General features: G+C 56.2%; 52 protein-coding genes, 1 tRNA gene and 1 pseudogene. 32 read left to right on the forward strand and 22 right to left on the reverse strand.

The features are described 5' to 3' along the window. Positions 1-879: 879 nt before the first annotated feature. Together MWU60_RS18800 and MWU60_RS18805 are read right to left on the reverse strand one after the other, a co-directional pair. A pseudogene (locus MWU60_RS18800) lies at positions 880-2286 on the reverse strand (IS1182 family transposase). 95 nt (positions 2287-2381) lie between these two features. Beyond that, a complete protein-coding gene (locus MWU60_RS18805; protein ID WP_247228976.1) occupies positions 2382-3413 on the reverse strand; it encodes a M20/M25/M40 family metallo-hydrolase in 1032 nt (343 codons plus the stop codon). A gap of 231 nt (positions 3414-3644) precedes the next feature. Between MWU60_RS18805 and MWU60_RS18810 the strand changes: the two genes are divergently transcribed. After that, a complete protein-coding gene (locus MWU60_RS18810; protein ID WP_247228977.1) occupies positions 3645-4148 on the forward strand; it encodes a YbjN domain-containing protein in 504 nt (167 codons plus the stop codon). A gap of 85 nt (positions 4149-4233) precedes the next feature. Here MWU60_RS18810 and MWU60_RS18815 read toward each other — a convergent pair whose 3' ends face one another. Next, a complete protein-coding gene (locus tag MWU60_RS18815) occupies positions 4234-4566 on the reverse strand; it encodes a hypothetical protein (protein ID WP_247228978.1) in 333 nt (110 codons plus the stop codon). 92 nt (positions 4567-4658) lie between these two features. Beyond that, complete coding sequence (locus tag MWU60_RS18820) at positions 4659-4991, reverse strand: hypothetical protein (protein WP_247228979.1); 333 nt, start codon at positions 4989-4991, stop codon at positions 4659-4661. A 504-nt stretch (positions 4992-5495) separates the two neighbouring features. On the opposite strand from MWU60_RS18820, the gene proC reads away from it, so the two are divergent. The 6 genes from proC to MWU60_RS18850 all read left to right on the forward strand — a co-directional run bounded on the left by proC (position 5496) and on the right by MWU60_RS18850 (position 9417). Next, positions 5496-6311, forward strand: coding sequence for a pyrroline-5-carboxylate reductase (gene proC, locus MWU60_RS18825; protein WP_247228980.1), 816 nt, complete (start codon positions 5496-5498; stop codon positions 6309-6311). Further along, entirely contained in the window at positions 6304-6642 is a 339-nt protein-coding gene (locus MWU60_RS18830) for a tRNA-binding protein (protein ID WP_247228981.1), read from the forward strand. The genes proC and MWU60_RS18830 overlap by 8 nt, the downstream gene beginning before the upstream one ends. After that, entirely contained in the window at positions 6639-7586 is a 948-nt protein-coding gene (locus MWU60_RS18835; protein WP_247228982.1) for a D-glycerate dehydrogenase, read from the forward strand. The genes MWU60_RS18830 and MWU60_RS18835 overlap by 4 nt, the downstream gene beginning before the upstream one ends. A 97-nt stretch (positions 7587-7683) precedes the next feature. Next, positions 7684-8424, forward strand: a complete 741-nt coding sequence (locus MWU60_RS18840) for a leishmanolysin (protein ID WP_247228983.1) — start codon at positions 7684-7686, stop codon at positions 8422-8424. A gap of 17 nt (positions 8425-8441) precedes the next feature. Continuing rightward, positions 8442-8861: a hypothetical protein gene (locus MWU60_RS18845; RefSeq protein WP_247228984.1), complete on the forward strand. Its 420-nt coding sequence runs from the start codon at positions 8442-8444 to the stop codon at positions 8859-8861. Positions 8862-8925: 64 nt separating this feature from the next. After that, the gene (locus MWU60_RS18850; protein ID WP_247228985.1) at positions 8926-9417 is read left to right on the forward strand and encodes a copper chaperone PCu(A)C; all 492 of its coding nucleotides are present in this window, start codon (positions 8926-8928) and stop codon (positions 9415-9417) included. A 45-nt stretch (positions 9418-9462) separates the two neighbouring features. On the opposite strand, the gene MWU60_RS18855 is transcribed toward MWU60_RS18850, so the two are convergent. Beyond that, positions 9463-9864 (reverse strand): hypothetical protein, encoded by a 402-nt coding sequence (locus tag MWU60_RS18855; protein ID WP_247228986.1) that lies wholly within the window; start codon positions 9862-9864, stop codon positions 9463-9465. After that, on the reverse strand, positions 9861-11063 hold the full coding sequence (locus MWU60_RS18860) for a pyridoxal phosphate-dependent aminotransferase (protein ID WP_247228987.1): 1203 nt from the start codon (positions 11061-11063) through the stop codon (positions 9861-9863). The genes MWU60_RS18855 and MWU60_RS18860 overlap by 4 nt, the downstream gene beginning before the upstream one ends. A gap of 81 nt (positions 11064-11144) precedes the next feature. Between MWU60_RS18860 and MWU60_RS18865 the strand changes: the two genes are divergently transcribed. The 3 genes from MWU60_RS18865 (at position 11145) to MWU60_RS18875 (ending at position 12412) form a co-directional block, all read left to right on the forward strand. Beyond that, positions 11145-11531 carry a helix-turn-helix domain-containing protein gene (locus tag MWU60_RS18865; RefSeq protein WP_247228988.1) on the forward strand — a complete coding sequence of 129 codons (387 nt, stop codon included), beginning with the start codon at positions 11145-11147 and terminating at the stop codon, positions 11529-11531. A gap of 1 nt (position 11532) precedes the next feature. Then, the gene (locus tag MWU60_RS18870; protein WP_247228989.1) at positions 11533-11805 is read left to right on the forward strand and encodes a succinate dehydrogenase assembly factor 2; all 273 of its coding nucleotides are present in this window, start codon (positions 11533-11535) and stop codon (positions 11803-11805) included. 85 nt (positions 11806-11890) lie between these two features. Continuing rightward, positions 11891-12412 (forward strand): MarR family transcriptional regulator, encoded by a 522-nt coding sequence (locus tag MWU60_RS18875; protein WP_348644711.1) that lies wholly within the window; start codon positions 11891-11893, stop codon positions 12410-12412. Positions 12413-12564: 152 nt separating this feature from the next. Here MWU60_RS18875 and MWU60_RS18880 read toward each other — a convergent pair whose 3' ends face one another. The 8 genes from MWU60_RS18880 to MWU60_RS18915 form a co-directional block, all read right to left on the reverse strand. After that, the gene (locus tag MWU60_RS18880; protein WP_247228990.1) at positions 12565-13284 is read right to left on the reverse strand and encodes a DUF1194 domain-containing protein; all 720 of its coding nucleotides are present in this window, start codon (positions 13282-13284) and stop codon (positions 12565-12567) included. Next, positions 13281-14075, reverse strand: a complete 795-nt coding sequence (locus tag MWU60_RS18885) for a DUF1194 domain-containing protein (RefSeq protein ID WP_247228991.1) — start codon at positions 14073-14075, stop codon at positions 13281-13283. Before MWU60_RS18885 ends, MWU60_RS18880 begins: the two co-directional genes overlap by 4 nt. Positions 14076-14157: 82 nt before the next feature. Beyond that, positions 14158-14586: a VOC family protein gene (locus tag MWU60_RS18890; RefSeq protein ID WP_247228992.1), complete on the reverse strand. Its 429-nt coding sequence runs from the start codon at positions 14584-14586 to the stop codon at positions 14158-14160. Positions 14587-14684: 98 nt separating this feature from the next. Continuing rightward, positions 14685-14759, reverse strand: a tRNA-Glu gene (locus MWU60_RS18895). 74 nt (positions 14760-14833) lie between these two features. Next, on the reverse strand, positions 14834-16597 hold the full coding sequence (recJ, locus tag MWU60_RS18900) for a single-stranded-DNA-specific exonuclease RecJ (RefSeq protein ID WP_247228993.1): 1764 nt from the start codon (positions 16595-16597) through the stop codon (positions 14834-14836). Between the two features lie 86 nt (positions 16598-16683). Further along, on the reverse strand, positions 16684-17649 hold the full coding sequence (glpX, locus tag MWU60_RS18905; protein WP_247228994.1) for a class II fructose-bisphosphatase: 966 nt from the start codon (positions 17647-17649) through the stop codon (positions 16684-16686). Positions 17650-17716: 67 nt separating this feature from the next. Beyond that, positions 17717-19003, reverse strand: a complete 1287-nt coding sequence (locus MWU60_RS18910; RefSeq protein ID WP_247228995.1) for a homoserine dehydrogenase — start codon at positions 19001-19003, stop codon at positions 17717-17719. Positions 19004-19057: 54 nt separating this feature from the next. After that, positions 19058-19288, reverse strand: coding sequence for a hypothetical protein (locus MWU60_RS18915; RefSeq protein ID WP_247228996.1), 231 nt, complete (start codon positions 19286-19288; stop codon positions 19058-19060). An 87-nt stretch (positions 19289-19375) separates the two neighbouring features. Here MWU60_RS18915 and MWU60_RS18920 point away from each other — a divergent pair, with 87 nt between their 5' ends. Then, a complete protein-coding gene (locus tag MWU60_RS18920) occupies positions 19376-19963 on the forward strand; it encodes a TetR/AcrR family transcriptional regulator (protein ID WP_247228997.1) in 588 nt (195 codons plus the stop codon). Positions 19964-19999: 36 nt separating this feature from the next. Next, positions 20000-20488: a hypothetical protein gene (locus tag MWU60_RS18925; protein ID WP_247228998.1), complete on the forward strand. Its 489-nt coding sequence runs from the start codon at positions 20000-20002 to the stop codon at positions 20486-20488. Positions 20489-20491: 3 nt separating this feature from the next. Here the strand turns inward: MWU60_RS18925 and MWU60_RS18930 are convergent, their stop codons facing one another. Genes MWU60_RS18930 through MWU60_RS18940 form a run of 3 tightly spaced genes read right to left on the reverse strand, consistent with a single transcriptional unit; the run spans position 20492 to position 23354 of the window. After that, positions 20492-21118 carry a hypothetical protein gene (locus MWU60_RS18930; protein ID WP_247228999.1) on the reverse strand — a complete coding sequence of 209 codons (627 nt, stop codon included), beginning with the start codon at positions 21116-21118 and terminating at the stop codon, positions 20492-20494. Beyond that, a complete protein-coding gene (locus MWU60_RS18935) occupies positions 21115-21717 on the reverse strand; it encodes a TadE/TadG family type IV pilus assembly protein (RefSeq protein WP_247229000.1) in 603 nt (200 codons plus the stop codon). The genes MWU60_RS18930 and MWU60_RS18935 overlap by 4 nt, the downstream gene beginning before the upstream one ends. Then, complete coding sequence (locus MWU60_RS18940; RefSeq protein ID WP_247229001.1) at positions 21714-23354, reverse strand: TadE/TadG family type IV pilus assembly protein; 1641 nt, start codon at positions 23352-23354, stop codon at positions 21714-21716. Before MWU60_RS18940 ends, MWU60_RS18935 begins: the two co-directional genes overlap by 4 nt. Positions 23355-23782: 428 nt before the next feature. Here MWU60_RS18940 and MWU60_RS18945 point away from each other — a divergent pair, with 428 nt between their 5' ends. From MWU60_RS18945 to ribD, 11 genes are all read left to right on the forward strand, one after another. Then, on the forward strand, positions 23783-25036 hold the full coding sequence (locus MWU60_RS18945) for a sarcosine oxidase subunit beta family protein (protein ID WP_247229002.1): 1254 nt from the start codon (positions 23783-23785) through the stop codon (positions 25034-25036). Positions 25037-25045: 9 nt separating this feature from the next. After that, positions 25046-25309 (forward strand): sarcosine oxidase subunit delta, encoded by a 264-nt coding sequence (locus tag MWU60_RS18950; RefSeq protein WP_247229003.1) that lies wholly within the window; start codon positions 25046-25048, stop codon positions 25307-25309. Continuing rightward, positions 25306-28212: a sarcosine oxidase subunit alpha family protein gene (locus MWU60_RS18955; RefSeq protein ID WP_247229004.1), complete on the forward strand. Its 2907-nt coding sequence runs from the start codon at positions 25306-25308 to the stop codon at positions 28210-28212. The genes MWU60_RS18950 and MWU60_RS18955 overlap by 4 nt, the downstream gene beginning before the upstream one ends. Continuing rightward, positions 28205-28714 carry a sarcosine oxidase subunit gamma gene (locus MWU60_RS18960; RefSeq protein WP_247229005.1) on the forward strand — a complete coding sequence of 170 codons (510 nt, stop codon included), beginning with the start codon at positions 28205-28207 and terminating at the stop codon, positions 28712-28714. The genes MWU60_RS18955 and MWU60_RS18960 overlap by 8 nt, the downstream gene beginning before the upstream one ends. Before the next feature lie 90 nt (positions 28715-28804). After that, positions 28805-30766, forward strand: a complete 1962-nt coding sequence (gene dnaG, locus MWU60_RS18965) for a DNA primase (protein WP_247229006.1) — start codon at positions 28805-28807, stop codon at positions 30764-30766. Between the two features lie 131 nt (positions 30767-30897). Further along, complete coding sequence (rpoD, locus tag MWU60_RS18970; RefSeq protein WP_247229007.1) at positions 30898-32883, forward strand: RNA polymerase sigma factor RpoD; 1986 nt, start codon at positions 30898-30900, stop codon at positions 32881-32883. A 15-nt stretch (positions 32884-32898) separates the two neighbouring features. Then, positions 32899-33156: an HlyU family transcriptional regulator gene (locus MWU60_RS18975; RefSeq protein ID WP_247229008.1), complete on the forward strand. Its 258-nt coding sequence runs from the start codon at positions 32899-32901 to the stop codon at positions 33154-33156. 126 nt (positions 33157-33282) lie between these two features. Beyond that, positions 33283-33549, forward strand: a complete 267-nt coding sequence (locus tag MWU60_RS18980) for a hypothetical protein (protein WP_247229009.1) — start codon at positions 33283-33285, stop codon at positions 33547-33549. A 36-nt stretch (positions 33550-33585) separates the two neighbouring features. Then, positions 33586-33990 carry a secondary thiamine-phosphate synthase enzyme YjbQ gene (locus MWU60_RS18985; RefSeq protein ID WP_247229027.1) on the forward strand — a complete coding sequence of 135 codons (405 nt, stop codon included), beginning with the start codon at positions 33586-33588 and terminating at the stop codon, positions 33988-33990. Between the two features lie 148 nt (positions 33991-34138). Further along, the gene (gene nrdR / locus MWU60_RS18990; protein ID WP_247229010.1) at positions 34139-34612 is read left to right on the forward strand and encodes a transcriptional regulator NrdR; all 474 of its coding nucleotides are present in this window, start codon (positions 34139-34141) and stop codon (positions 34610-34612) included. Further along, positions 34609-35697, forward strand: coding sequence for a bifunctional diaminohydroxyphosphoribosylaminopyrimidine deaminase/5-amino-6-(5-phosphoribosylamino)uracil reductase RibD (gene ribD, locus MWU60_RS18995; RefSeq protein WP_348644715.1), 1089 nt, complete (start codon positions 34609-34611; stop codon positions 35695-35697). The genes nrdR and ribD overlap by 4 nt, the downstream gene beginning before the upstream one ends. Positions 35698-35707: 10 nt before the next feature. Here ribD and MWU60_RS19000 read toward each other — a convergent pair whose 3' ends face one another. Both MWU60_RS19000 and MWU60_RS19005 read right to left on the reverse strand, forming a co-directional pair. Continuing rightward, complete coding sequence (locus MWU60_RS19000) at positions 35708-37702, reverse strand: capsular polysaccharide biosynthesis protein (RefSeq protein ID WP_247229012.1); 1995 nt, start codon at positions 37700-37702, stop codon at positions 35708-35710. 10 nt (positions 37703-37712) lie between these two features. Further along, on the reverse strand, positions 37713-39008 hold the full coding sequence (locus tag MWU60_RS19005; protein ID WP_247229013.1) for a capsular biosynthesis protein: 1296 nt from the start codon (positions 39006-39008) through the stop codon (positions 37713-37715). Between the two features lie 144 nt (positions 39009-39152). Between MWU60_RS19005 and MWU60_RS19010 the strand changes: the two genes are divergently transcribed. The 7 genes from MWU60_RS19010 (at position 39153) to MWU60_RS19040 (ending at position 44103) form a co-directional block, all read left to right on the forward strand. Continuing rightward, positions 39153-39749 (forward strand): riboflavin synthase, encoded by a 597-nt coding sequence (locus MWU60_RS19010; protein ID WP_247229014.1) that lies wholly within the window; start codon positions 39153-39155, stop codon positions 39747-39749. Next, complete coding sequence (locus MWU60_RS19015) at positions 39749-39970, forward strand: hypothetical protein (protein WP_247229015.1); 222 nt, start codon at positions 39749-39751, stop codon at positions 39968-39970. Before MWU60_RS19010 ends, MWU60_RS19015 begins: the two co-directional genes overlap by 1 nt. Next, on the forward strand, positions 39967-40515 hold the full coding sequence (locus tag MWU60_RS19020; protein WP_247229016.1) for a hypothetical protein: 549 nt from the start codon (positions 39967-39969) through the stop codon (positions 40513-40515). The genes MWU60_RS19015 and MWU60_RS19020 overlap by 4 nt, the downstream gene beginning before the upstream one ends. Before the next feature lie 101 nt (positions 40516-40616). Further along, positions 40617-41747 (forward strand): 3,4-dihydroxy-2-butanone-4-phosphate synthase, encoded by a 1131-nt coding sequence (gene ribB / locus MWU60_RS19025; protein ID WP_247229017.1) that lies wholly within the window; start codon positions 40617-40619, stop codon positions 41745-41747. Next, positions 41747-42286 carry a 6,7-dimethyl-8-ribityllumazine synthase gene (locus tag MWU60_RS19030; RefSeq protein ID WP_247229018.1) on the forward strand — a complete coding sequence of 180 codons (540 nt, stop codon included), beginning with the start codon at positions 41747-41749 and terminating at the stop codon, positions 42284-42286. The genes ribB and MWU60_RS19030 overlap by 1 nt, the downstream gene beginning before the upstream one ends. 254 nt (positions 42287-42540) lie before the next feature. After that, on the forward strand, positions 42541-43311 hold the full coding sequence (locus MWU60_RS19035) for a hypothetical protein (protein WP_247229019.1): 771 nt from the start codon (positions 42541-42543) through the stop codon (positions 43309-43311). A 438-nt stretch (positions 43312-43749) separates the two neighbouring features. Beyond that, entirely contained in the window at positions 43750-44103 is a 354-nt protein-coding gene (locus tag MWU60_RS19040) for a hypothetical protein (RefSeq protein ID WP_247229020.1), read from the forward strand. A gap of 371 nt (positions 44104-44474) precedes the next feature. On the opposite strand, the gene MWU60_RS19045 is transcribed toward MWU60_RS19040, so the two are convergent. The 3 genes from MWU60_RS19045 to MWU60_RS19055 all read right to left on the reverse strand — a co-directional run bounded on the left by MWU60_RS19045 (position 44475) and on the right by MWU60_RS19055 (position 47066). Continuing rightward, positions 44475-46028 carry a phospholipase D family protein gene (locus MWU60_RS19045; protein WP_247229021.1) on the reverse strand — a complete coding sequence of 518 codons (1554 nt, stop codon included), beginning with the start codon at positions 46026-46028 and terminating at the stop codon, positions 44475-44477. A gap of 86 nt (positions 46029-46114) precedes the next feature. Further along, positions 46115-46609, reverse strand: coding sequence for an anthrone oxygenase family protein (locus MWU60_RS19050; protein ID WP_247229022.1), 495 nt, complete (start codon positions 46607-46609; stop codon positions 46115-46117). A 10-nt stretch (positions 46610-46619) separates the two neighbouring features. Next, positions 46620-47066 (reverse strand): MarR family winged helix-turn-helix transcriptional regulator, encoded by a 447-nt coding sequence (locus MWU60_RS19055; RefSeq protein ID WP_247229023.1) that lies wholly within the window; start codon positions 47064-47066, stop codon positions 46620-46622. Between the two features lie 153 nt (positions 47067-47219). Between MWU60_RS19055 and MWU60_RS19060 the strand changes: the two genes are divergently transcribed. Next, complete coding sequence (locus tag MWU60_RS19060) at positions 47220-47720, forward strand: hypothetical protein (RefSeq protein ID WP_247229024.1); 501 nt, start codon at positions 47220-47222, stop codon at positions 47718-47720. Between the two features lie 27 nt (positions 47721-47747). Beyond that, on the forward strand, positions 47748-48431 hold the full coding sequence (locus tag MWU60_RS19065) for a ferric reductase-like transmembrane domain-containing protein (protein WP_247229025.1): 684 nt from the start codon (positions 47748-47750) through the stop codon (positions 48429-48431). The last annotated feature ends 120 nt before the right edge of the window (positions 48432-48551 follow it).

Below are 48551 nucleotides of genomic sequence, written 5' to 3' on the forward strand. Positions count from 1 at the left end.
AGAACTCGTAGAACAGCGCAGCTTGCGCTTCCTGCTTCGGTCCCATCATCGCCAATCCCTCCATCTAGGAAGAATTGAATCAGCAACTTAGGCTGCGATCAACAAAGAGTTTTTCAACGAAATAGGCTCAATTTGACTAATGCTGCTCGAAAGACCAATAGAGGCTATTGCGGCTGCGCACATAGAAATTGTTCATAGTCTTCAATCCAGCGCTTCTCACACCACGCACTTTCACCGAACCTTTCAATCTGCGAAAGCTCTCCTTTTTCCGTTAGGGAATTGGCCCATGGGACAATGCGTTTAGTTACGATCATTGCAAGCTTCCCGAGGTTTGAACTGACGCTGCGTGCGTCATCATCAGCGTATCCAAGAGTATGAATTGTCCACCGACCGGAGTTTTCGGGACGATAATTCAACTTTGCTGGACGCCAGCAAAGGAAATCATCAAAGGTCAACTTTCTCGGGCAATCCTCAACATATACTGGCTCCTTTGCCGGGTCATCACTGTCAATGGGACGCAAGAAAGTGTGTCGGAAGCAAATGACAGAGCGCGCGGTACCGGGTCTTGCCAGTCGTCCTCCCTGCCTCAATATGAGAAGTTCTCGATTACCTTGAACGTATCGCATCGACTGTCCTCGGCCAACAAAGCTAAATCCATGTGCGAGTAGCGGGTGAGCGAATTCCTTTTCGAATAGTTCCGTAAAATCTTGGGTATTCATAATAACGCGAGGGCCCGATGCCAGTAGTGGTGCTGGCACAGTTCTTAGCAGACGTTAAGCGTAAGGCCAACGAACGGCGGTAAAGTCCGGATACTGTTGAAAAAGTCATTGTTTTGGCGGGGTTGATGCTGAGCGAGAAGCAGGCCAGCTTCGTTCCGCTTCACGCTGGCGATGCTGCTGGGATCAATTTCGCCAGTTTCCGGAGGTTTTGGGCGGTTGCGGCGAGTTGGAACTGTTCATATGCACCTTTGGGTCCTCGCAGCCGCATCGTTGCGACGCCGATGTATCGTTTCAGATGGGCGAAGAGCATTTCGACCTTCCGCCTCTGGATGAACGAGGTCATGTAGGCGTCTGTTTTGCGGATATCGCGGGCGACATCTCGGGCAGCTTCATGTACGGAGCGCATGAGACGTCTCCCGTTGTCCTTCGGACAGCATTGAGGCTTCAGCGGGCATGCGTCGCAATCGTTCTTTGAAGCGCGGTATCTGATGAAGCCGTCTTTGCCACCATTTGCCTTTCGCGGCTTGGAGAAGTTTCTGCGATAGGTTTGCAGGCGCTTCCCGCTTGGGCAGGTGTAGCTGTCGGTTGCGGTATCGTAGATGAAGTCTTCGCGTGAGAAGGTGCCGTCGGTCCGTTTTGATTTGTCCCAGACCGGAATATGCGGGGCAATGCCCTGTTCCTCGACCAGCCAGCTCAGCATCTCTGCTGATCCGTAGCCCGTGTCGCCGACCAATTTGTCTGGTGTCATGTCGAAGCGATCAGCAATCCTATCGATCATGCGGCGCGCTGCAAAGGCCTCAGCGGTTCTGATTGGAACCGATGGCTCAACGTCAACGATTACCGCATTGTCCAAATCCACCGTGTAGTTAGTGGAATATGCAAAGAACGCGGCCCCACCGTCTGCCCCGGTCCAGCGGGCAGCAGGATCAACCAGTGAGATGTATTTTGGAACGACCTTGGTGGACGCGCCGAATGCGTTCGTTCATTCACTCGAACGCGTGGCGTTCATGACCTCACCATCCAGCGTTTCCAGATATTCGTCGATGACGCGGGCAGTCAGGTCCGGCGGCAAGCCTTCTTTGCTCTCGATCCCACGCGTCTGGTTCGCATTCGCAGGGATCAGGCTGGCATCGACACCAAAGCTGTGACCACCAACAAGTCCTTCATCAATGCAGCGCTGCAAGACGGTCTCAAACAGATGCCGGAATAAACCGCTTTCCCGGAAACGGCCGTGCCTGTCTTTGGAAAAGGTGGAATGATCAGGGATCGCATCCGCCAGATCGAGCCTGCAAAACCAACGATAGGCCAGATTGACATGCACCTCTTCGCAAAGCCGCCGCTCAGATCGGATGCCCATGCAATAGCCCAACAGCAACATCCGGATCATCAGTTCAGGATCAACCGATGGGCGACCGTGAGAACTGTAATATGGTGCTAACAACGGCCGCACATCGGTCAGATCCAAAAACCGATCAATCCCACGCATGACATGATCTTGCGGAACAAAATCTTCGATTGAGAACTCATAGAAAAGCGCGCCTTGTGCAATCTGCCTTGGACCCATCATCGCCATGTCCTCCACTCTCAAATCAAGTGAATCAGGACTGGATCATCAGATCAACGGACTTTTTCAACAGTATCTCCGCTCAGCCGACATTCCGCCTAAAACTCCCCCAAATACGCCACCACAATATCCAGCGCCGCTTGCAGGTCGTCCCGCTCGATCATCTCGGTCACCGTATGGATATACCGCGTCCCCACGACGATCCCGACCGCCCGTGCGCCTGCCGCCGCTTGCTGGGCTGCCGCCCCGTCTTGTCCGCCTGACGCCAGCATCGTCCGCTGGTAGGGAATCTTTTTCTTTATCGCGAGTGCTTCAATTTCCTTCACCAACGCCTTGTCTGCAATGAAGGAACTATCCCGCACATGCAGGCCAAAGCCTTTGCCTTGCGTCGTCGTCACGTCCTTGTCGGGGATGCCGGGGGTGTCGCAGGACAGCGTCACGTCGATGCCCAAACCGATGTCGGGTTTGATCGCAAAAGAGGATGTCCGCGCGCCGCGCAAGCCCACCTCTTCCTGGCTGGTGAAAGCCACGTGGATTTCCGCGCCGCGCCCTTTCTTGCCCAAATGCCGGATCGCTTCAATCCCCAGCCAACAGGCGATGCGGTTGTCGAGCGCTTTGGATACGAACTTGTCCCCCATCTCAAGAAAGGGTTCATCCATCACCACATAATCGCCGACCTTGACGATATCCTTGGCCGCCTTGCCCAGACCAAGGTCGATGAAGAATTCGCCCACCTGCGGGATTTTCTTGCGGTCCTCGGGGGTGGAAATGTGCACGGGCTTGCCTCCGGGGTTCATCACACCTTTGAAGTCGCCCTCATCGGTGCAGACCAGCACGCGGCGGGAAAACAGGTTGCGGGGGTCAAAGCCGCCCACGGGCACGACATAGAGAAAGCCGTTCTTGTCGATATGGCTGACCAGAAACCCGATCTCATCCATGTGACACAGCAGCATGATTTTGGGCGCGTCTTTCTTTTTGGCATCGCGGCGGCACAGAAGCGAGCCCATCGGATCGGTTTCGACAGCGTCAAAAAGCCCGTCAATCTCGGATGTGATCAGGGCGCGCACGCGTTCTTCGTGGCCCGGCACGCCGGGCATTTCGCAAAGACGTTTCAAAAGGTCAGTGTTCATCGGGTGCTCCTTGGTTGGGCATCTTTCTTATTCGTTCCACGCGTGCCGCCGATTATCCACATGAATCTTTGGCTGTATCGCTCTTATCCCCAAGAAATTGCTTTACAGCTAGGCCCCGTTCGGGCCACGATATGTAGTAGGGATTAAAGGTGAACAACACCGCCCCTAGAGCAGGCACCTAGCGCTTGGGCACTGCCATGACCCAAGCGCCAACGCAGTGAGGCCGAGCATATGGCATTGTCCGAACACTTCCCCGAGGCGGAGGATCTTCACCCGATTGATCTGGTGGAGCACATCGCAGAACACCACGCGTGGGAATTTGACCGCATCCATGACGATCAGATCGCAATGGCCGTCGAAGGCCAATGGCGCACCTATTCCATCACACTGGCCTGGTCCGCCTATGATGAGACGTTGCGCCTGATTTGTACCTTCGACATGGAGCCGCCCGAAGACCGGATGCCGGCCCTTTACGAGACCCTGAATGTGATCAACGACCGCTGCTGGGCGGGTGCCTTTACGTGGTGGGATGAGCAAAAACTGATGGTTTATCGCTATGGTCTGATGCTGACCGGTGATCAGGTCGCAGGACCAGATCAGATTGATACGATGATCGGTGCTGCCGTTGCTGCGTGTGAACAGTATTATCCAGCCTTGCAACTGGTCACCTGGACTGACCGGACGCCGGAAGACGCCGTGCAGGTAGCCATCGGCGGGGCTTACGGCCGGGCTTAGAGCCAGAACCCGAACCCAAAAGGCCGACCCCATTATGGGAGTCGGCCTTAGGAACAGGAAGGGTTTGCCTTCCTGTATTGGTTTGTTAGCTGTCGATATCGAAGTCGCGCTGGGCGACGGTCTGGCCGTCAACCTTGAGCAGGGCGATGACGTCGTTTGTGGCACGGGTGCCAAGGTTGACGCGGACATCAGCATTTGCACCGGCGTTGACCATCTCGGTGCCGAGCAGCGCACCAATTTCACCTTTGGAGAAGTCGTAGATTTCAACGGTGCCAGCAGCTTCAGCGCGGACAATGCCAAGCTCGAGGACAGAAGAACTGTCCAGACGCTCACCAAATTGGAAATAGCTGTCCGCAGATGCGGTAGATGCGGTTGCGGCAACAGTTGCGGCGACGAGTGCGATTGATTTGAAAGACATGGGTGTGTTCCTTTAGATTATGTGTTTGCAGCGGGAGAACTGCGGGAGAGAGGTGGGGCAGTGCGGGGGACATCGCACCGCCCCTCGGGGGATTAGCGGTTCACTTCGTAGTCGCGCTGGGCGACGGTCTGGCCGTCAACTTTCAGCAGGGCGATCACGTCCTGTGTGGGGCGGATGCCAAGGTTGACGCGGACGTCGGAATTGGCACCGGCGTTCACTGTCTCAGTGCCCAGCAGACGGCCAACTTCACCTTTGGAGAAGTCATAGATTTCCACGACGCCTGCGCCTTCAGCGCGGACCAAACCGAGGTCAACGATGGAAGAGCTTTCCACGCGGTCAGTGTATGCGAAGTAGCTGTCAGCAGATGCGACAGAAGCAGTGGCGGCGATAGTGGCGGCGATCAGTGCGATTGATTTGAGTGACATGGTTTTGTTCCTTTAGTTTAAATGTTGCGGCGTTCGTGATTGCCGCGGTTTGTGTGATTGTGCAGCGCTGTGATTGCTGCGTTTCGATGAGACAAAGATTGGGTATCCGGGGCCGTTCGGAAAGGCCGGGGGTGATCACGAAAAGGGTGATGAATGTGATCGCGTTTGGTGCTTGACATGAAGAATGTAGCTCTAAGGGGTCACTTCTGCGCATATACGCACAGAAACAGAGTCTGATCTGTGCGCCAATTGCCCCAGGGGCAGGCAAAACCGGATCAAAGACTTTTCAGCCGTTCACAGATTACAGTTTGGCGCATTTGTGTGAGGTCATATTGTTTCCACCCGCTCGCGCCCACGTGACACATGTGACACCAAATCCAAGCCTCTGCGGCGCCTGAGTGGCCAAAACAAAGGCGCGAATCTGCAAGCGCTGGACCAAAACATCTCTTTTCTCTCAGCCATCGTTTGTCTAGTCTTTCGAGACTTATCCGGGGAGGTGCATCCATGAATATGACCGATGTTGCTGAACGTGGGCTTGTCTTGCTGGGCTGCGGCAAGATGGGGTCTGCAATGCTGGAAGGTTGGCTACGTACCGGGCTGCCCGCCTCATCCGTTTGGGTGATTGACCCCAACCCGTCGGATTGGCTCAAAGAGCAGGGGGTACAGATCGGTGGCGCGCTGCCTGATCATCCTGCCGTTGCTATTATTGCTGTGAAGCCACAGATGATGGGGGCGGCGCTGCCGGATGTGAAAGTCTTGGGCAATGGCGAAACGCTTGTGATCTCAATTGCGGCGGGCACTTCGATTGCTACGTTTGAAGAGGTACTTGGCGCCCAGACCCCTTTGGTGCGCGCAATGCCGAATACGCCCGCTGCAATCGGGCGGGGGATCACGGCGCTGGTGGGCAATACGCAGGTGCGGGCGGATCACATGGATTTGGCCGAGGCGCTGTTGCTTTCTGTCGGTCAGACCGTCCGTCTTGAGGACGAAGCGCAGATGGATGCGGTCACTGCCGTGTCCGGGTCCGGTCCCGCTTACGTCTTTCACCTGATCGAGACATTGGCGGCGGCAGGTGAGGCCGAAGGGTTGCCCGCTGATCTCGCGATGCAATTGGCCAAGGCCACGGTTGGGGGTGCGGGTGAATTGGCAGAGGATGTTGATGAGACGCCCGCGCAATTGCGCATCAACGTGACCTCGCCCAATGGCACCACGCAGGCGGCGTTAGAGGTGTTGATGAATGAGGATACCGGATTTCCCCCATTGCTGCGCCGCGCTGTCGCTGCCGCCGCAAACCGGTCCCGCGAGTTGGCAAATGAGTGAGATTACCTTTGATGAGTTCCTGAAGGTCGATGTGCGCGTTGGCACCGTACTGCGTGCGGAACCTTATCCAGAGGCCCGCAAACCGGCGATCAAGCTTTGGATCGACTTCGGCGATGAGATTGGCGAAAAGAAAACCTCGGCTCAGATCACCGCGTATTATCACCCAGAGACACTTGTCGGACGTCAGGTCATGGCGGTCGTCAACTTCCCGCCCCGCCAGATTGGCAAATTCATGTCCGAGGTTCTGGTCCTTGGGATGCCTGATGAAAATGGTGAGGTTGTCCTGGTCGGCCCTGACCACAATGTGCCAATCGGAGGGCGCCTGCATTGAAGAAACTTCTGATTACCCGATTACTGCCTACGGCGAATATTGCGGCAGCCAAGGCACGCTATGACGTGACCGTGCGCGATACGGCCGAGGGCCTGACCGTGGATGAGGCGGCGTTGGCCTTGCGCGACTACGATGCCATTTTGCCCACTTTGGGCGATCAGTTCAGCGCCGATACCTTTGCCGGTGATATCCGCTGCGGTGTTCTGGCCAACTTTGGTGTCGGTTACAACCATATCGACACGCAAGCTGCGGCCAAAGCGGGTGTGGTTGTTTCCAATACCCCTGACGTTGTGACAGACGCCACCGCTGACATCGGTATGACCCTGATCCTGTCCACCTGCCGCCGCACAGGCGAGGGCGAGCGGTTGGTCAGGGCCGACAAATGGGATGGCTGGGGACCAACGCAGATGCTGGGGACCCATGTGACAGGCAAAACAGTCGGTATCGTCGGCATGGGCCGGATTGGGCAGGCGGTGGCGCGCCGCTGTCACTTTGGGTTTGAGATGCCGGTGCTGTACTTCAACCGCTCCAGGAAAACGGTCGATTTTCCGGCGACGCAGGTTGAAACGCTGTCCGACTTGATGGGCGCTTGCGATATCGTCGTTGTGACTGTGCCCGGCGGTGGCGACAATACGCATCTTATCGACGCCAAAGCGCTGGCTGCGATGAAGCCGACCGGTATTTTTGTCAATATCGCCCGCGGCGATGTGGTGGACGAGGATGCGCTGATCGCGGCCTTGCAGAAGGGCCAGATTGCCGGTGCGGGCCTTGATGTCTTTGCCAAAGAACCGATTGTGCCCGACGCATTTCGCGCGATGGAGAATGTCGTCCTGCTGCCGCATCTCGGCACAGCGGCGCTGGAAGTGCGCGAGGCGATGGGCCAAATGGCGCTGGATAATATCTTTGCATGGGATGATGGCCGTCCCTTGCCGCAAGCCGTGTAGTTATCTGGCAATATCCTGCGCGTGGCTTTCTGCCATGCATCATCGGGGTCATCTTGTGGTTGTTTAAGTGTTAACTTTGGCACTGAAGGAGAAACACATGATCACGCTTGATTTTACCGGCGATATGTCCCCCGCACGTCGCACCGTTTTTGAAAACGCCGCCCGGCGATGGGATGGCGTCGTGAATACCGGGTTTGACCCGCTTGACGTTGATGGCGACACGCTGACGGGTCTTTTGATCGAGGCGAGCATCGAACCAATTGATGGAGATGCGGGTGTTCTGGGCCAAGCGGGCCCGACAGTGCTGCGCGAAGATACCGGTCTACCCGTCAAAGGCGTTATGCAGTTTGACGACGCCGATATCGCGCGTCTTGAAGCTGAGGGCAGTTTTGCGGACGTGATCCTGCACGAGATGGCCCATGTGCTTGGCTTTGGTACTCTTTGGACGTTGAACGGGTTGATTGAAGCGACAGGCACCAACGATCCGCGCTTTAGTGGCCCTGCCTCAGTCCGTGAGTTTGCGGCGCTCGCGCCTGACGATGGCCCGCTTGTGCCAATTGCGAATACTGGCGGGGCCGGGACGCGGGAAGGGCATTGGCGTGAATTGATCTTTGGGGATGAGCTATTGACCGGATTTTTGTCGGGCGCAGATCGTCCGCTCAGCAGGCTGTCTATCGCGTCATTCGAAGACCTTGGCTATGCCGTTGATTATAACGCCGCTGATCCGTTTGTCCTGCCCAGCTTTCGCGAACTGGCGCTGATGGGGATCACCGAGGCCGTGCGGATTTGTGATCTGTGCCGGGTGGACAGGCCCGTGCCACGAACGGTGCCCTGCTAGCCGCGGCACATGACACAATGACGCAAACCCGAAGTCTGGTCCGCGGCGTTGTCTCGGTCTATACGAAGAACAAGATGCGCGGTTTTATTGCACTTTTCACACGCTTTTTCGTCGTTATCGCACTTGCCTTTGCGATGGCAGGTTCAAGTTTTGCGCACCGGATCGCACCGTCCGACATTGACGAAAGTCTGCTGGCTTATGTTGCGGCCGGTGGGGTGCTTGATGATCTGTGTGGCGCTGATGGTTATGGCGCTGGCAATGGCGAAACCTGTGACGCCTGCCGTCTGGTGGATAGCGCAGTTGCGCCAACGGCTGTGGCCACGACCCCGTCAGACGTTGACACCAGCCTTTTGCAGACCCGCAAACGCGTTTCGGTTAATCCGCTCATAGATGTCTCTAACCCTTCGTGTCCGGTGCGCGCGCCGCCTTTCGTTTGATCTGCTCCATCTGAATTGATCAAACAAACGCGGCCGGTAGACGACCGCACACTGGAGAACGACCATGAAATACGCCTCTTTTGCAGCCGCGGCTGCTCTTTGCACCTTTGCGTCCACCGCAACAGCCCATGAATTCAGAATCGGTGACCTTGTCGTCCATCATCCAATGGCTTTCGAAACCGCCTCCTCGGCCATGTCCGGCGGCGGCTATCTGTCGATCACGAACAACGGCGCACAGATGGAGCGGTTGATTGCTGTTGAGGCAGACTTTCCCCGCGTGATGCTGCACACGACCGAAATGAAGGATGATGTGGCACGCATGATGCACGTCGATGGCATTGAAATCCCGGCGGGCCAGACGGTGACGTTTGCTCCCGGTGGTTTGCATGTGATGTTCATGGGGCTGAACGGCGATCCATTTGAAGTTGGCGAAACGATCCCTGCAACGCTGATCTTTGAACAGGCGGGCGCGTTGGAGGTGGTCTTTAACGTCGAAGAACGCAGCACTGGTGGCGCCCCAGAGATGGACCACAGCAACCACGACATGACCAACTAAATCATTTTGAGGGCAGGGCGCGTTACGGTGCGTCCTGCCTGCATATTAGCCTGATTTCATCAGCCGGTCGGCTTTCTTGCGCACCAGCACGCTGCGCAAATCATGCATCGCCATCAGCAGCTGATCCGTGACTTCATCCAGCTGTGCATCAGTCGCCCTGGACTGCGCCCATTGGGCCGTCAGGTTCAGGTGATCCATCGCGCGATGGATATCGTCCATATCGCGCGCGGCCAGCACTGCCTGGCGGGTTTGCAGCCAGTCTTTTATCGCTGCTTCTTCGTGTTCGGACAGCGTGCTTTCACCGTGGGCTTTGTAATCGCCTCGGTTGGTATTGATGACGGCAATCTGATCCATCTCGATCCGCCGTTCGCGGTTTTCGGCATTGATCCGAAAGACAGCTGCTCCGTTATCGCGGACGCGAAAGTAAAGGTTTGGAAGCTCAGTCATGACAAACCTGCGCAGAATGTGATGATGCGTTGGCAGGCTTCTTTCAGGGCCTCATCAGACGTCGCATAGCTGACCCGGAAATTGGGGCTGAGCCCGAATGCCGCGCCAAAGACCACGGCGACGCCGGTTTCTTCTAAAAGTGCGGTCGCGAAGGTTTCATCATTGTCGATGACGATGCCCGCTGCTGACGTTTTGCCGATGCACCCCGCAATAGAGGGGTAGACATAGAATGCCCCCTCGGGCTTGGGGCAGACAATGCCGGGCGCTTTGTTCAACATCGACACAACCAGATCGCGGCGACGTTCAAACAGAACATTGTTTGGTGCAAGGAAATCCTGCGTGCCATTGAGCGCTTCAACAGCAGCGTATTGACTGACCGAACAGGGGTTGGATGTGGACTGTGACTGCACCTTGCGCATCGCCTTGATCAGCATCTCTGGCCCGGCGGCATAGCCGATCCGCCAGCCGGTCATCGCATAGGCTTTGGAGACGCCATTGACGGTCAGGGTGCGGTCGTAAAGCTGCGGTTCCACCTGTGCAGGCGTGCAGAATTTGAAATTGCCATAGGCCAGATGTTCGTACATGTCATCTGTCATGATCCACACATGCGGGTGGCGCAGCAGCACGTCGGTCAGTTCTTTCAGCTCGGACCAGCTGTAGCCTGCGCCGGTTGGATTGGACGGCGAATTGAAAAGGAACCACTTGGTGTTGGGTGTGATCGCCGCCTCAAGCTGGGCCGCGGTGATCTTGAAATTCGCCTCAAGCGAGGCTTCTACCGTGACCGGTGTTCCGCCTGCCAAAAGCACCATATCGGGGTAGCTGACCCAATACGGCGCAGGGATGATAACCTCGTCACCGGGGTTCAGGGTCGCCATGAAGGCATTGTAAAGAACCTGCTTACCGCCCGTGCCAACAGTGACTTGGGCGGGATCATAGGCGAGATCATTGTCGCGCTTGAATTTGGCGCAGATTGCTTTCTTCAACTCAGGAATACCGTCAACGGCTGTGTATTTCGTCTTGGCTGCCGCAATCGCGGCAACGGCAGCGTCTTTAATGTTTGCTGGCGTGTCAAAATCAGGCTCACCGGCGCCAAGGCCAATCACGTCGTGACCTGTGGCTTTCAATTCAGCCGCCTTGGCTGTGACTGCAATTGTCGGGGACGGTTTGACGCGGTTCAGTGTCGCAGAAAGAAATGTCATCTGAAGATCCGATGGTAAAAATGCAATGCCTGTGACATAGGACGGGGGCACAGCAATTGGCAAGCATCGAAGGACATTGGCATGGCGGACGATCAGGACTGGTTTGGCGCGGACACGGCTACTTTCGGCGATCGGTTGGCAGGCGCACGCGAAGCGGCTGGCCTCGATCAAAAGGGGTTGGCGGGCAAAATTGGCGTCAAACAGTCGGTTATTGCGGGATGGGAAAACGACCTGAAAGAACCCCGGGCGAACCGATTGCAGATGCTGTCGGGCATCTTGGGTGTTTCGATGACTTGGCTTTTGACAGGGGCCGGCGAAGGCCCGGATGCCCCCGATGATGATAGCCCGATGACTAGCGACATTGTGGATCTGCTTGCCGAAATGCGTGCGCTGCGCGCGCAAATCGTGCAGTCGGGCGAAAAGCTAGGGCGGCTGGAAAAGCGGCTGCGGACGGCGTTGAAGGACTGACATGGCGGAAACACGCGACACCATGATCAAGCGGCTGCGCATGCGGTCGATGCGACGTGGGATCAAGGAGATGGATTTGATCTTGTCGGCCTTTGCCGATGCACATTTGGCGGATTTCTCGGATGAGGCGCTGATGGTTTACGATCAACTCTTGTCCGAGAACGACCACGACATCTATGGCTGGGTCGGCGGCCAGCTCCCGACACCTGCAGCATATCTGGATCTGGTCACGCAAATCGCCACCGGTGCAGAAGGCGTCACACGGCCATCGTGATTAATCACAAGTTTTGCGCTTAACTGATTATTGTTTGTTTCGTTTTATCCCCATGGGGCGAACAGAATAACGGAGCAGTACAGTCATGAGCATTCATACCGATTTGGACGAAGGCAAGACGCCTGACAAGTCTGTGGCACGAAGCGCGGCTTTCATGGACTCGTATCTTGATGCGTTGAACCTGGTTGAGCGGCTGCACCGCCTATTGCTTGATGTGATCAAGGATGAGTTTGAGCGGGTTGGCCTGCTTGAAATCAATCCGGTGCAGGCGCTTTTGCTATTCAACGTTGGCGACAACGAGGTCACGGCGGGCGAGCTGAAGTCACGCGGCTATTATCAAGGGTCCAACGTGTCCTATAACCTGAAAAAACTCGTGGAGGCCGGTTACATGCACCACGAACGCAGTGAGATTGATCGCCGGTCCGTGCGGGTACGATTGACCGAAAAGGGGCGCGGCGTTCATGTTCTGGTCACGCGCCTGTTCCGTACCCACTCTGAAGGATTGATGGATCGCGGCGTGCTGGACCATGAAGGCGTTGAAGACATCACCACGGCCCTGCGCCGCGTGGAACGCTATTGGACAGAGCAGATCCGCTATATCTACTGAAGTGCAGGTATGCGGCAAAAGGGCCTTTTCTGGATATCACTGCTGAAAAGCCTTCGGCAGATTCTATATCTGGAAAAGTGTAGTTTACGAGGGTCACGGTTATGGTGGGTCGGCACGCTGGAGTGTCGGCCCATTCCTCTTTCTGGCACCCGTTATTGCCGTAGATCTGGCGCAACTTCGCCCATGACAAGACTGGCAAGTTCACGCATTAGCTTGCGCTCCATTGCAGCGGCATAGTCTTCAAACCCAAGGGCCACCTCGACGAAAGACCCGGATCCCCGAATCACGTAGGATGTGTAGTAAGATGACAGCTCTTTGATGTCGGCAAAGCGTTCATCATCGCCGCGTCTGTCGCCGGACCCGATGACCAATCCATTCACCACAACGCCATTCGGGGTCCGGTGTGCCCCGATATCCTGTGGGCGTGGGCCGGTGTTTGTTTGCCCATCCCCGGATAAGTCTAAGGTGCGTTTCCAGCATTCGGGGCGGTCATCCAGGAACGCAAAGCCCGCCAGCATTGCCGCACCAATCGCGGTTGTTGGGGCCGCTGTTGCGCGTCGGTGGCTGCGTAATTTGGCGGTGATCTGTGCCAAGTCATGTGCTGTCGCAATCGGAGTCCATTGCACCACAACTGTTTGATCAAACGGCCCGCTCCATTCATAAACCAGTATCTGCACTGGCGCGTCTGGTTGGATGAACAACACCTCTTGCACCCGCTCGCTATTCAATGCGGTCGCGAGCCCATCCAATTGCATCCGGTACTCAGTCGCATCAACCGAGCCGGAGACATCCAAACCTAAAGCAAGGGCCTGACGGCAAGCAGCCTCTGCCATCCCCGGCAGCACAAAAGCGAGAACCGCAAACCGGATCACCCGTCGGACCCACGCACAGCGTCCAACTGACCCACAGCCATGGCTGACAGTTCTTTCAAAAGCTTGCGCTCCATCGTTTCCGCATAATCATCAAAGTTCTTGGCAACCTCAACAAAGGCCAAAGGCCCCCGGATGACGTTTTCTTCGTAATATGTCACCAGATCGTCCAACGCTTCGCCGCTCACAATGTCACCGAAAAAGTTGCCGGACCCTACAACCAAGCCATTCACAGTCACACCGGTCGGTGTTTGGCTGTCCGGGATTTCTTCTGGCAGAGGCCCGGTATTGGTTTCGCCGTCGCCTGACAGGTCAAGCGTGCGGACCCAGCACTCAGGATGCTGCTCAAGGTATGCAAAACCGGCAAGCATGGCAGACCCCACCGCGGTGTTTGGTGCTGCCACACCACGGGTATGTGCACGCAAACGCGCCGTCACAGAGGCAAGATCATCCGGCGTCCTGATCGTGGTCCACGGTACAATCACCGTTTGGTTCACCGGGCCGCTCCATTCAAATACATGGATACGGATTGGTGCATCGGGCTGCAGGAACAGGATATCTTGAACAACGGGGGCGTTCAGGGCGGCGACAACGCCGTTCAGTTGCAACTTGTATTCGGAATCATCAACCGAGCTGGACACATCCAGACCAAGCGACAGCGCCTGACGGCAGGCTGCCTGCGCAAGCCCCGGCAAAAGCAAAAGAATGATACAAAGCCGGATCACCTTTGTGCGCCCTTTGCTGTTTCCGCCCGGCCAATAATCAGCGCCGTCAACTTGTGCACCCGCTTGCACCGCATCGCGTTTTCAGAATCTGCAAGCCGACACGCCATACCCAAAGCAGCCAGCAGGTCGAAGCAAGTGAGAAACCCCGCCTTTACCAATGGCCGGTGTTTTCCATGCTCGCCCACGGCTCGGCCGATGGCAGGTTGTCACCTTCCTGCAAAAGCTCGATCGAGATGTTGTCAGGCGAGCGCACAAAAGCCATATGTCCATCGCGTGGCGGGCGGTTGATGGTTACGCCGTTGTCCATCAGATGCTGGCAGGTTTCATAGATATTGGGCACACGGTAGGCGAGATGACCGAAATGGCGGCTGTCATCGGGCAGCGCATCATCACCATCCCAGTTGTACGTCAGCTCAACCGGGCATTCCTCTTGGCCCGGAGGGGCCATGAAAACAAGTGTAAAGCGTCCACCTTCGTGATCAAAACGTCGGGTTTCTTTCAGGCCCAGCAGTTCATAAAAGGCGATAGACTTCTCAAGGTCCTTCACGCGAACCATTGTGTGTAGATATTTCAGTGACATCGGTGTCTCCCACATTACGGTCATTTGGCAAGAGCCTAGCCGAAGGACCGCGACAGTAAATGCCCAATGCTTCAAATTGTCGATGTGCGGAAGACCAATGGCAGTCCCTAGGGGAATCGAACCCCTCTTTCCAGGTTGAAAACCTGGCGTCCTAACCGATAGACGAAGGGACCGCAGTTGGTGCGCCGCTTTTAGGGAAACCGGGCCGGGCGCGCAAGAGGGTTTTTTCGTTTTTTGCAGGTTGGCTTTAGTGGGCAGGGGCCGCGTCTTCGAGCCGCAATTGCACCGATTGTCGCCCCTGCCAGGTGTTGATTTCCAAACGGCCGGCCAGATGGAATCGCGCCCCGTTGTGGCCCATCAACATCGGCCCCATTGGCCCGTCCATCGCGCCAAAGCTGATCGCGTCAATCCGCCCGCCCAAACCATCGCCAAAGCTGATTTTCAGATGGTTTGCGCCCACCTGTTTAGCAAAGTGGATCTGACAGTCAGGAAAGGCAAATCGCGGGGCAGGGGCACCTGCGCCAAAAGGGCCGGCATCTTCGATCTGGTTGACCAGTTCGACAGTTGCGGCCCCCGGCATCAGGATACCGCTGATCTTCAGGTCCGCAGGCCCTATATCGGCCGCCCCTTGTTTGGCCAGCAAATCGCCCAGGCGCGCCATCGCGTCCTCTAGTTTGTCCCGCGCCACGGTCAGGCCCGCCGCCATCTTATGCCCGCCCCCTTTGATCAGCAGACCCTCATTTGCTGTGCGCTGGATCGCAGCGCCAAGGTCAATCCCTGAAACCGACCGCCCTGATCCTTTGCCCTCATCGCCTTCAAGACCGATGACGATGGCGGGTCGGTTGGTAGCCTCTTTCAGCCGCGCCGCAACGATACCAACAACGCCGGGATGCCACCCTTCGCCCGCTGCCCAGACCAACGGCCCATCCAATCCGCGGGCAGTGGCTTGTTCCAATGCCAGATCGCGGACCTGTGCTTCTACTTCGCGGCGGTCAGTGTTTAACGCGTCCAGCTTTGCCGCCAGCGCCTCGGCCTCGTTCCGATCTGTCGTCGATAATAAGCGCGCTCCCAGGTCAGCCTTGCCAATTCGCCCGCCCGCATTGATCCGTGGGCCGAGCAAAAACCCCAAATGATAGCTGGTCGGGGCTTGATCCAGCCCTGCGACATCCGCCAACGCAGTCAGCCCAATGCGGTTACGGCGCGCCATCACGGTCAGTCCTTGCCGCACAAAGGCGCGGTTGACCCCAATCAACGGGGCCACATCCGCAACGGTGGCCAGCCCCACCAAATCAAGCATTGCCATCAGGTCAGGGCCTTTCTGTCCCGCCTCCCGCAACTGCCGGTTCACATCGACCAGCATTAAAAACACAACAGCGGCCGCGCAAAGATGCGCCAGATCACCGCTTTCATCCTGCCGGTTGGGGTTCACCACCGCCACAGCATCCGGCAGTGTTTCGCCCCCAAGATGGTGGTCAAGCACAATGACATCGGCGCCAACCGCCGCGGCGATTGGCCCATGCGAGAGCGTGCCGCAATCAACACAGATGATCAGGTCGTGATCTGCGGCAAGTGCCGCCATCGCCTCATCGTTGGGGCCATAGCCTTCGTCAATGCGGTCGGGCACATAAAGCGTGGCCCGCAGCCCCATATCGCGCAACCACGTGAGTAGCAGGGCCGCTGATGTACCACCGTCGACGTCGTAATCGGCAAAAACAGCGATGCGTTCTTTGGTGTTCACCGCCTGTAGAAAACGCGCGGTCGCGCTGTCCATATCTTTCAGCACACGTGGATCAGGTAACTGATCACGCAGCGTTGGCGCGAGAAAGCTCTTGGCATTTTGCGCCGTCACACCGCGCCGGACCAGTATGCGGCAAAGCGGTGCCGCCAACCCGGTGTCCTGTGCCATCGCCTCGGACAGCCGGTCCTCTTCAGCGGTCGGGCCGATCCAGCGGCGTCCAGTTGCCGAGGAGGTAACATCCAAAAAAGCGGGTTTATCTGGTGTGTCGGTCATTGCCAGCCACAATATGCGGGAAGCGCTGTCTGCACCACAGCTACATTATCATCTTGCCCAAAAAACTCCCGCCAGAGGCTTCTGATCTATCCGACAGGGTTACGGTAAATCATGCGGCGCACCGATCCGGTCTTGGACCGCATCAAAATCGTTTCAGCCGTCACAAAGCCTACCTCGCGTTTGATCCCTGGCACCAGTGATCCGTCGGTCACACCGGTCGCGGCAAAGATCACGTCACCCGTCACCATATCATCGCGGGTATAAACCCGGTCAAAGTTCGTGATCCCGGCTTTCTTGGCACGTCCACGCTCATCATCATTGCGGAACATCAGACGGCCAAAGATCTGCCCGCCCATGCATTTCAGCGCGGCTGCGGCCAAAACACCTTCGGGCGCGCCGCCAGAGCCCATGTACATGTCGATGCCTGTCAGTTCAGGTTCCGCACAATGCATCACACCGGCCACATCGCCGTCAGTGATCAGGCGAATTGCGGCGCCCGTGCCGCGAATTTCCGCGATCATGTCTTCGTGGCGCGGACGTTCCAACACACAGACGGTAATGTCATTGGTTGAACATCCCTTGGCGGCCGCCAGCGCAGACACACGCTCGGCCGGGGACATATCAAGCGTCACGACGCCGGGACGAAAACCGGGGCCGATGGCCAGTTTATCCATATAAACGTCAGGGGCATGCAACATCGACCCGCGCGGTCCCATGGCGATGACGGCCAATGCATTCGGCATATCCTTGGCGGTCAGCGTCGTGCCTTCCAGTGGATCAAGTGCGATGTCCACGCCGGGACCTGTGCCTGTGCCAACCTCTTCGCCGATAAACAGCATCGGCGCTTCGTCGCGTTCGCCTTCGCCGATCACCACAACGCCTGCGATATCAAGGCGGTTCAACTGCGTGCGCATCGCGTCAACGGCGGCCTGATCAGCGGCTTTTTCGTCACCACGCCCAATCAGCGGCGTACAGGCAATAGCCGCCGCTTCTGACACGCGGGCCAGACCTAATGAGAGATTACGATCGTTAAAGTCGGTTGCGGCAGGCATGGTATTTTCCTTTAGTGGCTGCGCACCCCTAAAGCCTGTCCAAGCCCGGGCGGCAAGACTGTTTGCGCTAAACCGCCTCGATCCGGATTGCGACGGGGTCACCTGTGACAACACCGGTGGCTTTGAAGTCGACCAAAGCCTCTTCCAATGCAGTGCGCGTTGTTTTGTGTGTGACAATCAGAACCGGGGCTGTTGTGTCCGAGTGATCGTATTGGCGCATACGGTCGATAGAAATACCTGCTTCGCCCAAAGCATGTGCGACTTTGGCCAAAGCGCCCGGTTTGTCGATCAACTGCATTCGCAGGTAATAGGGGGCTGGCACAGCGGCACGTGCCGCACGTGCCTTGCGCAATGTGTTAGCCGGTTGGCCGAAGGTCGAAACGCGCAAGCCCCGCGCAATGTCCATTACATCACCCATCACAGCACTTGCTGTCGGGCCTTCACCGGCACCGGGGCCGCGCAATACGATCTGGCTGACGGCATCGCCTTCCAGCACCACCATATTGGTGCCGCCCTGCAATTGGCCCAGCGGCGATGTGTCCGGCACAAGGCAAGGCGACATGCGCTGTTCCAGCCCGCGACCTGTCATCTGTGCGACGCCCAGCAGTTTGATCTTATAGCCCATGTCAGCCGCTTGATGGATGTCTTCGATCGTGACCGATCCGATACCTTCCAGTTCAACCGCATCAAAATCGACCTGTGTGCCAAAGGCGATTGATGCCAAAAGGGCCAGCTTGTGTCCGGCATCAATACCGCCCACGTCCAATTCGGGGTCCGCTTCGAGATAGCCAAGCTGGTTGGCCTCATCGAATACTGCTTCATAGCTGAGCCCTGCATCTTCCATCCGGGTGAGGATGTAATTGCAGCTTCCGTTCATCACACCCATCACGCGGGTGATTTCATTGCCTGCAAGACCTTCGGTCAGCGATTTGACGACAGGTATACCGCCTGCGACAGCGGCCTCAAACCGGATCACGCGACCTTTGTCTTCGGCGGCTTCGGCCAGCGCTTGCCCGTGGATCGCCAAAAGCGCCTTGTTCGCGCTGACGACATCCTTGCCCGCAGCAATCGCGGCCTCGGTCGCATCTTTGGCCGGGCCTTCGTGACCGCCCATGACCTCGATGAACACATCAATATCGCTGCGTTTCGCTAGTTTCACGGGGTCGTCTTCCCATTCGTAGCTCGACAAATCCACATCACGGTTCTTGGTTTTGGAACGGGCAGAGACCGCCACGATCTGAACCTCGCGACCGGCGCGCCGGGCCAGCAGGTCTATGTGTTTTTGCGCAATGCGCACGATACCCACACCTACGGTGCCCAGTCCTGCAATTCCAAGGCGAAGAGGTGTCGTCATTTGCGTATGTCCATCGTTGCGAATTATCCTGCCGGGTCTAGCGAAAGCGCGGGGTTACTGCAACGCGCCGATTTCAATCTTGCGGATGCGGGCCGCTCGCGCTTGAAGCGCCTCAATGCGCGCCAGCATCGTGGCTTCATTTCCACTGCCGGTTGCGGGCCGAACGGGAATTTCGCTCAACGCGGGGTAGGGCGCGTCGCGCGCGGCATCGCTAATGGTTCCCTCCAACTCTGGAAAGCTGGCACAGGCGGATAGCATAAGGGCAAAAGGCAACAGGGTTCGCATGGTCGTCACACTAACGGTGAGTATCAGGAGTGGGCAACCGCTGATCAGGGGTTTCCATATGAACAAGCGTTCAGTTAAATGGCTGTTATGGCACGTAAGCAAGGCTCACACTCAGATATTACCGGACCAAAGGTACGTGATGCCGCTTTGCGGTTGATTGCACGGCATGGCTATGCGGCCGTTTCCATGCGCCAGATCGCGGCAGAGGTCGGGATACAGGCCGGTGCGCTTTATAACTACACGCCCGACAAGCAAACGCTGCTGTTTGATCTGATGAAAGGTCATATGACCGATCTGCTGTGCGCGCTGGATGATGCCGATCTGAAAGGCACGGCTTTGGCGCGGCTGGAGGGGTTTACCCGGTTTCATATTCAATTTCACCTGCCGAAACCGGATCAAGTCTTTGTCTCATATATGGAATTGCGCAATCTATCCGAGGAAAACTTTGCTGCCATCGAAGTGATGCGCAGACAATACGAGGACGCATTGGAAAGTATCCTGCGGGCCGGAGAGGCCGAGGGTGTCTTTGCCATTGCAGACACGCGGGTGACGACGATGGCCCTGATCGCGATGCTCACCGGCATCGGCAACTGGTACCGTGCAGGTGGGCGGCTTAAGACCGACACAATCACGGCGATCTACTGGGATATGGTGCGGCGCTCGGTCACCGCCTAGGCAATTTGCCTGCGGTACGCTAAGGCGGTTCGAAAGATGGAGACGACGAACATGTTTGAGCCTGATGAAAACGGCGTTTATGCGCGGGTGCAGGCCTCGCCGCCGCGCCGGATCTTCGCTTATGGGGTTCAATTCGGTTTGGGCGCGCTACTGGTCTACGTCACCTTGGTGCAACCGCCTGCGCTGCTTTGGATGATCTTCATGCTGGGGTTTGGCATTCTGATGCTATGGCAGGCCGAGCGTTTGCGCAGGGCAACCACACATATCATCGAGTTGACTGAAGATGAGTTGCGCGACAGCGCAGGCACAGTGCTTGCGCGCATCGAAGATGTGCGCAGTGTCGAGCGGGGGGCCTTTGCATTCAAACCATCAAACGGTTTTACGCTGGTGTTGCACACCAAAAAGCCCCGGGCGTGGTTGCCGGGGCTTTGGTGGCGCTTTGGGCGCCGTGTCGGTGTGGGCGGTGTGACGAACGCGGGTCAGTCCAAGTTCATGGCGGAACAGATCGCGCTGCGGATTAAGTGATAGTTAGTTTAGAAGGTTCCCGCTTGACCCGCAAAGCTCGTCACTGTCAACGTTAGTATTAGGATCAAAGCACAGCCTACCGATACGTGGCCGAATTACAGTGAAGGTATCAAACTTGATGCTATCGAGATTTGTGCCGGGCATAGGCCCCAGACCGACCGAAAACGGTGCGTTATAGTCGACAAAAGTCTCCACAAGAATCGCATGATCAATGGTGTTCATTTTCGGCAATCGATCTTTAATTTTCAATAGATCGGTATTTTTAAGCTCATCAAGACCATCAACTGGGCGAACATCTGACCAAACGACGCGGTAGGAGGTATCATCCGAACTATATTCATAAACGGTGACCCGCAAATCCGGCGCGACCTCTTCGTAGGTCAGAACCTCCAAAACTTCCAACGCACTATCCATGTAGGTTTTCGTGATTGGCGTCTCTTCGCGGCTGAGCATTTCGGCAACTACCAATGATGCGCGGTTTGCGTTCGATTCAACCCGAAATATGTCAAAGTAAACGTAAGTCGACAAAACCACCCAGACTATAATCGGGGTTACAAGGACAAGCTCGATCGCCATCGACCCGTCTTCCTCATCGCGGAAACGGCGCGCACATTCAGCCAAACGTATCATACACCGTCTTCCTCTTCTTCCTCATTCGCGCGGAACGGTTCAACCACAAATGCGCCCCTCGAAACCAGAGCATAAGACCCTCCAGCATTTGTAGAGGAGTTGCCGTCTACAACCGCACGACCGATTAAGCCGTAAATTGGTGATGTAATAAAAGGGTCAATCCGCACGCAGGCAAGCAGGAACATCAACTGGTTGTTGCCTGTCGGATCAATTGTTCCGGGGTCACGGTCAAGATCGCCGCGATTGACGCAACGCACACCCTCAGGCACCGCAGTCCAATTGGTCGGGTCTCGCTGCAACAACTCGATCTCCAATTGGCGCAAGCAGTCAGGGATACCGCCGGCAACTTCACAGATGCGTTCGCGCAGCGACTCGCGGGTCGGATTAGGCATTGAGCCAATTCTTACGTCGCGCACCGCGGTCTCAACACCGCGCTCCAACATCACGTGACGGGTTGAAATCATCCCGCTTTCGTATGTCATGAGAAACATGCCAAAGAAAACAGGGAAGACAATCACGAATTCTAGCGATGTCGTTCCTGCTTCGTCTTTGACAAATTGCCGCCAAAACGCATTTATTGAGCTTACAGCGCGCATCATAGGTTCAGCCGCAATGCTTTGATGCGTTGAGCGATGGTCTGGAAGATCTCGTCTATCCCCGGCTCACCCGCTGCGCTGTTAAAGTTGGTGGCGAATGCATATGAGGGCTGCGATGCACATTTTGCGATCTGATCTGCGCCATCACCAGCACCCATTGCAATGGTATAGATGCTCATCTTGGGCTTTGCTGCGTCGCAGAGAGTCTCCATCCAAGTATTAAACTGGGTGTTTGAACCCCACAAACGCGTGTAGTTTTCCGGTTCGTCATTGGTCGGCAAATTCTCAGCGACCCAGTAATCCAACGGATAATCCTTCCAACGCTCCCGCTCTTCATAGCTATCATAAGCGTCAGCTGCGACCCGTTGATCGGCCTGGTTCTGACCATCGGTCATAACGATCAGATACTTCACTGTGTCGCCACTATACTCGGATGGGCGTGACCCCCGAAAGGCGTCATCAATGCTATCGATACCAGCAAGGACCGGACGTAGATCCGGGTCAAGCAACGAAATGCCCCATTTTACACCCAAATGGATCGAGGTGAATGTCGTCGGGCGGAACAGACCGATGCGGCGCTTCAACTCGTTTACGTCTTGTGACGCAAGCAAGATGGTTTCAAACTCCTGATCTGGACACACAGGGCGTGTAACGGTTGATGTGCCGGAACCACTATAGTGATCAAAGCGCTCAACCTGGTTGTATCGTTTGCTGAGATCAAATTCGACGTCGACAAAGTCGGCTTCTTCAAAGTCGATACAACGGCTTGGGTTGACGTTAACGAGTTCATTGTTTGCCCAACTGATGTCGATAGGTGCATCAGGATCGTCTGGCAGTGTCGCATACCCGTCAGTAATCGATCCAAAAGAACTACCGATCAAGCCACTTTCGCTGATTGAATCCGGCGTTGTACGCAGGGCTTTGTACAAATCATCGCTCAACGCTACCTGCTGAGAATATGGGATTAGGTTGATGGAAATTTGATTGCGGTATTCCGCGACCAACATGTCTTCAACAAAATCAGAGGCCGCTTTCTGCAAAAGCTCGATCTTCGTTCGCCGGACCCTTGTCGTCACAACATCGCCATTTTCGTCTATTACAGGCTCGCCGTTTCCGTCCACAACAGCCTCATCAACCCAAACCTTGTGCCGCATGGAACCCGAGATATCGAGCACCAAAGAAATCTCGACGTTACCTACGCCTTGCACAGCACGAGAACTCGCCGGCGCTGAAAGTGTGTCAATTCCGACGAGGTGCAGATAAAATGTCTTTACATCAATCTGTGAGTTCACACTCACTTCGCTGTTACCTGTACCAGGTTCTTTGTCTACAACGGGCGTACCGACGATTGCTTCGGGAAAGCCTGCCTTGTCAAAGTAATCCACAATGACTTGTTTACCATCCAGCGTTTGATCGAGGCTCGCTGCCGACAACACCGCCCGGTCAGAAACACTCTGCAGCAGGGCGCGACGCGACTCAAAACGCATGAAGTCCACCGCCATACCGGCGATGACCAACATCGCAATGAGCAAAACAATGGTCATAATGATAATGCCGCCTTCTTCGTCGCGACAAAACTTCCTCAAAACCGCGCGGCGCGATTTATCCCACTTTTCGTCCCAAGTCTCTAGCTTGCTCATCCGGTCGTTAGAGTGCAGCATATTCAAGTCCCCAATCGGTTATTCGTCGCAGCAGACAGATCTTGCGCCCAAAAAAGCACATGTAATCGGTATCATAGGAACCATCATCCTGTGTCAAAAATTTGGCGACGAATAGGCGGCTGCGGCCATTAACCTTGTTTCAGTGCCATATTCGGGCAATTTTGGCACTACTGTTTGAAATTGCGAAACAAAAATACCCTGCGCAAAGCCAATAAAAACAGCTTATTCATGTTCCGTTTAACTTCAATGGCGGGAATGTGCCGATCAGACGAATCACTGACCATTTCGGGCTGCCCCTATGTGCGCCCGATCAAGAAAGTCGCCCGCTGTCGCTGCTTTGTCGAAAAGAGAACATGCATCTGAACCGGGCTGTTGCTAGTCTTGGCGGTGACCAAAGGGGATGCGGTATGGGATACTCCGGTTTTCGGGTGATCAAAGAGGGGTTATTCGGCCAGACCGGTTGGAAGCCGGTATGGCGCGATCCTGAGCCAAAGGCGGAGTACGACGCAATCATTATCGGTGGCGGCGGACACGGGCTTTCGACCGCGTTCTATCTTGCCAAAGAACACGGCATGACCAACATCGCGGTTCTTGAAAAGGGGTATATCGGGGGTGGCAACGTTGGTCGCAACACGACCATCGTACGCGCAAACTACTTTTTGCCCGGCAACTCCGAATTCTACTCCCATTCCCTGAAGATGTGGGAAGGGATGGAGCAAGAACTGAACTACAACGTGATGCATTCGCAGCGTGGTCTCATAAATCTGTTTCATTCCGACGGTCAGCGCGACGCCTTTGCGCGGCGCGGCAACGCGATGATCAATCAAGGTGACGATGCGATCCTGCTGGATCGCGATGGCGTCCGCGAACATCTGCCCTATCTTGATTTCGACAATATCCGCTTTCCGATCTACGGCGGGCTCTATCATCCGCGCGGCGGTACGGCCCGGCATGATGCCGTGGCGTGGGGCTATGCCCGCGGTGCCGACCAGCGCGGCGTTGATATCATCCAGAATTGCGAAGTCACGGGCATCGACATTGAAGGTGGCGTTGTCAAAGGGGTCCAGACAACACGCGGCGCGATCAAAGCCAAGAAGGTGGGCATCGTAGTGGCGGGCCGCTCGGGTCAGGTCGCCGCGATGGCAGGGATGCGGTTGCCGATTGAAAGTCACGTTTTGCAGGCCTTCGTGACCGAGGGGCTGAAACCCGTGATCGACCATGTGGTCAGCTTTGGCATGGGTCACTTCTACATCAGCCAGTCCGACAAGGGTGGTCTCGTTTTTGGCGGCGACATTGATTTTTACAGCTCTTACGCCGCGCGGGGAAACCTGCCGATGAAAGAGCATGTGATGGATGCGGCGATGACGCTGATGCCGATGATCGGCAAGGCGAAGGTGCTGCGGTCATGGGGCGGCATCATGGATATGACACCCGATGGGTCGCCCATTATCGACAAGACACCGACCGAGGGGCTCTTTATCGACTGCGGCTGGTGTTACGGCGGGTTTAAGGCGGTGCCGGGGTCGGGCTTCAGCTTTGCGCATCTCATGGCAACGGGAAATCATCACGACGCCGCGGCGAAGTTCCGGTTGGATCGGTTCCGCTCGGGCGTTGGGCTGATGGATGAAGAGGGCACCGGCTCTCAGCACAATTTGCACTAGGAAAAGAGCATGCGGATTATCTGCCCCAACTGCGGCGAACGCGACCGGCGCGAGTTCTACTATCAAGGCGATGCGCTGGCGCTGGATCGTCCTGCCGAAGATGCGGGGCTAGAGGCATGGGACGACTATCTGCACAACCGCGACAATCCTGCTGGCGACACCCGCGACCTGTGGTTTCATGAGGCGGGTTGCGGTGCCTGGTTGGTGGTTGAACGGAACACCATGACCCATGCGGTGCATAAAGCGACATTGGCCGAGAAGGTAAAGGCATGAGGCTGCACGCCCCTGAAAACACGGTCACTTTCACCTTCGATGGTCGTAAGATCAAAGGGGTGCCGGGTGAGCCGGTTTCAGCCGCACTTTTGGCAAATGACATCAAGCTGGTGGCTCGATCCTTCAAGTATCACCGGCCCCGTGGGGTGATGTCGGCAGGGTCCGAAGAGCAAAACGCGCTGGTGACCATCGGTCATGGCGCGCAGGCGGAACCGAATGTGCGGGCGACCACCTTGGAGGTGTCCGAAGGGCTGGAGGTTTCAAGCCAGAACGCCTGGCCGTCGCTGCGTTATGACATGATGGCGGTCAATGATCTGGCCTCCCCGTTTCTGGCCGCTGGCTTTTATTACAAAACCTTCATGTGGCCCCGCAGCTTTTGGGAAAAGCTGTACGAGCCTGTGATCCGGCGCGCCGCTGGTCTGGGCGCGCTGAGCGGTGAAACAAACCCGGATACCTACGAAAAGGCCTTTGCCTTTTGTGATGTGCTGGTGATCGGCGCAGGGCCTGCGGGCCTGATGGCTGCTTTGACTGCGGGGCGCGCTGGCGCTGATGTGATCATCGCCGACGAAGACACCGCCATGGGCGGTCGTCTGCTGCGCGAGCAAGAGCAGGTAGATGGCAAACCGGGTGCAGATTGGGTGGCAGCGGCGCTGGCAGAGCTGGATGCGCTGCCCAATGTGCGCCGCATGACCCGCACGACCGTGACGGGGGCTTATGATCAAGGCACCTATGGCGCGTTGGAGCGTATCGCGGGGCCGCGCGTGCCGGGCAAACCGCTGGAATGCTTCTGGCGCATCGTTGCCAAACGCGCGATCCTTTGTGCAGGTGCCTTGGAGCGTCCGATTGCCTTTCCCAATAACGACCGTCCGGGCATCATGATGGCGAGTGCTGTGCGCGCCTATGTGAACCGCTGGGGTGTTGCCCCGGGCACGCGGGTTGCGATCTTTGGTAACAATGATGATGCGCATCGCACGGCGCGTGATCTGGTCGCGGCAGGCATCAAGGTGGCCGCCCTGATCGACAGCCGCGATGATGCGGATGTGGAGGGCGACTTTCCGATCTACACTGGCGCTAAAGTCATCGCCACCAAAGGGCGCCATGCACTGCAAAGCATCACGATCCGGCACAATGGCGGGACGCGCGTCATCCGTACCGATTGTCTGGCCATGTCCGGTGGCTGGAACCCGACGGTGCATCTGACTTGCCATATGAACGGGCGACCAACATGGCGCGAGGATATCGCGTCTTTCGTGCCGACACCTGAAAGCATTCCGGGGATGGTCACGGCGGGCGCTTGTAATGGGACCTTCAGCACTGCGGCCTGTTTGGCAGAGGGTGCCAAGGCTGCCGTTGAAGTCGCAGGGGGCCTCGGGTTGAAACCCGAGGTGACGGTACCTGCTGCGGATGATGCGAGCTATGCGATCACCCCGCTTTGGGCGGTCCCGGGCAAGGGGCGCAAGTGGATTGATTTTCAGAACGATGTGCATGTCAAAGACATCAAGCTTGCTGCGCAGGAAAACTTCCGCTCGGTTGAGCATATGAAGCGTTACACCACGCAAGGAATGGCACCTGATCAAGGGAAGTCGTCGAACGTGGTGGCGTTGGCCGTGCTGGCCGATGCGACGGGGCGCGGTATTCCTGAGACTGGGACGACGACATTCCGTCCACCCTATGTCCCGGTCTCCATTGCGGCGATGGGTGCAGGCAGTCAGGGCAAAGGATTTGCGCCCGAACGCTTTACCACTTCGCACCGCGCCAGCATCGCCCGTGACGCGCCAATGATTGAGGCAGGGCTGTGGTATCGCCCCAGCTATTTCCCGCAGAAGGGCGAGACGCATTGGCAGCAATCCTGCGACCGCGAGGTGGGCTATGTCCGCAATGCGGTGGGTGTTTGCGATGTGTCGACCCTGGGCAAGATCGACATTCAGGGGCCGGATGCGGCCGCCCTTTTGGATTTCGTCTATACCAACACATTCTCCACCCTGAAGGTGGGGCGTGTGCGCTATGGTCTGATGCTCCGTGAAGACGGGCATGTAATGGATGACGGCACGACCGCGCGTCTGGGCGAGCAGCATTTTGTGATGACCACGACAACGGCGGCGGCGGGTCTGGTAATGCGTCATCTGGAGTTCGTCTTGCAGGTCCTGCGCCCTGATCTGGATGCCAAAGTGATCTCGGTCACCGAACAATGGGCGCAGTTTGCCGTGGCCGGGCCGCAGGCGCGGGCACTGTTGAATACTGTTTTGGATCAGGAGCTTGACGATGAGTCTTGGCCTTTCATGGCCTGCGGTGAGGTTGGGGTCGCTGGCGTGCCGGGCCGGTTGTTCCGGATCTCGTTTTCGGGTGAGCACGCATATGAGGTGGCGGTCCCGTCGCGCTATGGTGAGAGCCTGTTCCGCATGCTGACAGCGCAGGCTGAGGTTATGGGAGGTGGTCCTTATGGCATGGAAGCATTGAATGTGTTGCGGATCGAGAAGGGCTTTATCACCCATGCTGAAATCCATGGCCGCACGACCGCATTTGATATCGGGATGGCGCGCATGATCAGCACTAAGAAAGACTGTATCGGCAAAGCCTCGGCGGCCCGTCCGGGCCTTCTTGGCGAGAGCCGTCAGCAATTGGTGGGATTGCGCGGGAAGGGCCGCGATCATGCGCTGACTGCGGGCGCGCATTTGTTCGAAACGCAAGCTGCAGAGACCCGCGTGAATAGCCAAGGCTACACAACCTCGGTCTGTTTTTCACCGACACTTGAGACGCATCTGGCGCTGGGCTTTCTTGAGAATGGTCGCGCGCGGCATGGCGAGGTGATCAAGTTGCGCGATCATTTGCGAGATATAACCGAAGAGGTCGAGGTTTGCGATCCGGTCTTCTTTGACCCGACCGGAGGACGTGCGCGTGGCTAAGTTGATTGCATTGACGCCTTTTGCGGGTTTGTTGCCGGTTATCCACGGTGGGATAGAGGCGTCAGAGGTTTTGCCACAGCGGCTAATGTCGGTGGCCCCTTATGCCGGACAGGAAAAGGCCGTTGCGGCGAAGCTGGACGACGGGCTGGCCAAGGTGAACCGGCGTAAGGGCGCTGTCACATGGTTTGGCCATGGGGTCTGGTTGGTTGCGGGTGATGTGGCTTTAGACGGTTTGGCTGCTGTGACGGATCAGTCGGATGCTTGGGCGGTCGTGCAGATAGCGGGAACTGGCGTTGAAGATGTGTTGGCACGACTTGTGCCGGTCGATCTGCGCCGCGGGCTGTTCAGGAACAACCATGTGGCCAAGACCATGCTGGGGCATCTGTCGGTGACGATCATCCGCACCGGGTCGCATGCTTTTGAGATTATGGTGATGCGGTCGATGGCGCAGACGCTGGTGCATGATCTGGATGTTGCAATGCGTGGGGTTGCGGCGCGCTAGGATGCGCGGGCGGGATGCCTCCGGCGGAAGTTTGATTGGACGAAGAAAGACGGACTCGCACTCGGTTCAGGCTTGGGCGATACTGCTGCCATGAGCTTGCCACCCGGATTCTTGGATGAACTGCGCAATCGACTGTCCCTTGGGCAGGTCGTGGGCCGTAAGGTTATGTGGGATACCCGCAAGTCCAATCAGGGCAAGGGCGATCTTTGGGCCCCTTGTCCGTTTCATCAAGAAAAGACCGCAAGCTTCCATGTGGATGATCGCAAGGGATTTTATTATTGCTTTGGCTGTCATGCCAAAGGTGATGCGATTTCCTTTGTGCGCGAGACCGAGAATGTCGACTTCATGGAAGCCGTCAAAATCCTGGCCGGCGAGGCCGGGATGCCCATCCCTGAACAAGACCCACAAGCGCAGCAGAAGGCCAACCGACGCGATCAACTGATCGCCGTTATGGAACAGGCGGTTGCCTTTTATCGGCTTCAACTGAAAACCGCGAAAGGTGCGGAGGCCCGCGATTATCTTGCCAATCGCGGTCTTAAGGATGACGCGCTTGACCGCTGGGAAATTGGCCTTGCGCCGCCAGGGTGGAGCAATCTTTGGCAGCATTTGACCGAAAAAGGGGTCGATAAGGCGCTTATTCTGGAGGCGGGTCTCGCCCGCAGCTCTGACCAAGGTAAAGAGCCTTATGATACATTCCGCAATCGCATCATGTTCCCTATTCGGGACGGGCGTGGGCGCTGCATTGCCTTTGGCGGGCGGGCCATCGACCCCGGCGATAATGCCAAATACCTGAATTCGCCCGAGACGCCGCTGTTTGACAAGTCGCGCAGCCTTTTCAACGTCAAAAACGCGCGTGAGGCAGCGGGTAAAGGCCATCCTTTGATCGTGGCCGAAGGCTATATGGACGTGATTGCCTTGTCCGAGGCAGGGTTCAAGGGGGCCGTTGCCCCGCTGGGCACTGCGGTGACGGATACTCAGCTTGATATGATGTGGCGCATTGCACCCGAGCCGATCATCATGCTGGATGGCGACACCGCCGGACGCCGCGCCGCCGAACGGGTGATTGATCTGGCTTTGGGCAAGTTGCAAGGCGGCAACAGCCTGTTTTTCCTTGAACTGCCAGCAGGCAAGGACCCTGATGATTTCCTGCGCGAAAACGGACGTACAGCACTACAGGCACAGATTGATGATTTTGCGACGCCATTGGTCAAAAAACTTTGGCTGACGGAACTGAACCGCAAGACGCATGAAACGCCCGAACAAAAGGCGGATCTGGATAAACGTTTGCGGGCGCAGATTGGCAAAATTCCTGATCAGGACATCAAGCGCTATTACGGCGACGCGATCAAAAACTATCGGTGGGAGACCTTCAAACCAGCCAATTGGGCACCTGCCTACAAGGGGCGCGGCAAGCCGCAAAATGTCAATGCAACAGGGGCGGCAAAGCAATCCTTGCTGGCGGGACACATGGATGAAGCGCAGCTGTTTCTGCTGAAAGATCGTATTATTGCCGCGATTGCGCTGACAAACCCGGCGGTTGCAATTCAATTCCGGGATGGGTTGGAACGGTTTGAGGTCGTTGACGCAACCGCGCGCACCGTGATCGATTCAATCGTCAGCCTGGCGGACACAACCGCGCTTGAGGCGCTTGAAAATGATGTCAAAGCCGCGATCGGTGCAGGCGCTGTTGACCGTTTGTTGCAAGACAACTTCATAAGGTTGCAACCATGTGTACGAAAAAACCTTGATGCAGACATTGTATTGCATGAGCTGACTTACAATATGGCCTTAGTATCCGCCAATCGCGCGGTGATTTCTGAGACGATTGAGGCGGAGGAAGACCTCGAAGATTATCCATCGCATGTGATCGACAGTCGCCTGTTTGCCGTCACCCGCGCGCGCGACGAGGCGCTGCGCGGCGGACGCGAAGACACGTCGCAGTTTGCGGTCGCCGACAATGGGACGAATGTGGATATTGATGAACGCAATGCCTTCGATGCGCTGCTGGCGCAGATCGAAGTTGCTGCGGGCAAGGATCGTCCTAAGTCGTGACCAAACGACACACACGATAAAAACAAGGCGCTACCGCCTTGCGAATCAGCCAGATGCGGGGTTGATTCGAATTTAACCGAATCAGCCGAATCACTTTGGCATGAATTTATGCGTTCGAAAGGGCTTTCCGAATGGCTGCGAAAGACAACAACGACAGTACAGGTGGTGATCAGGACGGCGATATCAGCCTTGATATGAGCCAGACCGCGGTCAAGAAAATGATCGCCGACGCCCGAGAACGCGGCTACATCACCTATGATCAACTCAACGCAGTGCTGCCGCCAGAGCAGGTGTCGTCGGATCAGATCGAAGACGTGATGTCTATGCTGTCGGAAATGGGCATTCAGGTCACCGAAGAAGAAGAAAGCGAAGAGACCGAGGAAAACCTAGGCAACACAGCCGTGGCCACGGTTGCCGGATCGCGTGAGGTTACGCTTGGCGGGGCAGAGGCTGAGAAGCTTGACCGGACAGATGACCCTGTGCGCATGTATCTGCGCGAAATGGGCTCGGTTGAATTGCTGTCGCGTGAGGGCGAAATCGCGATTGCCAAGCGGATCGAAGCTGGCCGCAATACAATGATTTTGGGGCTGTGCGAAAGCCCGCTTACATTCCAGGCGATTACCATCTGGCGTGACGAACTGTTGTCGGAAGACATTTTGTTGCGCGATGTGATCGACCTTGAAACTACATTCGGCAATCAGCTTGGCGAAGATGGCGAGGAAGAAACCGTTGTCGCTGCACCAGCCGTCGTCGGGGCAGAAGAAAAGAAAGAAGAGACGCAAGAGCTTGACGCTGATGGCAATCCGATTGCCAAAGATGACGACGATGATGATGACGATCAGGCGAATATGTCGCTGGCCGCGATGGAGGCCGCCCTGAAGCCGCGGGTTCTTGAAACGCTTGACCTGATTGCCCGCGACTTTACGGCACTGTCGGATATGCAAGATGCCCGGATGTCGGCCACCTTGAACGAAGATTCCTCGTTTTCTGACAAGCAAGAAACGAAATATCAAAAGCTGCGCTCCGAGATTGTGGAACTGGTGAATTCGCTTCACCTGCACAACAACCGGATCGAGGCGCTGATCGACCAACTTTACGGTATCAACCGGCGGATCATGTCTATCGACAGCTCTATGGTGAAACTGGCTGACCAAGCTCGTATCAACCGCCGCGAATTTGTTGACGCCTATCGCGGCCGCGAGCTGGACCCGAACTGGCTGGACGATATGTCACAAAAGGCTGGCCGTGGCTGGCAGATGATGATCGAGAAATCGACCGACAAAATTGAAGAACTGCGCGGTGATATGGCTCAGGTTGGCCAGTATGTTGGCGTCGATATCACCGAATTCCGCCGCATCGTGCAGCAAGTTCAGAAGGGTGAAAAGGAGGCGCGTCAGGCCAAGAAAGAAATGGTCGAGGCGAACCTGCGTTTGGTGATTTCCATCGCCAAGAAATACACGAACCGTGGCCTGCAATTCCTTGATCTTATTCAGGAAGGTAACATTGGCCTGATGAAGGCGGTCGATAAATTCGAATACCGCCGCGGCTACAAATTCTCGACCTATGCGACATGGTGGATCCGTCAGGCGATCACGCGTTCTATCGCTGATCAGGCGCGCACGATCCGTATTCCTGTGCATATGATCGAAACGATCAATAAACTTGTCCGCACCGGTCGCCAGATGCTGCACGAAATCGGCCGCGAACCGACACCAGAAGAGTTGGCAGAAAAACTGCAAATGCCTTTGGAAAAGGTCCGTAAGGTGATGAAGATCGCCAAGGAACCGATCAGCCTTGAGACACCGATTGGTGACGAGGAAGACAGCCAGCTTGGCGACTTCATCGAGGACAAGAATGCGATCCTGCCGCTCGACAGCGCCATTCAGGAAAACCTCAAAGAGACCACAACACGGGTTCTGGCCTCGCTCACGCCGCGCGAAGAACGTGTGCTGCGGATGCGGTTTGGCATCGGCATGAACACTGACCATACGCTTGAGGAAGTGGGCCAGCAGTTCAGCGTGACGCGCGAACGTATCCGCCAGATCGAGGCAAAAGCACTACGGAAGTTGAAGCATCCAAGCAGAAGTAGGAAATTGCGGTCGTTCTTGGATCAGTAAGCCTGCGAGGTCCCTATGGCACTTTTTTCCAAACTCTTTGGTGGCGGAAAAACGGAAACCGCCACACCGGAGATCTACAAAGATCATGCAATCACCGCGGTCCCTCAGAAAGAGGCAAACGGCTGGCGTCTTGCGGCGCGGATTGAGAAGGGCGGGCAAGAGCACACGTTGATCCGTGCAGATGTCATTTCGTCAAAAGACGAGGCTGAAGCCGCCTCAATCGCCAAGGCCAAGCAGATGATTGATGAGCAGGGCGCGCGGCTGTTCGACTAACTCTCGCACTGAAACATCCTGTCACGCCCCGCTCATGTGCATTTACGATCATGTGACATGCGGTTTCAGTAGATTGTAAAGACAAGGCAACAGGCGCACATCCTTTAGTATCGAAAGGATGTCGTTATGACCAAACTGTCCATATCTCTTGCGGCCGCTATGTTTTCCGTGACTTTTGTATCCGCCGCCAGCGCCTACAGCACTGAGCCCGTTTCGCGATCGTTCGCTAGCATCTCTCAGGTCGCCATGTCCACACCGCAGACGGCTGACGTCGAAGGCGCCTGCATTGTGCGGATCACGCCAATCCTTGCTGCAATTTTGAACCTGTCTGATGACTGGCGCGGGGGCGCGAGCCAACCACAGCAGAGATCGCTTGCCTGCGCGCAAGAGTAACTTGCGCTTTGCCAGATGCAGGTCGATGGTACGGGCATGCAGACCCGATTTGAAATCGCAACCAACGGCCCCGGCCTTTATGAGTTGACCCGCCAAGTCGTCGACTGGGCTGAAGGCACCGGTCTTTTGACCCTGTTTATTCAGCACACCTCGGCCAGTTTGGTCATTCAGGAAAACGCCGACCCAGAGGTGCAGGTTGATCTGCAAAACTATTTTGCGCGGTTGGTGCCACCCACAACCGACCCCAGCATGGCCTATCTGACGCATACATATGAAGGCCCTGATGATATGCCTGCGCATATCAAAGCCGCACTTCTTCCGACGCATCTGAGCATCCCCGTAACGGATGGTACGCTCGCTTTGGGCACGTGGCAGGGCATCTATCTGTTTGAGCATCGCGACAGGCCACACCGCCGGCATGTTGTGGCCCATCTGGCCTAGGCGAGTCTTTGGCGCAACGGTTTTACCCCCGCATTTAGCGGCGCAAAATGCCCACTACCCAAAACCTGCGATGATTCATATAGTGCCTGTGGATAACTGGGGCCGCGATACCAGCGATAGACCCCATAGCGACAGATAAGGATCCGCCATGCGTTGCCCATTTTGTGGAAATGTTGACACACAGGTAAAAGACAGCCGACCCGCCGAGGACCATGTGGCGATCCGCCGTCGGCGATTTTGCCCGGCTTGCGGAGGGCGCTTTACGACTTATGAACGGGTGCAACTCCGCGACCTTGTCGTCATCAAAACAAATGGGCGCCGGGAAGACTTTGACCGACCCAAACTGGAACGCTCTATCCGGATCGCGTTGCAAAAGCGCCCGGTTGAACCTGAACGGATCGACCAGATGATCAGCGGTATCGTGCGCCGTCTGGAAAGCATGGGCGAGACAGACATTCCGTCCGGCACCATCGGCGAGATCGTGATGGAAAGCCTTGCCCGGATTGATACCGTTGCCTATGTGCGATTTGCGAGTGTTTACAAGAACTTCCAGGCCGCAGATGATTTTGATAAATTTGTCAGCGAACTGCGCCCCGAAAGCAAAGACGAAGACGACGCGTGACCCCGGCAACGGACGCACGTTTTATGGCGCTTGCCCTATCGCTGGGGCGGCGTGGCATGGGACGTGTTTGGCCAAACCCCGCCGTGGGCTGCGTGATCGTGAAGGACGGTCTGATCGTTGGGCGCGGATGGACCGCTGATGGTGGGCGTCCGCACGCCGAGACGCGCGCATTGGCACAGGCAGGGGCCGCCGCCGCTGGCGCAACGGCCTATGTCACGTTAGAGCCCTGCGCTCATCATGGGAAAACACCGCCCTGCGCACAGGCTCTGATTGACGCAAAAGTCGCACGTGTTGTCATTGCCGTAGGCGATCCTGACACACGTGTTGCCGGGCGTGGGATCGGGATGTTGCAGGATGCGGGCATCACAGTGGATAGCGGTGTTTGTCGTGCGAATGCAGAGCGTGATCATGCAGGATTTTTCCTGCGCCTCACTGAAAACAGGCCTCACGTTACGCTCAAGCTGGCAGGCACCCTTGATGGTCGCATCGCCACCGCCACGGGTGAAAGCCAGTGGATCACCGGGCCAGAGGCCCGCCGCGCCGTTCACATGCTGCGCGCGCGCCATGATGCTGTGATGGTTGGGGCAGGGACCGCGCGCGCCGACGATCCTTCGCTGACGGTCCGTGGCTTGGGGATTGCCAGGCAACCTGTGCGGGTGATCGTTTCCCGCGCGATGAAGATCCCGTCCACCAGTCAGCTGGCTCAGACGGCAGATGAAGTTCCCGTCTGGCTCTGCCATGGCAAAGAGGCTGATGCCGCAGACTGGATCGCCAAAGGCGCTGTCAGTCTGCCATGTGCGACGGCGTCTGGTCAGGTTGATCCGCGCGCCGCAATGGTCGCCTTGGCGGAAAAGGGCATCACCCGCGTTTTTTGCGAAGGCGGCGGCATGCTTGCTGCCTCCCTTTTGAACGCGGGGCTGGTCGATCAATTGGTGGTGTTTTCCGCAGGTGCAGCGATTGGCGCGGAGGGTACACCCATGCTCGCCGCGATGGGCATCGACCGTTTGGCAGGCGCGCCGCGCTTTGCGTTGGATAGCGTCAGACCTATTGGAAACGACATCTGCCACATCTGGACCCGGGCCTGAAACCAACCGCTTAACGCCATAAGTGCGCGTAACTTGCCAACAGCCCTTGCAGCTTCGCAAGGCTCCGATTGACGGGTCCGTGGCGCGGAATGTCGTTGTTCTCGATCCGATCCACAATCACCTCGACGGGACAAGGCAACCCTGTAACAGGATCAAAGTAACGCGGATAAGCGATCAGTGCCGCATGAACCAACGCGGGCAGATCGACCCGTGCGGTCCTGCGTGAAACCGGCATCGCGCGGTCATCTGTCAGCCCCCATCCTGCGTAAAACGGCGTGCCAAGGCAGGTCACTTGGGTGTCGCGCAACAGCGCTTCGAATCCCAAAAGCGATGTCATCGTCCAGACCTCATCCACCGCATCAATGGCGTCGATCGGGTCGGCATTGGTCAGAACAATGTCCGCCAGTATGTCAGCGTCCGGGACGTCACCGCGGCGCAGCCCTGCTTTGACATCCGGGTGTGGTTTGTAGATGATCACTGCCGCCGGGTTCGCTTTGCGTGTCACCTGCAACAGCGTGAGATTATCAGCTACTTCCGTTGTCCCAAACCTGATTGAGGCGTCATCCTCCACCTGTCCTGGCACAAGAATGCGCCGGCCTTTGGGAAGTTCAGGCAGCGTGTCAGCCTTGAGATTGTATTTCGACAGACGTGCATCCTTCAACCGGTCAATCAGGGCCGCTGCACGGGCGCGTTGCGCATCCTCCAAATGCTCCGACGTATTGATGAGGTTCTCCAAACGGCTGGGGCGCGTTGCATCATAGTAGATGCCGATGTCATCCAGAACGAGGCTGAGTGGTGCGATCAGGTCCGCGCCCAACCCCTGCGAGCGCAGAAAGCCATCCTCAACCAAAACCGCATCATCGGCGCCGGTGCTGGCCCAGCGCATCAGGCGGCGATCCTTGGTTTTGGCTTGAGCGGTAGCAGCGATGCCCTTGGCGAAGATCACAGGTTTCGGCTTGCCGAATACCTGCTGCAAAGGCTTGCGCTTCCATAGCCGCATGTCTGCCGCGACCCACCCGCGGTAGTCATCGCGCCATGCCTGTGCTGCTGCCTTCAGCGTCGCTGCGGCCTCTTCAAAACTGCAAAGGCGGTCGTGGAACGGATCATACCAAGTGGGATAAAGGATCATCGCGCCTGCAAATAGCTGCGCGCGCGTCAGGTTGCGCTGGCGCCGTTGCAGCGGGGTGCGGTCATCGGTCAGACCCCATCCGATATAGAACGGCTGGCCAAAAACCACAGGTTTATGACCCGCCAGGATCGCCTCGAACCCCAGCTGTGAACTCACGGTATAGACAGCGATGGCCCCATCGAACAACGCCCACGGCGACACAGCGTTATCTGACAGCGTAATCCGTTCATTGGCATCCTTGGCGGTAAAATACCCATCGCGATGACCTGCGGTTGTTTCGGGATGGGTCTTGATGATGATCTGAGCGCCGGGATGTTCGGTTTGCGCATAAAACAGCATCTCGCGAAAGGTGTTGCTATCGGCACCACTGGCCTTGATCGAAGCATCCTTGCGGGTTTGGTCGATCACCAGGACATAGCCGGGCTCTGGCACGGGCAGGGCGGGATCAAACGCGTTGTACTTTGAGATATGGGCCGATTTCAGCGCAGCAATTCCGGCCTTGGCGCGGTTTAAGATGGCGGTGTCATCCAGCGGGTCTTCGGTCAGGATAATCTCAAGATCGGATCGCGTGGCAGGATCAAAGTGTACGCCGTTACGATCAATGTTCAGCCCAATGGGCGGATCGCCATCGCGACCAAGGCCGACGGACCGCAAAAAACTGTCCTCTACACGCAAAATGGGCGCGCCCTTGCGCCGGGCCACCGCCTCGCCCCGTGGCGATGTTGGGCTATGACCCCAGACGCCGACAAGGTCATCGTCGCCCGGTTTGCCAAGTTTGATATCATAACCTGCCAAATCCAAAATCCGCCGCACGCGGGTCTGGGTCAGAAAGCCACCGTTGTAGACATAAAGGTTCTGGCGTTTTTGCGTGGTCATCGGCGGCAAGCTACGGCAGCTGGCCTTTGTCTACAACGCGCAAAGGTGCCGGCATTGCGGGACGTTTTGACAAGAGCGCATCATAAGGATCTGCATCATCCAGCATCATATCGACCAGTTGACGCAGCAACTGACGGCGTCCTGACGCAGAATAAAACCCGCCCGGCACCTGACTGGTTTCCAACAGGAATTGCCGATACTCGCGATAGGCCTGCGCGTCAGGTCGTCGTGGGTTGGCGAAAAATGCGGGCAGAGGTTGATCGGAGACAAAGGCGGGTTTGCTGAAAACGGCCGTGCCAAACGCCTTGAGTGGAATACCGCGCCACAGCGCTTGTTGCCCGGCGGTGGAATTCACGGTTACTGCGGATCGGGCCTCATCCAAAATCTGCGCCAATTTACCGCCACGCAGATAATGGGTGCGGGCGGCAATACCGTGTTCTTTTGCTGCTGTGCGGATCATCTGGCGCAGGGGGGATTGTCCGTTTTCCAGCGGATGGGCCTTGAAGACAAGATGGTGGTGGGCGCGCGCGCCCTTGGCGAAACCGGCGACCACCAATTCAATAAATGCGGCCATATCGGCAAACGGTGAATGCGCTTGAAAACTGGCGTCATGTTCCAGCTGAAGCAAAGCCAAATGATACGGGTAACCGCCCGACTTAACGCGCCGCGTCGTGACGTAGCGTTCAAGCGCCATGAATGGCATCAACAAAAGACGCTTGGTGTAAAGCAGGGCTTCGCGATGCACGGGCAGGGCGCGGTGTGGCCTATACCCCGGATACTGGCCGTTTCGAAACATCACGAACCAATGATAAAGCGCGCCGTAAAAGACATGCTGACGCATATCGCCCCAATGCGCGGGCGGGGTCGGCAAATCAATGTCGGACTGCGCCAGCCGTTGCTGCATCTCTGGCAACGTGAAGTCCATCAAACGCGAATGACCGTTACTACCGCCGCGTTCATACGTCACCCAATAGGGGCGCAGGTAGCCTTCCTCAAAGACGTGAACGCGCAGGCCAAGCGCCCTGGCCTGACGCACCGCCTCGGCGTGGGTGGGGCGGGTATCACCATAAAGGACGATATCCGTGATTTTGCGGGCTTTGATGATCGCGGCTAGAGTCTCGGGCCAGGCGTTGGCTTTTCCCTGAAACGGAATGTAACCGGGCGCACGCCCCCAAAACGCTGCATCACCTGCGTTAAATCCGACGCGCCACACCGGCACGCCCGCCTTGCGCAGCATGCGTCCCAGTTGGCGAAAAAAGGGGCCGTGCGGCCCTTGCAGGAAAAGGTAGGCTTTTGCGTGTGACATCTGGTTGCAGCGTAAAGGTTGCCCGTTTGAAAAGCGTGAATAGCTTCTTACTGACGCGAATGTAGCGTTGTGGCAAGCGTTCCGCTTGTCGTGGGGCAGTTGAAACGCTAGATCGCAAAGCAGCAGTAAAGGAACCAATGCCCCATGTTCACAGGAATCGTCACAGACATCGGTAAAGTACTGGAGCTGGAACAGCGCGGCGATCTGCGCGCCCGGATTGGCACTGGCTATGACATCGCGGGGATCGACATCGGCGCGTCGATTGCGTGCAACGGTGTCTGCCTGACAGTGATCGCGCTGGGGCAAAAGCCGCAGAACTGGTTCGATGTCGAGATTTCGGCAGAAACCGTCGGCGCCACCAATGTCGGCGGCTGGACCATCGGCAGTCGCCTCAACCTTGAGCGCGCCTTGAAGGTTGGGGATGAACTTGGCGGACATATCGTGTCCGGTCACGTTGATGGCGTGGCCAAAGTGGTTGCCATGACGGACGAAGGCGACAGCACGCGGGTCACTTTCCGCGCACCTGATGAATTGGCGCGGTTCATCGCGCCCAAAGGATCGGTTGCGCTGAACGGAACATCCTTGACCGTCAATGAAGTTGATGGCGTTGATTTTGGCATCAACTTTATCCCGCACACCAAGGTTGCAACGACGTGGGGCGATACGGTTGTTGGCGACCATATCAACCTCGAAATTGACACCATGGCCCGCTATGTTGCGCGGCTGAGGGACTATGGCTGATGAAGCCGCTGGTCCTTGCATCCATTGAGGATGAAACCGGGGATCGTTGCGTTGATATCATTCGCCTCTCCGACGAGCAGTTTGCCTATCGTGAGTGCAGGCGTGACCCTGAAGATGGGCATGGATGGCGCTACCTGTCCGAAGCACCACCACCAGCCTTTGACACCGAGGTCGCTGCGCGCGAGGCTGCAGTCGCGGATATTGGATGGATGAAGAAATGACAGCAGGTATCGGACATAACTCGGGCCGGGTAGACGAGCCGGGCAAAAGCTGGCGCAAACATGTGTGGACGAAGGCGCGCAAGGACCTCATACCAACCCTTCCGGTTGAAGTGGTGCGTCTGCGGGTGAAGCGTGCGACCGAACTGGGGCTGCCCTATAAGACCTATGCAGGCATCCGCGCAAGCACCGGGCATGATCTGATTGGTTTTCTTTTTTCCAACAACGCATTGCAGGTCCTGCGTGACGGGCAACCGCTACCCCGCGACCGGGCAGAGAAGCTGGCCGGTCTGGTGCGGACCACATGCGCGGGCGTGGCCCACCACCCAGTGACCCCGACACATCTTGGTGCTTTGCCCGGGCTGATGGATGCGCACGCGGCACCTGCGTTCAGCGATAGCTGGTCTGCGGTGCGCAAACAGATCCGCGCAATGGCCCAGCCTGCGGATCGCTTTGCCATCGTCGGAGACACGGCGTTTGAGCGTGAATGGGCAGAGGCCGCACAGATGGCGGGGTATTTGCGGGCGGATCAGTACTTTTGTGGGTAAGGTGGATCATGATCCACCTTACGTCATAGGTCCCTTAGTCACTTTCCAAAGCCCGTCCACTGGGCTATCTGCCATTGGCAACACGCTTGGCGGAGATATCTATGAATAACGCATTCGAAACACCTGGACCCATCGAGCGCGACTGGTCCGACGCCATCAGCAAAATCGAAGAGATTATCGAGGACGCCCGCAACGGCAAAATGTTCGTGCTGGTCGACCACGAAGACCGCGAAAACGAAGGCGATCTGGTGATCCCCGCACAGATGGCCACACCGGATGCGATCAACTTCATGGCCAAGCATGGGCGGGGTTTGATCTGCCTGACCTTGCCCGGCGAGCGGATTGATGCGCTGGGCCTGCCTTTGATGGCGTCTCACAACTCATCCCGGCATGAGACCGCATTCACCGTCAGCATCGAAGCGCGCGAAGGCGTCAGCACCGGCATTTCCGCCCACGACCGCGCGCGCACTGTAGCAACGGCGATTGATGCCTCCAAGGGTGCCGCCGATATCGCGACGCCGGGCCATGTGTTCCCGTTGCGCGCCCGTGACGGTGGTGTGCTGGTTCGTGCAGGCCACACTGAAGCCGCTGTTGATATCTCGCGTCTTGCTGGCCTGAACCCATCAGGCGTAATCTGCGAGATCATGAAGGAAGACGGCGAGATGGCGCGCCTGCCGGACCTGATTGCCTTTGCCCAACTGCATAACCTGAAGATCGGCACGATCAGTGACCTCATCGCTTATCGTCGCCGCCATGACAATTTGGTGCGCGTGCGCGAGACCAGCACAATCCGGTCGGAATTTGGTGGCGAGTGGGAGCTGCGGATTTACACAGATGAAACCCAAGGTGCCGAGCATATTGCGTTGATCAAAGGGGATATCACGACACCCGGTCCGGTTTTGGTTCGGATGCATGCGATGGACCCGATGCTTGACGTTGTCGGTGTCGGGCCCACCGGTCGGCGTAATGAATTCGGCGATGCAATGAACGTGATCGCAAACGAGGGTCGCGGGGCGCTGGTGCTCTTGCGCGATGTGCACATGAAGCTTGACCCCAGCGAAGAAGTGTCGCCACAGACGTTGCGGCAATACGGACTGGGCGCGCAAATCCTCAGCTCGCTGGGATTACACGACATTGAACTGCTGACCAATTCCCCCAAACCCAAGGTTGTCGGTCTTGATGCCTATGGGCTGGAAATCGTCGGCACGCGCAAGATCTCGGAGATTGGTTAATGGCCGGACCCTCGCACTACATCATGCCATTACCGGAATTCGACAAACCAGTGAAGATCCTGATCGTGGCGTCCCCTTACTATAAGGATATCTCGGACAACCAGATCGCTGGGGCCAAGGTTGAGATCGAGAAGGCAGGGGCGACTTGGGAGATTGTCGAGGTCCCCGGCGCGCTCGAAATCCCGACCGCCATCGGCATCGCCGAACGGATGAGCAACTTTGACGGCTACGTCGCCCTAGGCTGCGTGATCCGGGGCGAGACGACGCATTATGACACCGTCTGCAACGACAGCAGCCGCGCGATCCAGCTTTTGGGGCTACAAGGGCTGTGCATCGGTAACGGGATCCTGACGGTCGAGAACCGCGGGCAAGCCGAAGTGCGCGCCGATCCCGCAAAGATGAACAAAGGGGGCGGGGCAGCAGCCGCAGCCCTGCACCTGATCGCGATCGCGCGCAAATGGGGCAAGGCCGAAAAAGGCGTAGGCTTCACGCGCGATATCCTGATGGCCGGTGATACGCAGAGTGAGAGTTCCGCTTAGGCTGTCATGCTTATTGACGGGGCAACCTTGTTTTTAAGACGACATGCTGTCCCAAGCGGTCACTGTGTTCGGTTCGACAGAGATGGTACGAGTGTCTGCGATGCGGGACTTTTCAGACCTTCGCTACGCGTGCATCAATGTCCGGTTCGGCGAACGTTTCAAAAAATGATTATTCTAGAAAGAGCCATAACAGTGATCATTGGCTATCCTTAGAAAGGGATTATCTATAAAAAAGTGCTTAATGGAGGGGATCTATGCGTCAAGCGATTAAGGTTTACCTGTCCTGTATGGTCTTTGGTTTTGCGGGTAGTCTTGGTAGTGCTTCTGCAGGCTCGGAATTTTCACCCCCTTGGCAAGGCACTTATTTGTTCGCTCCCGGCAAATTGATGACCGATACACGGCCATCATCGAACTACCTACTGCTCGTGCAGGCGCAGACAGACAAATCTGGGGTTAGTGACGCACCCGCTGACGGAACAGGCTTCATAATTGTTCCCTACGATCCTCTAAAGGCCGTACCACGGCCTCCGCTTCCGAACCTTTTGTCAGGTCCGCCATGGCCGGATTGTATCACGTTGTCCGAACTCTCGCCTGAAATGTCTCCGGTGCAGGTGGTTGAAGTCACAATCGCTTGCGCCCAGTCGGGTGATTACGAAACAATGGCAACAATACGATATTTTGAATACGTACTTTCGTGGTTTGATACCGAGCGCCTTGGTACACGAGGCAGATTCACCCCTGACATGTCGCGTTTTCGTCGGCAACATGTAACAGTAGAACAGCGTCAAAATGCGACACCATACCTTGATCGCATAAGAGAAGAGAAAATTGCACGCGAAGCTGCATTCTACGAAGGGTTTTGTGGGCAACTTCGGGCGCATGGCACGCCAACCTATGATGCCGACTGGGCGCAACCGCTGCTCGAACATCATGGCATATCCGCTGACCCTCCAGAGAACACCAGCGATGATGAGCTTTGGGATTATGTCCTAGAAAGGTATATTGGCTGCACGCCGCGCCAATAGGCAGCGCTCGCCGCTAACGGCAGAGAAGGCGGATGCAGTGCATCCGTCTTCTCGCATGCTTCAACGTAAGCGGTCGTTCATGCAGAACGCAGCATCGGTTTAAGTGGGCTCTTTCCGGCCATTCACCGCAATGCGTTTGAATGTCGGCTTCACGAATTTCGGATGATTCATCCACCATGCCGCAATGAGAAAGCCCGGTACGTCTTCCCTGTTCGCTCAGACCAATTCGCTGATGCCATACCAAAATTCCCTGCTAGGCCGTTTAGGGAAATCGTGCCTAAGCCACTGTTTTCGTAGTGGCAATCCGTGCGAAAAACTCGAATATCAACAAAATTGGGAGTTTTTCCCTGTATTTTCCCTGTTAACAGGGAATTTTAGCGCAGACTGGCTAGCTTGAGACTGCGTACACAGCCAGCGTTTCTTCTTGCAGATACACGGTTGAAATTGCAGCTCGACGCCGAAAAGATAACGCTCTTGATGCGAAGTGCACTTGTTGAGGATGCTACAAACGCGAGTGAGCGCTTGGGTGCCTTATTTGCAGATATCAATGTTCACGAGGACAATGATGTCTGGATCACCTTTGACGAAGACCTTTGGCCGGAGCACAAAGAGCCAGTGTCGGCACTGGCAGTTGCCGCTCTTCTTGGTATCAGTGTTGAGCAGGAAATATGCCTTCGGGAGTTGCCTTTCGCTTGGCCAGGATTGGGCGAGCACACATCCAGCACTGTTGAGTACACGGAAATGATGCTCAAAGCCTATGACAGCCAGCGGGCTGATAAATCTGTCGAATAACCAACGACAAGAAAACTGAAGGCTGTGGGGAGTGTCTCCACAGCCTTTGTCTTGAAACAACAGTTCTTCGTCAAACCCGACCAGTTTTTACCACGGGATTGCCGTGTGTGCGCTGCGAATGTCTGCAAAGCGGGCTGCAATCTCAGCGTTGTGTCTCATAGCTGTAGCCGGACAAGGAATATCGCGAAAGCTGCCGTTCACATATCGGTAGAAAAGCCCGCAAGCTGTGAACTCGCTCAACAACTGTTTTGCGTTTGCGGCGAATGCCCGATCTGACGGGCCGCACTGCAGCATGGCTGCCGGTACGTCCGACAGCGTGTTTCGGAAGGGTCAACTTTAGCGATTTTGCCTGCTCATTTCCCGTTATTGTTCTACAACAACCATTCGATTGGTAAGATTCCAACAACGGCGTATGCAATTTGTTGGAACCATGATGCGTCGGGCTCTTCTTGGTAGATGATTACTTCGCCATTTGCACGGTCCTCCTGCCAGATCATTTTTCCTTCCGGAGTGAGTTTTGGCTGATAGCTGACCGCTGATATCTGATCGTCGAAGCTTACGGCTACGCGCGAAGCCATGGTTGGACTATCAATCAGGAAGCCCATTTCGCAGTTTAGGATCGCCGAACGTGGATCGAAATTGAATGACCCAATGAATAGACGTTCACCATCGATTGCGAAGGTTTTCGCGTGCAGGCTGGCACCCGACAGACCAAGTGGCAAGAGCTGCAAGTCGTCCGATTGTTGGTCTCCACGCAGCTTCATTTCGAAAAGCTCTACACCGCCTTCCAGAAGTTCGCGGCGGTACCGGCTGTAGCCTGCATGAACCAGAAAGACGTCCGTCGTGTTGAGCGCATTGGTCAAGATCCGGACGCGCTTGCCGTCCGCGACCAAAGTGTTGAAGAAATCTGTTCCTGCCTGACCGGGTACAAAGTAGGCGGACGCGAGATCAAGGGTTTCTTGGACGCCTCCCAAGATTTCGCTCAGGCGTGTAATCATAAGTTGATCACCCGTCGCCACACCTTCACCCTTGATTGGGTCATCTGCGATAACCTGAACGTCTGTCCATTCCAATGCGACATCACCAGCCATGAAGCGTTCAGTACCGCTCGTCGTACTTTCGACGATCTGCCGTGCTTCGGGTGTGCCACTGATCGAGCTGACCCGATCCGTGAATGCATCGGCGTCTCCTGCGCCATTGACGATTTGGCCAATGTCAAAGACAGAATTGCTGTTCCAATAATCGTCAAAGATTGCTGCGGTTTCTCCCACGACGCTGCCAGTCGCGATGGCATCCATGTCGAGATAAAAGACATCCTCGCCAACCTGAAAATACTCATCACCAATGTTTCTGCCGCCAATGATTGCGACTGCACCATCAGCAATAAGCGATTTGTTATGCATGCGACGGTTCATTCGGAAAAAATCGAAGGCATAACCAAGCATCTTCGGGTTGCGCACAGTCGATGGATTAAACAGCCGAACTTCAAAACCCTGCTGGGCATGTAAGGCGGCCAAATAGTCATCCATTCCCGGAACACCATTGTCATCGGCAAGCAGGCGGACACGCACCCCGCGCTCCGCCGCGCGGCGTAACGCATCAAGCAATAAGATGCCCGAGATATCATCGTGCCAGATGTAATATTGCAGATCGAGAGACACCTCCGCGGCGTCGATCAAAGCCAAGCGGCTACCGAGAGCGTCATCCCCAGATGCAAGCGGAAGAACTCCGGACTGTCCTTCTGGATGCGCGGTCATGCTGCTTGCCATCAGCGCACCCATTCTGGTGTCAGTAGTCGCCGAAATCGCGGTACTGCGAACCCGGTCAGAAATATCTGGCAAAGGAAAAATAAAGCGTAGCGCAACAACTGCTACAATGCAGCAGGCTGATATCCAGAAGACCGCTTTGATAAGTTTTCGTACCATGCGCTTAAGTCTCCTAGGCTTGGTTTAGACGTGTTGACGTTGATAATAGAGACGACTCGCCTTCCCTAATTCTTTGGAGAGCCCGTCTAGGTCAACGCTTCAGGTTCCGTTCGCAACGCAAGTGCAACAAACGTTAGAGAGACACCGCTTGAAAGAACGCGAAGCCAGTTCCACTTTTGCCAATCAATGGAATAAGCATCCCAAAGATCACTCAGCATTTCCTGATCAGGTGAAATCACCAACCCATCTAGGACATTGTTAAGAGGGACGTTGAGCGTCAGTGTGACACCCAACATGACGATCCAACCCAGTAGTCCGAGGAAAAGCCAATTGCGTTGCATGGCAGATTTCCAATGCAAGGTTGCGGCGATCAAGATCGCAATTGGTGTGCCCATCAATGCGACGAAGAACAAAGACTGTTTGTTGGCGCGACCAATGTCTTGATTGGCTGTGATCGCGGCATAGGATTCGGTCAGATCCAAGCCTGGCATGATCGACACCGACATCGTGAAATAGAAGCCGAACAGCGCTCCTGTGCCAAGAATCGCGGCGATCAGAGTCGCCAGTTTCAAGCTTTTCATTGTCGTTACCTCAAGTTGAGGCAACACCTGCGACTTTCTGCAAAAGAGCCATGACGGTTGACCGGTCTTTATTATCCAAATCTCTCAAAACATCATCGTTTACGTCTTTGACGATAGCCGGAAGTTCACCTGCCTTGGCGCGACCTTGGTCCGTTAGAAAAACCAAAAAGGAACGACGACTATTGGGGTCAGGGCGACGTTCAGCAAGGCCCGCTTCGACCAGTGCGTCGACGTTGCGACTGGTAAAGTATTCAGGAAAATTAAGCCTTTGCCCAATTTCACGCTGATTGATGCCGTCCTGTTGGCCGAGCATCATCAAATTGGCGAAGATCTTGATATCTACACCAATTTTCTCAAGCTCAACCTTCATCTTACCATCAAGCGTCCGCGCGATCGTTTGGATCAGATAACCGAAGCTCTCTTCTCGCCGATGATCTTTCAGTTCGATTTGTGTCATCAGGAAACATCCCCTGATCATCGGCATAGCTCCAATGCTTGCAGTAAACAAGTGTTGCGTTTGTTTTTTGCATTTACAAGCCTTACAAATGCAAGTATCGCATATGCAAGTCAAGACTCTGAAATCAAATGCCACTTCATAGGGAGCTTCAAAATGCGTTCAGCAACCCAAACCATCATCAGTTCAATGCTTGTCACGGGTCTCTTAGCGGCACCTCTTTTTGCTCAGGAAAAGAGCGAAGGTCGTCTTATCGCCGAGGCTGCCTTTGCAAACCTTGCCGGGTCAGAGCGTGGCTGGATCGACCAAGGCGGTTTCACCAATTTTGGTGGCGATGCGTTTGCGGTCATGGACTATGACGAAGATCTAAAGCTGTCTCTCAGCGAGTTCCTTGTCTTCGACACAGGTATGCGTGCGGTTGCCGAAGAAGCGGATCGCTTGGACAACCATGACACTGCCATGCGGATTGTATTCGCCTTCTGGGATCGCGATGGTGACGGGTTTGTCTCCAAATCCGAACACACCCGCTCGCTCAGTTATGATTTTCAGCGTGCCGACATCAACGATGATGCCCGCCTTGATCTCGAAGAGTTCACAACTGGTTTCACGCTGATGGTGGCATTGCGTGCCGCGATCAATCCGGCACCAGTCGATTAAGCCAGCCACAACAGGGAGGGGTCAGCTATGCTTCAGAAAAAGGGCATCTTTGCCATTGTCGGACTGGTTCTGGTCTTTGCAGTGGTTCATCTTGCATTTCCACCGGAACAACATGATCCGCGCACAACCGGCACTGTAATGCTTGGTGGCATCGCGTTTCTGCTTATGACGAGTTCAATCTTTCTGTCGACCCGGCTTGAGGTGTTTGAAGACTGGTTTGGCGGTCTAGACCGGATGTATCAGGTTCACCGCGTCGCAGGCGTCTTCGCCGCTCTGACAGCCCTTGTTCATTTCTTCGGTGTTCCCAAGGAATTGCCAGAAGGGGTGGACCCTGTAGTGTATGCGATTTTCCCGTCTGGCCCATTGGGTATGCTGGGTCTGATTTTTCTCGTGATCGGGCTGTTCATCGCCTTGAACCGGAAAATTCGGTATTCTCGCTGGCGTCCCACACACAAGGTCATGGGCCTCGTCTACTTCCTGATCATTGGTCATTTCATGACCGCACCGAGGATATTCTTCGAACGATTCAGCGCATCGGGGATCATCCTGATTATCGCTGCTGTTGTTGGTGTCGTTGCGCTGTTCTATTCCGTCTTTGGGATGAACAAGCGCACAGCGCTACCGTTTGAGATTGAAGCGGTCAACGCACTAGAACGCGCGACAGAGGTTGTGTTGAAACCAGTCGATAAGATGCTCGATTTCAAACCCTGAACCGCGCCGGGTTTGCCGGAGGCTGATTTGTCTTAGTTACGCGGCCATGTCTGATCTTTCCAGAGCCGCGTAGAAGTTTGCCTCGGCTTCTGCAGGCGGGATATTCCCGATGGGTTCCAG

Origin of the sequence: Yoonia sp. F2084L, from assembly GCF_023015625.1 — a bacterium.
Classification (GTDB): domain Bacteria; phylum Pseudomonadota; class Alphaproteobacteria; order Rhodobacterales; family Rhodobacteraceae; genus Yoonia.

Excerpts from the sequence above, each read along its gene's own strand:
- MWU60_RS18830 (WP_247228981.1), top strand. The coding sequence starts at position 6,304 with ATGAGTGAGATTACCTTTGATGAGTTCCTGAAGGTCGATGTGCGCGTT.
- MWU60_RS18810 (WP_247228977.1), top strand. The coding sequence starts at position 3,645 with ATGGCATTGTCCGAACACTTCCCCGAGGCGGAGGATCTTCACCCGATT.
- MWU60_RS19050 (WP_247229022.1), bottom strand. The coding sequence starts at position 46,609 with ATGAAAAGCTTGAAACTGGCGACTCTGATCGCCGCGATTCTTGGCACA.
- MWU60_RS19045 (WP_247229021.1), bottom strand. The coding sequence starts at position 46,028 with ATGGTACGAAAACTTATCAAAGCGGTCTTCTGGATATCAGCCTGCTGC.
- MWU60_RS18910 (WP_247228995.1), bottom strand. The coding sequence starts at position 19,003 with ATGACGACACCTCTTCGCCTTGGAATTGCAGGACTGGGCACCGTAGGT.
- MWU60_RS19010 (WP_247229014.1), top strand. The coding sequence starts at position 39,153 with ATGTTCACAGGAATCGTCACAGACATCGGTAAAGTACTGGAGCTGGAA.
- MWU60_RS18845 (WP_247228984.1), top strand. The coding sequence starts at position 8,442 with ATGACGCAAACCCGAAGTCTGGTCCGCGGCGTTGTCTCGGTCTATACG.
- MWU60_RS18805 (WP_247228976.1), bottom strand. The coding sequence starts at position 3,413 with ATGAACACTGACCTTTTGAAACGTCTTTGCGAAATGCCCGGCGTGCCG.
- MWU60_RS18985 (WP_247229027.1), top strand. The coding sequence starts at position 33,586 with ATGCAGACCCGATTTGAAATCGCAACCAACGGCCCCGGCCTTTATGAG.
- MWU60_RS18975 (WP_247229008.1), top strand. The coding sequence starts at position 32,899 with ATGGCACTTTTTTCCAAACTCTTTGGTGGCGGAAAAACGGAAACCGCC.
- dnaG (WP_247229006.1), top strand. The coding sequence starts at position 28,805 with ATGAGCTTGCCACCCGGATTCTTGGATGAACTGCGCAATCGACTGTCC.
- MWU60_RS18815 (WP_247228978.1), bottom strand. The coding sequence starts at position 4,566 with ATGTCTTTCAAATCAATCGCACTCGTCGCCGCAACTGTTGCCGCAACC.
- MWU60_RS18940 (WP_247229001.1), bottom strand. The coding sequence starts at position 23,354 with ATGAGCAAGCTAGAGACTTGGGACGAAAAGTGGGATAAATCGCGCCGC.
- MWU60_RS19065 (WP_247229025.1), top strand. The coding sequence starts at position 47,748 with ATGCTTCAGAAAAAGGGCATCTTTGCCATTGTCGGACTGGTTCTGGTC.
- MWU60_RS18925 (WP_247228998.1), top strand. The coding sequence starts at position 20,000 with ATGGAGACGACGAACATGTTTGAGCCTGATGAAAACGGCGTTTATGCG.
- MWU60_RS18980 (WP_247229009.1), top strand. The coding sequence starts at position 33,283 with ATGACCAAACTGTCCATATCTCTTGCGGCCGCTATGTTTTCCGTGACT.
- MWU60_RS19015 (WP_247229015.1), top strand. The coding sequence starts at position 39,749 with ATGAAGCCGCTGGTCCTTGCATCCATTGAGGATGAAACCGGGGATCGT.
- MWU60_RS18870 (WP_247228989.1), top strand. The coding sequence starts at position 11,533 with ATGGCGGAAACACGCGACACCATGATCAAGCGGCTGCGCATGCGGTCG.
- MWU60_RS18840 (WP_247228983.1), top strand. The coding sequence starts at position 7,684 with ATGATCACGCTTGATTTTACCGGCGATATGTCCCCCGCACGTCGCACC.
- MWU60_RS18875 (WP_348644711.1), top strand. The coding sequence starts at position 11,891 with ATGAGCATTCATACCGATTTGGACGAAGGCAAGACGCCTGACAAGTCT.
- nrdR (WP_247229010.1), top strand. The coding sequence starts at position 34,139 with ATGCGTTGCCCATTTTGTGGAAATGTTGACACACAGGTAAAAGACAGC.
- MWU60_RS18865 (WP_247228988.1), top strand. The coding sequence starts at position 11,145 with ATGGCGGACGATCAGGACTGGTTTGGCGCGGACACGGCTACTTTCGGC.
- rpoD (WP_247229007.1), top strand. The coding sequence starts at position 30,898 with ATGGCTGCGAAAGACAACAACGACAGTACAGGTGGTGATCAGGACGGC.
- MWU60_RS18860 (WP_247228987.1), bottom strand. The coding sequence starts at position 11,063 with ATGACATTTCTTTCTGCGACACTGAACCGCGTCAAACCGTCCCCGACA.
- MWU60_RS18890 (WP_247228992.1), bottom strand. The coding sequence starts at position 14,586 with ATGTCACTGAAATATCTACACACAATGGTTCGCGTGAAGGACCTTGAG.
- MWU60_RS18820 (WP_247228979.1), bottom strand. The coding sequence starts at position 4,991 with ATGTCACTCAAATCAATCGCACTGATCGCCGCCACTATCGCCGCCACT.
- MWU60_RS18935 (WP_247229000.1), bottom strand. The coding sequence starts at position 21,717 with ATGATGCGCGCTGTAAGCTCAATAAATGCGTTTTGGCGGCAATTTGTC.
- MWU60_RS19060 (WP_247229024.1), top strand. The coding sequence starts at position 47,220 with ATGCGTTCAGCAACCCAAACCATCATCAGTTCAATGCTTGTCACGGGT.
- MWU60_RS19005 (WP_247229013.1), bottom strand. The coding sequence starts at position 39,008 with ATGTCACACGCAAAAGCCTACCTTTTCCTGCAAGGGCCGCACGGCCCC.
- MWU60_RS18945 (WP_247229002.1), top strand. The coding sequence starts at position 23,783 with ATGGGATACTCCGGTTTTCGGGTGATCAAAGAGGGGTTATTCGGCCAG.
- MWU60_RS19030 (WP_247229018.1), top strand. The coding sequence starts at position 41,747 with ATGGCCGGACCCTCGCACTACATCATGCCATTACCGGAATTCGACAAA.
- MWU60_RS18850 (WP_247228985.1), top strand. The coding sequence starts at position 8,926 with ATGAAATACGCCTCTTTTGCAGCCGCGGCTGCTCTTTGCACCTTTGCG.
- proC (WP_247228980.1), top strand. The coding sequence starts at position 5,496 with ATGAATATGACCGATGTTGCTGAACGTGGGCTTGTCTTGCTGGGCTGC.
- MWU60_RS19055 (WP_247229023.1), bottom strand. The coding sequence starts at position 47,066 with ATGACACAAATCGAACTGAAAGATCATCGGCGAGAAGAGAGCTTCGGT.
- MWU60_RS18915 (WP_247228996.1), bottom strand. The coding sequence starts at position 19,288 with ATGCGAACCCTGTTGCCTTTTGCCCTTATGCTATCCGCCTGTGCCAGC.
- ribB (WP_247229017.1), top strand. The coding sequence starts at position 40,617 with ATGAATAACGCATTCGAAACACCTGGACCCATCGAGCGCGACTGGTCC.
- MWU60_RS18950 (WP_247229003.1), top strand. The coding sequence starts at position 25,046 with ATGCGGATTATCTGCCCCAACTGCGGCGAACGCGACCGGCGCGAGTTC.
- MWU60_RS18920 (WP_247228997.1), top strand. The coding sequence starts at position 19,376 with ATGGCACGTAAGCAAGGCTCACACTCAGATATTACCGGACCAAAGGTA.
- MWU60_RS18955 (WP_247229004.1), top strand. The coding sequence starts at position 25,306 with ATGAGGCTGCACGCCCCTGAAAACACGGTCACTTTCACCTTCGATGGT.
- glpX (WP_247228994.1), bottom strand. The coding sequence starts at position 17,649 with ATGCCTGCCGCAACCGACTTTAACGATCGTAATCTCTCATTAGGTCTG.
- MWU60_RS18855 (WP_247228986.1), bottom strand. The coding sequence starts at position 9,864 with ATGACTGAGCTTCCAAACCTTTACTTTCGCGTCCGCGATAACGGAGCA.
- MWU60_RS19000 (WP_247229012.1), bottom strand. The coding sequence starts at position 37,702 with ATGACCACGCAAAAACGCCAGAACCTTTATGTCTACAACGGTGGCTTT.
- MWU60_RS19035 (WP_247229019.1), top strand. The coding sequence starts at position 42,541 with ATGCGTCAAGCGATTAAGGTTTACCTGTCCTGTATGGTCTTTGGTTTT.
- recJ (WP_247228993.1), bottom strand. The coding sequence starts at position 16,597 with ATGACCGACACACCAGATAAACCCGCTTTTTTGGATGTTACCTCCTCG.
- MWU60_RS18930 (WP_247228999.1), bottom strand. The coding sequence starts at position 21,118 with ATGATACGTTTGGCTGAATGTGCGCGCCGTTTCCGCGATGAGGAAGAC.
- MWU60_RS19020 (WP_247229016.1), top strand. The coding sequence starts at position 39,967 with ATGACAGCAGGTATCGGACATAACTCGGGCCGGGTAGACGAGCCGGGC.